Here is a 57671-nt window from a genome sequence, read left to right as displayed (position 1 = left end):
ACCGTATGGTCAAACACAGCCGAATATAAAACCACGTTTGACAAAAAGCACAATTTAACTGTGCTGGCAGGTACCGAAGCAATCGAATTTGAGCGTGAAGGCTTTTTTGTATCTTCTACCGGATTATTGGTTGAAGACAGAGACTACGCATTTTTAGATGCGGCGACCGGTGGTGGTGTAGTTGCAGGTGGCGGGGATGAGTGGTCACTTAACTCATACTTTGCAAAAGTAGATTACAACTATGACGATAAATACCTTTTGTCAGGTACGATTCGCCGCGATGGCTCTTCACGATTTGGTGACAACAATCAATATGGTAACTTTCCGGCATTTTCCGGTGGTTGGGTTGTCAGCAACGAAGATTTCTTCGATGTTCCGTTAGTATCTACGTTAAAACTTCGTGCTAGCTGGGGTCGTACCGGTAATCAAGAAATTGATACCAGAGCAACAACCTTTACTTATCAAACTCTTTATTCAACGCCGTCTGTTTTTACCACAGAACAAGACAATGGTACGGCATACGATATCGGCGGTAATGATCAAGGCGTATTGCCATCTGGTTTCGTCCGTACACAAACAGCCAACCCAGATCTAAAATGGGAAACCTCTGAAATGGTCAACTTCGGTGTCGATTTCAGTCTATATTACGGCACGATTTACGGTACGTTGGATATTTTTGACAAAGAAACCAGCGACATTTTGACCGTTACTTCACCATTGGCGACATTAGGGGAAGGCGCTCAGCAAATTGTTAATGGTGGTACGGTCACCAACAAAGGTTGGGAATTCACTCTTGGATACGACGACTACGTAGAAATTGATGGCATTGGCGAAATCAAATTTGATGTCTTTGCTAACTTATTTAGTAGCGACAACGAAGTAACCTATCTACCTGAAAACGTTAAAAATACCTTCGGCGGTAACGGTGACGACATCACTATTTTAGGGCACTCAGTTAATGCTAACTATGGTTATGTTGCGGATGGCTTATTTCAAAGTGACGCAGAAGTTAACGAACATGCTGATCAAACGGGTGCTGCACCGGGTCGTATTCGTTACGCTGATTTAAATCAAGATGGTGTGATTGATGATAAAGATCAGATGTTCTTTGCCGAGATGGATCCAGATTATGAATATGGTTTTGGTATTAATCTTGAGTATGAAAACTGGGACTTCAGCATGTTCTGGCAAGGTATTGAAGGCGGTCAAATTCGCAATGGCTGGCGTAACTTTACTGACTTAGTTTCAGTCGGTACAACCAGTAACTTTGGCGATCGAGTACTATCAGCCTGGACACCTGAAAATTCAAACTCTGATATACCGGCACTTTCTTTACAAGATACCAATGGTGAAGGTAGAAACTCTACATTCTATTACGAAGATGCATCTTATTTAAAACTTCGCAATATCACCTTGGGTTACAAACCTGATGATAAAACGGTTCGCGACTGGGGCATAAGCAATATCCGAGTTTACTTGTCAGCGTCAAACTTATTGACGTTTACACCGGATGGCACCATCAGCCAAGACCCAGAAACGCCTGATGCCACTTTCCCGGTACCACGCACCATTACATTTGGTATCGACGTTGGTTTCTAAGCTAACTATGTGTAATAACTCAGGAAACGTATTTAGAGAGAAGATTATGAAAAACTTAAAAAAACTTATTAGCGCATCCGTATTGGCGGGCATGCTTTCAGCATGTGGGGCCGATTTAGACGAACCAGAACCGAAAGCCGTGCTTGGGCCAGATGCAGTAACAGAAGAAGATAATATCGATCGTTTAGTTATTGCGGCCTATGCATTCTTAGGTAACGATCACTACTCAATTCCACATTCATTTTGGCTCACTGGTAATCTACGTGCCGGTGATGCACATAAAGGGGGAGATGGGATTGATGATGTACAGTGGGGACATGAACTTTCAGTTTTTACTGGCCTAAAGCCCGACTTATCTCAGTTACCTCGTGACTTTATTGATATTAACAACAACCAATGGGTACGCTGGTATGCGGCCGTTTCACGTGCCAATGCGGCCTTGTCAGCAATGCAAGCTGCTAATGCAGATGAGCCCGCTAAAGAAGCAGAGCTTAGATTTGTGCGCGCAATCTTTTATTTTTGGTTGAAGATTCATTATAAACATATACCGGTTATACCAGCAGACGCTTTACCGGCTGAAGTTGCGCAAATTGGTAACCGTGATATGACCGACCAAGAAAGTTGGCAGTTTATTGTGGATGAGTTTGCCTTTGCTGCAAATAATTTGCCTGAAGTACAAGATGATGTAGGTCGAGCAAATAAATATTCAGCGCAAGCTTTCCAAGCAAAAGCATTATTGTTTAAAGCTTATGTACAAGATGAAAATCATCAAGTGACTAGCATTAACCAAAATGAATTGGCAGAGGTCGTGAGCTTAACCGAAAGTATCATTTCATCGGGTGAATATGCATTAAATGACGATTACGCAAATAACTTCTTGTACGAACACGAAAATAGTAATGAATCAGTCTTTTCTATTCAGCGTTCTCAGCAAGATGGTTCGCAAGATGGTAAAGGCGCGTTTGCGTTTGCCCTAAACGGCCCGCAAGCTGAAATTGACGGTTTTTACGGTTGTTGTGGTTTCCATGTGCCAACAGACAATTTTGTCAATGCGTTTAAAACAGATGCGACAACAGGTCTACCTTTGTTCGACAGCTACAATGACACTATTTACGTTTATGCCGATCCGGTTGACCCTCGCTTAGACCATACGGTTGCGATGGAAGATAAACCCGTTAAGTATGACGCCAATGTAGTGCATGGCGGCGCTGACTGGGCTCGTAAAGCGGATCAATATGGTTCACATACTTCGATAAAAGAACTCGAATTACCTTCATGTAACTGTTTAATGAAAAACGGTAATAACGATGTTAAACCATTTACCTTAACTTCAATGAACACACCTATCTTGCGTTATTCAGATGTATTGTTAATGCAAGCCGAAGCTTTGATTGAAATTGGTGGTAATGACAATTTAGAAAAAGCACGTGGATTGATTAATCAATTGCGTACCCGAGCCAAAAATAGCACAGACAAATTAACTACTGCTGGTGTACAAAGTAACTACAAAGTTGAAGAGTATAGCCAAGCATTTGTTGACCAAGATGAAGCGCGTAAAGCGTTACGTTGGGAGCGTCGTCTAGAATTAGGCTTAGAAGGGCATAGATTCTTTGATTTAGTTCGCTGGGGCGTTGCTGCATCTTGGTTAAATGACAGCTATTTCCCTAAAGAAATGGAGCGTAAAGCTTACTTAGCGGGTGCTCAATTCACGGCAGGTAAACATGAATATTTACCTATTCCGTTAGAGCAAATCATCTTAAGCCGCAACGGCAAAGAGTACGTGCAAAACCCAGGTTATTAATCTGCTTTAAAGGGGTTGCAGCTATGCTGCAACCCTGCTTTTGTAAGAGGTAAATATGCGTTATCTATACTTTGTTTTGTTCTTATCAACACTGATTAGCTGTGGTGGCGGTTCAAATTCTGATGCTTCGAATGGTAACTCAGACACACCCACACCAGAACAACCACAAACAGAACAAACTATAGATGATGAAATCGAGCGCCTAGCAGCGCTTCAATCTTTTAATACAACGTCTGTTAAACCACAGCATGATTTAAAAGCACAAGGTGCTGTTTTTCAGTTGGGTAAAGCCCTTTTCTTTAGCACAGACTTGAGCATGCAAGATGACGTGGCGTGTGTATCTTGCCATCATCCTGAATTAGGTGGGGGCGATGCATTGTCTTTACCTATTGGTGTTGATTCGTTAAATAAAAATATGATTGGGCCGGGCAGAACGCATGATGGAGAGCGCAGTAAAGACCCTTTGGCAGACGGTGGGCCAAATGTGCCACGAAATGCACAAACCACATTTAATCTGCATGTATATACCGACCATATGTTTTGGGATGGTCGCATAGAACAATTAGCAGACGGGATAAAAACACCTGATAGCATCGCAAAACAAGCCGACCCAAATGTTGGCGTTGACTTAGTAGAAGCGCAAGCGCGCTTTCCAATTGTATCAACCAACGAGATGTTTGGTCATGGTAGTGATGCGGGTAAATCCAATACTGAAAAGCGCCAATTATTAATCAATAAACTACAACAAAAACAAACATGGTTAACGCTTTTTTCAGAGGCCTTTGCTTCAGACAATAGCGACAATGCAGAAAATTTAGTGACAGTAGATAATATTGCTAAAGCACTTGCACACTACCAAAAATCGCAAGTATTTATTGAATCCCCTTGGTTTGACTATTTGGCAGGTGACAAAACGGCAATTTCAGAATCAGCCAAAAAAGGTGCATTATTGTTTTACAAGCCGCTTGGACAAGGTGGTTACGGCTGTAATGCCTGCCACAGTGGTGCAGGTTTTACCGACAATCAATTTCATAATATTGCTGTACCGCAAATTGGTCGCGGCAAAAATACAGCTGCTTTTGACACCGGTCGTGCACTCGTAACCTCGTTGCAGCAAGACAAATACAGCTTCCGTACACCTAGTTTATTGAACATAGAGGTGACTGCGCCTTACGGGCACTCGGGTGCATATTTAACGTTAGAGCAAATTGTTAAACACCATGTTGGTGTTGAAAAAGCGTTAAACGAATTTGACTATACATTAAACGACAACCCATTATTTGCGCATTTACCGGTAGACAGCCAGCGCAACAAAGATCGCAGCAGTCGCGCATTTGAAATTTGGCAAACCTCGCCAGACAGAGACTTGTTGGCTACATCTGTATTTGGCCAGAGCAATATAAATGACTTAGTTGCATTTTTAAAAACGTTAACTGACCCTTGCACGAAAAGCCAAGCATGTCTACAAGCTTGGGTTGAAACAGAATCGCTTGCTAGCGAATCTCATGATACGGCAGAGCTGGCATTGTTATCCCCTGATTTTGCAACCTTCAGTGAGCAGGTTAATACTTGGCAACCACCCATTCACAGCGGTGACGGAGCCGAACAAGATATCGACGAAACCGCTGCATTTACCTACGCCAGTTCGTTAACAGGCTTAGACTATAGTTTATCAGCAGCTGAATTTACCGACGAAATGCACACCATAGCGGGTGGGGTCAGTGTCGCGGATATCGATCAGGATGGTTGGCTAGATATATTTGTGAGCCATGGTAATCAGCCCGGTAAATTGTTTAGAAACAACCAAGGTGTATATGAAGAAGTAACCTCAACTTACTTAGCCAGTTTACAAGGTATTCACTTTAGCTCGCTATTTATCGATTTAAATGCAGATACTTGGCCGGATTTAATTGTGCTTAACGACGATATCAACATGGGCTATTTGCAAGTATTTATCAATCAGGCAGGGAACGGGTTTGTTGAAGACACAAGCAAAAAAGGATTGCAGTTTAGCCGTTTCTCGCACTCTATTGCAGCAGGTGATTATGATGCCGATGGCGATTTAGATTTATACGTAACCCATTGGAACACAGGGCGGATAAAACCAGTGAGTCGTGAAAATTTATGGCGTAATGATAATGGCACGTTTACCGATGTTAGCCACTTATTGCCGCCAACTCGTAGGTCGCAATTATACGGTGATATTGATATGCAATTTACCCCAGCGTTTTACGACTACGATCAAGATGGTCGCTTAGACATCCTTATAGCTGCAGATTTTGGTACATCGCAAGTGCTAAAAAATACTGGCGAGGCAGGATTTATCGATGTAACACCAAGCAGTATAACGGATGAAAACGGCATGGGCAGTGCGCTAGGTGATTATGACAATGATGGCGACTTAGACTGGTTTGTATCATCCATTTGGAATCCATCAGTTCATAAAGCGTACGATGGCGGAGAATCGGGCAATAGAATGTATAGAAACGATAACGGCACATGGATTGATACCACAGAAAGTACAGGTGTACGTTTCGGTTATTGGGGGTGGGGAGCGTGTTTCGCCGACTTCAACCAAGACGGTTGGGATGATTTATTTCACACCAACGGTATGACAGATGGCCGTATTGCCAGTGAATCAGAAGTCAGCCAATTTTTTGATGACCCAAGCCGCTTATATATCAATCAACAGAATTCGACGTTTACAGAAGAATCTGTTGAGTGGGGGATCTCACACACGGGTCAAGGCCGCGGGATAAGTTGTTTTGATTTTGATAACGATGGTGACCAAGACATCCTAATCGCCCACAACGGTAAAGCACCTCAGTTGTATAGGAACAATAATCAAGGTAATTATTTAAATATTCAACTTCAGCAATCAGGAAATAATCGGCAGGCGATTGGCGCAAAAGTAACGGTAGTGACTGATGTCGGCAGTCAAACAAAATGGCTGACATTAAACTCAAACTATATGTCTAATAATCCAGCGGTTGTTTATTTTGGATTGGGGCAAGCTCAGAGCATAACGCACGTAGAAGTTGTATGGCCAGATGGTAGCACAACCACACAACAGCAAGTTGCGTTTAATCAGGCCTTTGTTATCACTAAAGAGTAAAATATTTGTTGTAAATGTTGCAAATCGGGTTGTTATTAAATATATTAAAACAACGTTGTTAATTTATTGGGTTGCAAGCAGCACCTTGTAACTCAAGATAGTTTGAACAAGATACAACGTGACTATTTAGGTGGATTTTTACACTCAAATAAAACAACGTTGTTATTGTTTTTATTCATGGGGATCAGAAATGAAAAATTTAAGTTCTATAGCGGGATTAACCGCACTCACGATTGCATTAGCGGGTTGCAAAACCGGCATTGAAGATGCGCCAACTCAAACGGTGAATTCCGGAAATACTGAAGTGGTGATATCCGATCCACCCGAGCCGCCAAAAGAGTCTTATCAAGAAACTGGCGTAGATCAAACACTCAACAATGTCAGTGTCGCGCCTGATGCGTTTACTCAAGTGATTGGCAGTTTCGACAATGCGACTGCAACTTTAGATGCCGGTTGGGTGGCTAGTGGCGCCTTTGATAACCCGGCAAGCGCTGCAAGCTGGGCGTTTTTGCCAGACAACCAAGCATCTAATGAAACTGAGCCAACCGCATTTGTTGGTTTGCACGGTGTTTCTACCTGTGAAATTAACGAAAATGCGCAAGGCTGTGATGGCCCAACTGGAACTTTATTATCACCATTTTTTAAAGTGGAATCTGCGCGCCCATATTTAAGATTGCTGATGTCCGGCGGTAACCCTGAAGGGAGCAATGATGTCGGCATAAGAGTATTAGATGAAAGCGGCAATGAAGTTACACGCATGAACCCAGGCAATTGTGGCGGTGCTTGGAATAAATCAAACGACGATTGGCAAAGCATAGATTTAACGACATACGCTGGAAAATTTGTTCAAGTTGAAATTTACGATAACGAAGACGCAGGTTGCGGTTTTATTGCATTTGATCATTTACATATGAGTGCATTTGCTTCATTGGTAACCGATTATTCAGAAACAGATGTTGATCAGTCTTTATTGAATGTGAGCGTATCGAACGACTCATTTAGCCAAGTTATCGGTAGTTTTGATGATGCACAGGCTATGTTAGAGAGTGGTTGGAGTGCGACAGGCGCTTTTGCATCTCCGGCCAGCGCTACTAGCTGGGCATTTTTACCGGATAAAAACATGACGGGTGATACACCAGCTGCTGGCGTAGTTGGCTTGCACGCGGCATCAACTTGTGAAATCAACGAAAATGAAGCTGGCTGTGATGCGCCAACAGGCACACTAACATCGCCGCTATTTTTGGTGAACGAAGCGCGCCCTGTGTTAAATATGTTGTTATCGGGTGGTAACCCAGAAGGCAGCAATGACGTTGGTATGAAAATATTAGCTGCAGATGGCAGTGAAATCGCCAGCTACAACCCGGGCACCTGTGGAGATGCATTTGTAAAAGGCGATCACAACTGGGTATCTCACGATTTAACCGATTTTATTGGCCAGAATGTTAGAGTTGAAATTTACGATAATGAAGACGCTGGTTGTGGTTTTATTGCCTTTGACCATTTACATATGAGCGCCTCAGCAGGGCCGGCAAATGATTATAAAGAAGTAAATCCTGATCAAAGCGTTGCTAATGTTACTGTGGCAGACGATAGTTTTGCCCAGGTTATTGCCAGTTTTGACAACCCCGCCGCTATGATTGCCAATGGCTGGCAGGCAACGGGTGACTTTGTCCCAGCTGAAGGTACATCAGGCTGGACTTTTTTACCGGATAATCACTCAGGTGATAATGGTGAAAAAAATGCTCAAGTTATAGGTTTATCAGCCGGTTCAACTTGTGAAATTAATGACAACGCGAGTGGTTGCGATGCACCTACTGGCACAATCACTTCACCACAATTTGTGGTCAATGCAGAACGTCCTTATTTAAATGTTAATCTAGGCGGTGGCGATGCAGGCAAAGCAGTTGGCTTAAAAGTGTTAAATGCCAACGGTGAAGAGGTAGCTATTACCCAGCCGCAAACCTGTAACCAAGCTTGGTTAGGCGCAGGTGGGGTAGTGGACACCAACTGGCATACTTTAGACTTGTCTGACTATATTGACCAAAGCGTACAAGTTGAGCTCTTCGATAATGAATCGGGCGGATGTGGTTTCCTTTCATTTGACCACATTCATATGAGTGCAACTCAGCTCGAGCAGTAGTTAAACTTAGCACGGAACCAAATTGGGTTCCGTGCTTTTATTAATAGTGGGCCTGAATTTAGACATATAAAATTCAGATCGCAGCCGCGTTAAGCATATCAAATCCAGTGTTAATATATATACAGGTCCTTATGTTTTTACCGGAATAGAAAATCATATTGAATATGCGCATAGAGATCATTTAGGTTCAGTTGAAGCTGTGTCCGATGAAATTCGAACAGTAAGGTTCAGCGAAATATCTTATCGGCATTATTGGAAGCAAACAGGTGTTTTTAAAGAAGGTAGGCTATTAGGCTATATAGATTAACCATCTGATTATTAAGTATAAAAAATTTAATAAAGGCTTGATAACTGAGTATAAAGAACTTCGATTTTGTGGAGTAACAGTCTGATAAAGGTTAGAAATTTTATATTTATGATGTTGGTTTTAACTCTAAGTGGTTGTTTTAACGAACCAGTAGAGTATAGGGATTTAATATTTAAGCAAAATGAATGGATAATAGTTGAAGCTCAAAATTTACACAATACAACCGAGTTAGTGTACGGTGCATTTAGAGTGACATCATTCAAAGTCGATGATAAACGTCATAGTTTAATGAATTATGAGTGGATACTTCCGGGTTGTGATGGAAAGGTCTATATGCCGGATAAATGCAGTGGAATAGGTCACGGTGAGGTTGTTGATTCGGGTAAAATATCATTTAGTCAATTTTTTATATCAATTGATTTAGGGTTTGGTTGTTGTCGAATTGCCAAGCCAATTAATCTCCCCTCTCAGTCTAAATACAGACAAGTTAGCTTTAAAAATAGTGAACTGACAGGCGAAGGGGCTTTATTTCGTAAACACTTGCATTCTTTTTTCTAACTTAAAAGCAAAGTGGGCAAAAGTAGATGACGCTAATCGAGCGTATGAAATTTATTGTGATGCTGCATGTCAAAACTCGGCAGAGTTGGATTGTAATGGGCGTTGGGTAATCAACTACTGATGCATTCAAATAGGCTTTCCTTTAACCATAGAATTCTTGGTGTCTGGAGTTTCTGCATTCGGGGGTGCCAATACCACTGAGTATGCTGTTACTTTAACTAGTGCTTTGAATACATTTTATAGTCCCGACGGGGTAGATTTTAGTAAACTTAAAGGGAGGGGCATTCGACCTTATATTGAGGAAGTTGACTCTGTTTGGAGAAAAAGAATTATTCGCCCCGATTTAATAAGGAGAGATAAATAGTGCATAAGTCCCTTTGCTTCGGAGTTTTGAGGTTTCTCATTTTATTATTCTGTACGTTTATTTTGTTAGGTATTTTCAGCAACGGAGCTTATACCGTAAGTAATGTGCTTATCGTGTTGTTTATTAATTTTGTGCTATTGGGTTGTTACAACACATATAGGCAGTACTTAATCGCTAAACAGTTAACGACTAAAGACTATATTAAATTTAAGCGTAAAAACCGACCTCGAGTTCCTGAGTTGAAGTGGCAGGGACATACCTGTGAAAACCAGATTGGGATTAACAAAAATAGCTTGTTTGGTTTAGTTTGGTTGAATGAAAAAGGTATTCATATCTACTTTTATACACTTATATTTTGTGGACCGGTGTTTATTGCTTGGAAAAATGTAGTATCGTTAAAACGATTACCCATAGAATCGGTTAGTGATAGCTATTATGTTAGGGTTTATTTAGATTGCTCTAATTGCGAATTGTTTATTCCAATTTGTTTTATGTATGAAAAATTCATTCCAAACAGTGTTGGTGTCAGTGACTAAAATTTAAAGCTTGTAGGTATGCTTAAATGGTAAATATTATACAAAAAATAATTGTTAGAAATATAGTGAATGATTTATCGATAAAACTGGCGAGCTCGTTTGGTAAAAGCGATTTTTATACAAAAAAGCAAGTTGTCTGCAGCCTCCAAAGGGGATTTTGGTTTTATCGTTACAAGCGTGAAATCGCGCAAGTGATGTTTTGTAAGCAAAGTGATATCGATATATCAGAGCACAGGTATGTTGAGCTACGCCAAGTTATCGCAAAATTGTTGTTCGAGAAAAATGTTGATTTTACCGCTAAGTCGTTAAGAAGCTTTGCGAGGTTGGACGGGGTACCTGACGCAAATTTAAAAACTAGTAGCACTTTTTCTGAAAACCATTCTGATACCAGCGACAGCGGAGACTAAATCTATTAAAATTAACACTTTGGTAAAGCTACGAAACCTTAAAGAATTAAGTAAATATATCGTCTTAAGCTTGATGACTGCCTTTTAGTCTTATCTTATAGATGGCAATATTTTAACCGCATTTTCAATTTCGATTATAAGTTTTCCTGATGTCCGAAAGTTACTCAATTAAAAAGTACTACATCGAAAAGACTTGAATACGACAGGTTATCAAAATTTTATCGTCAGCTAGTATCGACCTAGCTAAAACAAATATATGCGATAATGAAGTCGAATGGACCAATAAAAAACCGCAGCACTGGGCTGCGGTTTTGGTTACTTATAAAACCTTTACTAGGCTAATCTATTCAACTGGAATCAATATATGGTCAATATTTAGGTGACCCCATCCGCCAGTTGCATTGTCGACAACTTTTAAATAAAGGTTCTGGCCTATGTAGTCACTGCCATCTATTATTTTTCGTTGGTAAGCTTCACTGTTATTGCCAGTTACTTTTGCCAGTTCTTGCCCGCTAGAGGCGTCAACTAAAGCAACATAGGTTTGCTCAGCTAAATCGCCACCGCTAATCAGCAATGGAATTTGGCCGTTACCACTTAATTTGAATGTTTGAGATTGCATAGTACCAGTTTGGCTATCACCACCGTCTTTAAATCCCCATAAATGTTGACTTCCGTGATGATTAAACGCATAACATTCAGTCCAATAACAGGTTTCTGTGGCCAAATCGGCTATAGAAAAAGCATTGCCGGTAATTGTCCAATCAGACAAGTCTGCACCTTCAAAGTCGTACACTATAGGTTGTGGTATGACATACAGGGGGATGCGCACATCATCAATGTTGATATGTCCAAAACCACCCGTTTCGTTATCAACAACTTGTAGGTATAGCGTTTCGCCAATGTAGCTTGTGGCGTCAAATACAGTTTCTACATATCCTTCAATATTGCTACCCGTTGCTTTATACAAAATTGTACTGTCAGAACTGCGTACTAAAGCAACATATAAAGTGTTGATGTTGTTACCGCCACCCACTTTAAACTTAACTTGGCCATCACCACCTAATACAAAGTCATTGGTTCGCATGCTACCGGTTTGGCTGTCACCACCGTCTTGGAACGACCACATATGATAGGTTCCTTGATGATTAAATTGCTCAGTGCCCCAGTAGGTTGTTGCCGTAGATATATCTGCAGTTGAAAACGCTAAACCTGTGGTTGTCCAACCGCTTAAATCACCTGTTTCAAAATCTAGCACTAACTCTGTCGGTGCAGTAGAGACTGAAGACGTTACAACTATTGAATCTGAAAGCGCGCCATCGAATGTACTTGCGGTAATGGTTGCTGTGCCAGCGCTTAAAGCAGTCATAACACCATTTTTATTTACGCTTACAATGTGCGGCGCACTTGATATCCAATTAACGGTTGCATCACAAGTGTTTGTTGGCAGCACACTCGCGGTAAGGTTGAGTGATTCACCGACAGTTAATGCAGTTGAACTCGTGTTTAGTGCAATGCTGGTTGGTGGATTGCCTGGCCCCGCAGATGGGAATTGTCCAGACAAGTTATCGGCAACTGGCACGCGAACATAGTCAAGGTTGATGTGTCCCCAACCGCCGGTACTGCTGTCAACCAATTTTAAATAAACTGATTGGCCAATATATGCAGATGCATCCATCACTTTTTCTTCATAGGTTTCTCTGTTTGCCCCTGTTGCCCACAATAATTCAGTGTCTGTATTTGCATCGACCAATGCTAAATATAAATTGCTGAGGTCGCGGCCACCCGAAATTAAGAGTTGTATTTGGCCGTCACCTTCCAATACAAAATTGCCGGTACGGATTTCCCCTACATCGCTATCGCCACCGTCAAAAAAGCTCCATAGGTGATAAAACCCATGTAAATTAAATTGCCCTGCAAACCAGTGGGTCGCTGTTGAAACATCTTCGTCTTTAAAAGCACTACCTTGTACTACACACCAATTGGTTAAGTAGCCTGTTTCAAAGTCGTAATTTAATACACCATTTGTTGCGCTAAATTCAACGCCGCTGCTGGTGTATACGGATGAACCGAACAGTTCAGGGTCAGTGTATAAAAATGCTGCTGGGTCAATATCGACTGTTAGATCATTAATATCTACATCGTAATCTGATGCATTACCAGTTAGCGTAATTACCGCGGTTTGGCTGTTTTGAATGGTTATTTGGTAACCCACTCCTGCAGGCAAGTTGGAGATTGCCCAGTCAGTTGCATTAAATGTATCAAAGCTATTATTTAGCAAAGAAACGGTAATTACTTCACCATCTTCATTGCCTTCGGTTATTTGACCGTCATAGCTTAACGATATTTGTGTCACCGGCTCTATGCTGGCGGTAAATTCAATACCTTTAGCATTCACCACTTCTGGCAGTTGGCTGTTGACTAGCTGATTACCGTTTACGCTTAAAGTAGCGTTTATGATGTTGGCGTCGTAGTCGCCCGTTGTATTGCCCGACAATGTTATATCCACTTGGCTGTCAGAAACACGTGTTATGCTGCCAATGGTCACGCCAACGGGTAAACCACTAAAATTCCATTGGTTACTATCTAATACAGATTTGAATTGATTGTTTTGCAGGGTCGCAGTAATGACTTCTTCATTTTCTGCTTCTTCGAGTATTTCGCCGTCAAATGACAGTTCAATAATACTATGCTCAGCAGCATTAATATCGCCAAGTTGGTAAACATCGACCTGATTAAAATTAGTCGTACCACCATTTGAATATAGATATAAATCTACGCTATCTGCTTTTGACGGGTATATTCTGTTTTCAAATACAGCTTTGTCGTTGATAAAAACGGCAATCGCTGAGTGATCAACAAACACTTGAAATTTACTCGGTTTTCCAAAGGCGATTTCATCGTATCTGTCTTTATAAATGCCTGTTTCTTCCATGCCGGCGGTCAGTGTAGTTTTGGTTTTGTCTATGACTATGTCTTCACCATCATAGTAGATTTTGGTTAGCTCAGATTTATCAGCAGAAGTGCTGATATAAAAACCATATTCATCTGCTGTGTTGTTTGCATCAACTTCGATGAGCATTTCTATTTGGTTGCCACTGGCGGCAAGTTTGTATTCGTTAGCGACCGATATATTGTTTTCAGTTACCAGTGAGCTAGTAATACGTAAATCTTTGAGATTTTCGGAAGGTGTTTGACCAATGGTTAATCCATCTTCAAGTAAACGCCATTCTCTGGGTAAGCTAAATACATGTGCCCAACCTAAATCATTTTGCATTTGTGAGTTTGTACGCTCGTCAATTATGCCGATTGAGGTGAGTTTGCCTTGATTATCACGAACCACAGTGGGGGAGAGGTGCCCGTGGATCACATCTAAATTTTTGGGGGCTGAAAAGTCAGGTATAAATTGCCCTGCATTTCCGTTTACATTTTCTTGCCAAGTGCCAATCCAATAAACGCTTCTAACATAAGGCGCAACCGTTTTATTCATTGCACCGCCAATAGGGGCAACAACCAGTGCGTATTTATCTATGCCGTTGTGTTTGCCAATAAATTCGAACACTGGCATTTCCCATATGCCGGCGCCAATGCCCATTTGTCCATAAGGAATGGATGAAAAGCTATGTGGTGCACGTTGCCAGTTGCCAGTTGTGATATCGTTACTTGTATAATATTCTACAGCGCCGCTAGAACCCGTACCTGCACCAACTAGCATGTGCCAAGTATTGCCAGTTCTAAAAATGTAAGGGTCTCTAAAATCAGCAATTCCACCCGGGTTTGGGTCGTTTTTATCTATTATGCCGCCATGCAGTGTCCAGTTTTCTAATTTAGCATCAGTACTGGTCGCCCACGCAACGCCTGGATTGTAGTCGCCATTGTAATTAACAGTTGTATAAAAAGCATGAGCCGTACCGAAGTCGTCTACGACAACATCGCCAGACCAAATACCTTTAGAGCCTAGGCCATTTATAGCGCCAATATTTTGCCTTGGGTAGAATGCGTCTTTCAAATTTTCCCAAACGAGCAAATTGTCACTGGCCATATTGCCCCAATGCATCATGGTTTTATAAGGCCCATTAGGCGTACGTTGGTAAAACATATGAAATTTACTATTGTACTCAACCAAACCATGCGGTTCATTTGTCCAGTTGGCGGGCGGCATTGCATGATACCTGGGTTTTAAGTCGTCATCTGCAAAACGAGTGTCCGGCACGGCTAACGAGGGTTGCCATGGTGTGTTTTTTCCCGCGTCATATGCGCCAACAAATGCACTGTCAGCTATCGCTACATCATGGATTTTTGTTTCATCGTACGCGGCGTTAATCGCATTAATTTCAAAAACACCATCAATTTGCGGAGTGTAACTGCGGCCAATTACCATATCTGTAGTGGGTGCTAAAATCGCATCGCCAGTTTGGGTAAATTGTTCAGCAACCTTTTGCCCGTTAACAAACAATTTTATCAGACCGTTATCTATGGTTGCTGCTAAATGTGTCCAATCATATAACGGAAAGCTATCAGGTGCGGTGACACTGTATTCTTGGCCGTTAATATTGATGGTAAACCACCAAGTCCCGTAGGTGTTTATGCCAAAATTAAAACCATTTATGCCACTTTTCTGGTGCCAGAGTGAAGAAGGCATATGGTTATTTTCATGTGTAGAGGGGTAGCTTTCTAACGCAATCCAAGTTTCAAATGTTAAAGCATTTGCTTGGGTTAAATTAAATGGACCAGTCATCCAAGTTGAATAACCGTCAGTACGTAGTGCATTGCCATATATACCTGGTGTGCGTTCTGGCGGGTTATTGGTGTAGTGTGTTGAGAATGTCGTGGCATTTATAACATCTTGAGTATTTTGCGTTCCATTTGTTTCGTCATAAAGCAATGCAAAGAGTGGTGCTGCGCTTACTGTGTTAGATAGCAATAGACCTGCGGCTAAACAGGTTTTAATGCTGTTGAGTCGTTGCGCGTTAAGTGGTTTGGCGTTAATAGTTTTCATTGTAATAACCTTTGTGTGCTGAGGTTTAGTTTGTTGTTACATTTTAAACAACGTTGTTTATTCTAGGTGTGATTGTTGTTATTTTCAACAAAATGTTACATTTATTTTACTTTTCTGTGGTAGCGCAGGTGAAAGAGTGCTATTCAACTGCATATTTGGTTTAATTTGAGTGCTGTTTTGGGTCGTGAATATGCTGTATCTGAGCATTTAAGTTAATATCTTGTAATTTTACTGTAGTTAGTGTAACGTTAAACAACGTTGTTTTTTCTTTTGTCAGCACCAATGGAAAATTTATGAAAGCCAAAAATATAGTAAAGTTAAGTCTGGTTGCGGTAGCAACCAGCTCATTAAGCGGTTGTATACTTGATAACAAAGCAACCATAGATTCGTCTGATGTGGGGGGGATTAGCCAACCAGAGCCAACCCCTGAACCGACTCCTTCGCCAACACCCTCGCCAACGCCTGAACAGCCAGTCGCTTTAAGCGAAAAGGTATACTTAAATTTTGAAGGCCAAACCGGAAGCTCAGAAACAATAAACCAAGTTAATCAAGCGGTTTACAGTGTAACCAATACATTTTCACAACCCGAAAGAGTGTCAGGCGTAAAGGGGAAGGCACTGCGTACGGATGGTTTTTCTACTTGGGTGACTGGGAATCCTGATTTAGCTAATTTATCCGAAATGACCATAGAGAGTTGGGTTGCGTTAGAAAGCTACCCGAGTGATCACGAAACCGGCCACGCAAATTTGTCTCCAGCCTCGTTTATTTCAAAAATGAAAGATGGCAAAGGGTTTAGTATTGATATCAATACCTTTGGTCAATGGCAGTTTAATGTATCAATTGATGGCACTATGTATAATTTACAAGCGCCAGACGTTTTCCCTTTGTATAGCTGGAACCATATTGCTGCAGTAGTTGACGGTTTTAACGGTAATATTAAACTGTATTTAAATGGTGTAGAAGTCGCGACTACGGATACTAACCCTATTGGTGGCAAAATAGACAACGTTGATTCTGATTTGCTCATTGCAAAAAGTCATGCAACGACATCTTCAGGGCCATTTTCTGTCATTAATGGATTAAATGGCGCGTTTGATGAAGTTAAGATTTACCAAGGTAGCAAATCGGCAGATGCGTTTACCACAAACACTCAGATAAAAGATGACGCTCATCCGTTAGGTACGGTCTCACTTGAAACACCAGAGAGCCGTTTCATTGATGATCCGCTCCGGCCTATTTTTCATGCTATGCCACCTGCCAACTGGGCAAATGAACCACATGGTTTGGTTGAGTTTAACGGCCAGTATCATATGTTTTACCAGCGCACACCAAATGGCCCGTTTAAAACCCAAATGCATTGGGGTCATATGAAGTCAGATGATTTTGTTAACTGGACACATATGCAAGATGCGCTCTGGCCTGAAGTAGAGCAGGGCGGTGCTAACGGCTTTGATATGAAGGGCATTTGGTCGGGTGATGTCGTTGTTGAAGGTGATACAGCCTATGCGTTTTACACGAATGTGAATCATACAGGGCCGTTTAATCCGGGCGTGGCAGTTGCAACCAGTTCGGATGCTGATTTACAAAACTGGACAAAATTAGGCCCGATTATTGACCGCACTGGGGTTGATGATATGCGTGATCCGTATTTATGGAAAGACGGCGACACGTGGCACATGATAGTTGGTGCAATAAAGGGGGGGCATGGCGCACTGTTGCACTTATCGACTACAGATATTACGGACGGAAATAGCTGGCAATCTAGCGACTTTATGGCCGATTTCTCGGCGCTAACAGCACCTGATGGCTCAAAAGACGGACTTGCGAATGTGTTATGGGAAATGCCGGTATTCGACAAAATTTCAGACGATAAATATATATTGCTCGTTAACCCTGTCGGTGGTGGATACAAACCCAGAGGTTTGTACTGGATTGGCAGTTGGACAAATGGCCAATTTGTAGCGGACGATACCCAAGCTAAATATTTAGATTTAATTGTCGGCCATATATCACCAACGGTTGCGCGCAATGCGGACGGATTATTAACTGCGATTGGTATAGTCGATGAAAGACGTTCTTCTGAAGCTCAGTTAGCGGCAGGCTGGACACAAACCTTTTCAGCACCCCGCGTTTGGTCGTTAGCTGCAGACGGCGCGACTGTTCAGCAAGCACCCGCTGCTCAGTTAAGTGATTTACGTTTGAATAACAGTTTACGCCAGCAATCTAACTTGGTGGTTAATGGAGAAACGCTGTTAGATGCGAAAGGACGCCGAGTAGAAATTATCGCTGAACTAGATGCAACGGATACAGCGAACCAATACGGTGTGGTTATTGCTGCGTCTGCTGACGGCGAAGAAAAAACAATTATTTATTACGATGCAGTGAATAAAAACATTGTGTTGGATAAAACAAAATCAACCACTTCAGACAGTGCGTTTGAGCTCACCGAACAAGCCGGCAGTTATGACGAAACGGCATTTGGTAAACCAGAAAAATTTCATATTTTTGTTGATGGTTCAGTAGTAGATGTATTTATCAACGACAAAGCGGCCTTTTCTTTTAGGATTTATCCAACAAAAGATGACAGCAATCACATCGCGCTTTATTCGCAAGCAGCGGATACTGAGTTTACCGAGGTTCAGGTATATCAATTGGCGGATATGCAGAATCGACGCACTTTTATTTCAGCAAAAGCAGACACGGATGGCATTATTGAAGAAAAGGAAGACGGCGAAGTTATTACGGTTAGCGTGACTAATAATACATTTGCACAAACTCTAGATATTAATAACTGGCAAGCTATCAATTTACCAAATGGGGTCAGTTTAGGCAGTGTTAACCGTATTGACGACACGACAGCTGAAATAACGCTATCTGGCAATTCGAGTGATGACTTTGATGTCAATATTTCTAATATCGAGTTGAGTATTGCGGCAGATCAGTTTGTCTCTATGCCTGTTCCGGCAGACGTTAGGGGATTCGGCCCAACTATTACCGCGGAAGTTGAAGTGGTAACGTCTGCAGCGTTAACCATAGATGGTGATGCGCAAGCGACTATCAGCGAAGGTTCTGAAAGTGGTCAGACTATTTCAGTTGCTTTAACCAATAACACTTTTGTTGATCCGGTTGATAAAGCACATTGGACAGCGCAAAACTTACCGGCCGGGTTGGACTTTACCTTGACTCGAGTCGCTAACAATCAAGTCGATATTCAAATTGCCGGTACTGCTGAAAGCTATGGAAACCAAGATAAGTTGGTGACCTTCAGTATAGCAGCCGAAGCCTTTAGCCAGGCCGATCCTGAATTATTTGGCCAAGCGGCTATGTCGACTTCTATTTTGTTTAAAGCCAACAAAGTATTTAACGCAACTTTGCCAGTTGATGGGCAAAACAATGCCTTAGTTATTGGGCGATTTGATGGCGCTCAGGCCACGCTAGCACAAGGCTGGTCAGCTTCTGGTGATTTTGCAAACCCCGCTACTGAAGGCGCTTGGCGGGGGACAACAACAAATAGTGCATCAGCGCAAATAGGTGATGCAGCAGTCAGTACCTGTGAAATGAACGGCAATGCCAAAGGATGTGACCAAAGCACTGGTCGTTTAACCTCGCCAATATTCACCTTAACGAAAGACAACTTATATACCTTGCTCGCCGGTGGTGAAAACAATAGCAAGGCTGTTGGTATTCGAGTACTCGATACCGCGGGGAATTTATTACATAACTATTCACCAGCGAGTTGTGGCCCAGCCAATATTGATGGTGATGATGATTGGACAGTTATTCAGGCCAGTGCATTAAAAGGCGCAAATATTCGAGCACAATTTTATGACGAAGAATCAGGCGGCTGCGGGTTTGTTAGTTTTGATCACTTGTTCCAAAGTGATGCAGCTAAAAGTGACACTATGCTTGATGGTGGCACGGTAACCTTAACAGCAGAGCAAAGTGCCAATTTAACTTATGGTGTGAGCTTACCGTATCAAGATTCTGATTCAAATGTCATTGGTTCATTTGATGATGCGCAAGCAATGATTTCAGATGGTTGGGTCGCTACTGGTGATTTTGCTAACCCTGCTTCTGCCACTGCATGGCACAGTTTAACCACAAGTGCGGCTGATTCAGCCAGAGTGGGTGCGGGTGGTACAACAAGCTGTGAGTTAAATGGTAATCCTTGTGATGCCAGTACGGGTACATTGACCTCGCCTTTATTTGATGTAACTGCCGAGCAGTCAATGTTGGCATTGCTTGTTTCTGGTGGTAATGCAGAAATGACAAATGATGTCGGTATTCGAGTGTTGGATGCCTCAGATGCTGAGTTAACGCGTATGAACCCGGGCACGTGCGGCGATGCTTACGTAAAAAATGATAGTCATTGGAAAACCATTGATTTATCTGCTTATGTTGGTCAACAAGTTAAAGTAGAGGTGTTTGATAATGAAACCGGCGGCTGTGGGTTTATTAGTGTTGATCATATTCATTTAACGTCTGGTGAAGCAATTGATCCAAACTATGTTGATTTTAACTTTGTTGCAACGGATTACGCTGAAGCCAACCCAGATCAAACGCTTACCAATATCACTGTGAATGCTGATTCTTTTGCACAGGTTATCGGCAGTTTTGACAGCCCAACTGCAATGTTAGCAGATGGTTGGTCTGCAACAGGGGATTTTGCAAACCCAGCAGATGACACGGCTTGGGCTGGCACGACCAGTTTTAATGATGCGGCTAAAGTGGGCACAAATGCGGTGAGTACTTGTGAGTTAAACAACAATGCGAATGGTTGTGACCAGCCAGTGGGTACATTAACTTCTCCGACATTTAAAATAGATGCAGCTAGACCGCACTTGAACTTTTTAATGTCAGGGGGCAATGGCAGTGCGCCTGTTGGCTTAAAAGTCATCAATCCAGCAAACGATGCAGTCATCGCACAATATACACCAAATTCCTGCGCTGACTCTCGGGTACTGGGTGATCAGCATTGGCAAACAATCGACTTAAGTGATTATGTTGAGCAGTTTGTGCAAGTGGTTGTGTTTGATGAAGAGCCGGGCGGCTGCGGCTTTGTCAGCTTTGATCATCTGCATTTAAGCAGTAGCTCAAAATAGTCGAGTTAAATTTGTTCGTTTACATGGCTAATGCTTAGGGCGTGTTTATTTTTGTATTATTTTTATAAACAAAGATAAACACGCCCTAGCGTTAGCTTTTTTCATTTTAAATACAGTAAGAGGAGTAAACCACAACAAATATCAATAAAAACAGAGCGGGTTAAGGTAAGTCAAATAACAAAAGTGAAAATTTATACAAAGGAGCGTGATTAAATGCGCAATTGTTCAATATTTATATTAATGCTGTCGTTGACACTGAGTTTACTGCTTTCGTGTGCGACAACAGACAAATCTCTAGTATCACATCAGTCTAACTACTCCAAAAGCATTAGCCATGTTACACCAATAAAACACGAAAACGATCATCGGAAATATGCCGGTTTCACATTAGACAACGGCATGCAAGTTATTGTGGTATCTGATGAAGACTTAGAGGTCGCAGCAGCCTCTATAGTGGTCGCAGCAGGTGCGTTTCAAGCTAGTGAAGACTATCAAGGTTTACCACACTATCTAGAGCATATGATTTTTCAATCATCTAAAAAATATCCTTGGCCGAACGAATTTAAAAAGTTTGTTGAGCAAGGAGGCGGTTTTACCAATGCGTATACTGCTAGAGACCACACTAATTACTTTTTTTATGTTTCAAATAGTAAATTTGATGGTGCGTTAGATCGGTTGTCTGCTGCGCTCTCTGAGCCACTATTTGACCATCAGTATAGTAAAAAAGAAGTACAAGCAGTGCATTCAGAATGGTCAAAACAAAAGTCTAGTCCGCACTTTACGATACAGCGAGTGGCTGCGGTTACTGCAAATCCGCAGCATCCATTGCGGTTTTTGGCTGTGGGTAATGCCGATACGCTAAAAGATAAAGACGACAAAACACTTCATGATGAAATGGTTCAGTTTTACAATAGGTTCTATTCGGCAAATCAAATGAAGCTAACATTGGTCGGAAGCCAATCAATTGATGAGTTGATGGCGCTTGCAATGCGACACTTTGGTACGATTAAAAATAAAGCGATAGAAAAACCCGAAGTGACGACAGACGCGTTTGCTAAGCAACAAGTTGGACAGCATATTTTTGTTAAAACGCGAGAAAAGCAGAGTCAATTAGGGGTGGAATTTCCAATAAAAAACAATTTGTCAGAATGGAAAAGTAAACCCAACCGGTTTTTAATCAATTTGATATTTAGTCAGGAAAATGGAGCGCTTATTCCTACATTGCGTAATCAAGGGTTGATAAAAGATGCTTATTATCATGTCAGTTCAAATATCTACGGCAGCCAAGGCACGTTTTACACATACTTCAATTTAACCGGTAAAGGCGAGCAGCATAAAGATTTAATAGTACAAACTTATTTGGATTATTTGCATCAAATTAAAAATAAAGCTGTCACTCAAGCGTACTCAAATGAGTTGCAAATGTTGTTGGATGGAGAAAGTGCCAACCATCAAGGAGAGGAAGCTTACAATACGGCTTTGAAGCTATCAGTCAATCAATTGTATTTCCCAATTAAATATGTGCTGACTGAAAAGTCTTATTACGAAGGTTTTAATAAACCGGCAATCGAGTCATTGTTAAACCAAATGACAATCGATAATTTAAGGTTATGGCATATAGGTGATCGTGTTGAGGCTGAAAATCCAGTCCCCTATGCATTTGGGAAGTATTCAACTTTGCCATTTACTCACGAAGAGAAAAATGTCTGGCTATCCGCTTTGGGGCAAAACCTCGCTGTTTTGCCACCTGCGATGTCAGGCTCAAGTGAGAAAAAATCTGCTTTAGCAAAGATAGATAAGCAGTTAACTCAACCCAAAAGAGTTGTCGCACAGCAAGGCATTAGAGCATATTTAATGCATAGTAAACACTTCGAAAATTCGATACAAGGCGTATTGAAAGCAACCATTCAAACACCCAATCAAGTGAAAGATGTTGAATCTTTAATATTGAACCATGTATTGAGTTATTTATATCAACAGCAACTTAGTTCGCTTGCTGACCGCGCTAAAAAAATGCATCAGGTACAATTAAAAGGTTATGGCAACCCTTACGGTTTTACAGAGTTAGAGCTTACTGGTGATTTGCGCTCCCATGCTGTTTATATCGAAGAAGCTTTGCAAGTATTCAAGCAGTTAGAAATTACGGAATCTTTGGTTAATGCAAGAGTGGAGAGTTATTTACAAGGTCTACAAAATTTGCATAAAACACCAGCAATTCAACAGTTTAATGAGTATGCAGGCGGGCTATATCGCACCAAACATGTTGCTTTTCCGCTCGCAGATAAAATTTACGCGCTACAACAAGTAACCGTAGAAAAAGTACGAGCGCATCATCTAAAAGCAATTAACAATAACTTTTTAGACATTTTTGCTTTTGGTTATTACAGTGAAAAACAGATTAGCGAATTGGCCCAGAATGCCCGTATAACACTCGGCCCGTCAAAGCAGGAACCATGGAAGTATGAACAATACTTAACGCCCAAAGCAAACAAAAATCGATTAATCGAAAAGCAGATTGAGTCCAGCGACAATGGTGTTGAGCTAACTTATATTGCATTGAAATCGTCTTTCGAGATAGAGGCAGATATTTTTGTGTTGAATCAGATTATGGCGAACGAGTTTTTTACGCGAATACGGACTGATAAGCAAATGGGGTATGTTGTCGCTAGTATGCCAGCGGCTATCCATCACTATCCTGCAATTCGGTTTATTGTGCAAAGTGACAATACGGAATTAGCAGAAGTTGAAGCTGAAATCACACAATTTATCGAGCAATTCAGGTTAGCTTTACCTAAACTACCCGCAAAATTATACAACCAAGTCGCAGAGTTTATCGTCAAGCAAATTAACCAAAAACCGGCAAAAATTTACAACGAAGCACAGTTTTATCTGGCTGATTGGGAAATTGGTCAATATGAATTTTCCAGCTTTGAAAAAAGTATTGCCGCATTTGAAAAGGTAAGTAAATCGTCCATTATTGATACTTATCAGAATATTTTGCTGAATAGGAATAGTGAAAAACTAACCATTAAATTAAAAGGTAAAAAATTTATCTAATTGATCTATCAGGCGTGAACGTGACAGAGCGTCTTTAAAAAGAGGCTCTGTCAAACAACAAACACGGTACTTTATGGTGTGTAACCGGGTATACGGTATTTTTGTTAGCGATTAACTGCAACACCTGAGAGACCGCTAGCCGTCCCATTTCGTAGTAGGGAAGTGCCATGGTTGATAATTTGGGTTCTAATATTTCTGGAATATCGTGCCAGTTATCAAAGCTGGCTACTGCGATGTCTTGACCTACTGTTAAACCTAAGCGTTCTATCACTAAGTAAACTTTAATGGCAGCTAGGTCTTTGCCACACAATACCGCATCGGGCTTAAATTCTTCTATCACTTGTTTTGCAACTTCGCCTGCAATATTGACCGTGCGGCCTTCAATTACTTGTTCAATGGTATCTATACGCCATTGGTTTTCAGGAATGCCGTATTCTTGCATGGCTTTTAAAAAACCTTTTTGGCGATGCTGCGCCGCCATAATATCTGGGTTTAGATTTAAAAAAGCGATACGTTTGTAACCTTTGTACAAAAGCTGCTTAGTCACATAGTATCCAGCCAGCTCATCATCCGGTACGATTGAAGTGAAATCGTTCTGCATGCTGACACAATTAACCAAAACTGTGGGTAGCGTTTTAAACAGTTTAGAAAATTCAACCGACTGATGATACATAGCCCCATAAATAATACCTTCAGAGCGGTGCTGCAGACACTCTTCATATAGTCTGTCTTTGTTTGGGTGTTTAGGATCTAAGTTAAAAACCATTAGGGTTTTACCTTGCTCCCAAGCCATATCTTGTGCACCTTTTAAAATGGCAACGGAAGCAGGAGTTGTCGAAATTTCGTCAGAAATAAACCCAATAATGTCACTTTGTTTTTTGCGGACTAAACTTGCCGCTTTATTCGGTCTGTAACCTAGCTTTTCTATTGCAGCTTCAACTTTTTCTACATTGTGCGGTTTGACGCCAGGTTCTTTGTTGACGACTCGCGCGACGGTTTTAAAAGAAACGCCCGCCAATTGCGCAACTTGTTTAATGGTGACCATTGTTTTAATTTTCGTGATAATAATGGCTTATTTAACTATATAATGGGCAACGTTGTCAAAAAGTTAACGTAAATCGCTAAGGGGTCATTTATTTTAATGTGTCGATAAAATGGTATCGCACCGCCTATTGTTTAAATAAATTAATATATTTTGTAAATATTGTTTGATAAAAAAAGCATATTCGTTTATAAATAGACAACGTTGTAAATTTAAGTGTGCTTTTCACTGATCAAGTGAATGTCTGAAATTAGTAAAATTAGAGTAAACAACTTAGTCATTAAATTAAAAGAAATGACAACGTTGTAAAATGTAAAGGTTAAAGAGGCTAATATATGCTTAATAAGTTCAAACTTAACACCATAGTAAGACACAGCGCCTTGTTGTCAGGGGCGGTATTTTTAGCAGCTTGTAGCACAGATACAGCAGAAACAACAGGCAAGAGTGTAGACCAACAAAATGTGGAAGTGGTCATTCTTGAAGAAGGTCAAAATGCTGACGATATATTAAATCCGGGAGACGGCGGTGATGGTGGAGACGGTGGAGACGGTGGAGACGGTGGAGACGGTGGAGACGGTGGAGACGGTGGAGACATCGTTTTAACAGATACGCCTGAAACAGAAGGCGCGAGTCTATTTGTGCGAGCAAATGATGCAAACCAAAATATTGCAGGTTTTGAATTTTGTTGTGGTGGTTACGACACATATCAAGAACACGAATTTACCAATGCAACGGGTGACTTTGTTGAATTAGATGGCGGTTTTTGGGGGGCAGATGTTGCAGGCCATATTGGTGAACGAGTGTTTTCTAGTTATGGTGATGGTTTTGATAGTGATGAGGATACCTCTGCCGCGCAAGTGGGCCTAAGTGCAACAGGTAGCATTCGCTCGCCCCAATTTAACATAGATAAAAAGTACATTAACTTTTTAGTCGGTGGTGGCAGCAACCAATATGGCAGCGCCAATACAACCAGCGTACTACTGATGGTTGATGATCAAGTGGTGCGTACCGCGAGTGGTGATAATCAACACAACTCTATGGATTGGCAAACATGGGACGTGACAGACTATCAAGGCAAAACAGCTTGGATCGAATTTATTGATATGCATACCGACGATAGAAGTGATGCCGGTTTAGCGTATCTACTGGCTGACGAATTTAGAGCGGCAGACAAAGCTGCCGTCGCACCATCGGCAAGTAATATCGTGAAAGCGACTGCGACACTAACAAGTGCTCCTACCACAACAGGCGAGGCTGCATTTGTTCGTCAAACAGACGTTAATCAGAACATTGCAGGTTTTGAATTTTGTTGTGGTCAATTCAATAGTTACCAAAACCATAGCTTTCGCGCGACCGGCGATATGATTAAACTGGATGGTGGCTGGTGGGCTGCTGATGTAACCAACCATGTAGGTGATCGCGCATTTTCAAGCCGCACAGACGCATTTGAAGCCGATGGCACTAATTTAGGCTGGTTAGGCGATGCTGCAACAGGTTCTGTAATTACGCCTGAGTTTGTCATCAATAAAAACTATATTAATTTTTTAATTGGTGGTGGCAATAACGAATATACTTCAGACAAAGCGACAGCAGTTGTTTTACGAGTAAACGGTAAAATAGTACGTCACGCGACCGGTAATGGCGAAGAGAATAAGGTTGATTGGCATAGCTGGGACGTATCCGCATTAAATGGGCAACAAGCTGTTATTGAAATTATTGACCAGCATGACGCATCAGAAGACGATGGTTCACTAGCATTTATATTGGTTGACGAAATTAGACAAGCCGATAGAGCAGCAGCGCAACCTGTCGCTTCCGCGGTTGTAACAAGTGACACAGGGCATGGTCAAAATCTGGTATTAGACTTAGGTGATCCAAATCCGTTTTATGATAACGGAGAGTATTATATTTATTACCTCGAAAACTTAGGTTTTCATTCTTGGGCAGTGGCTAAAACGTCTGATTTATTGACTTCTAGTTTCCCACAAACTGTATTGCCAGCTTCGGGTGATTCAAGTAAAGCTGATCAATGGATAGGTTCAGGCAGTGTCATTAAAGCGCAAGATGGTAGTTATCATATGTTTTATACAGGTCACAATCGTGATTTGAGCCCTGTTGAAACAGTGATGCATGCTAAAGCCACCGATAACACATTAACCAACTGGCAGCCGATACCAGCGGATACCTTTAGTGGTTCTAACGGTTACAGCGACTTTGATTTCAGGGACCCACTGGTATTTTGGAATGAAAGTGAAAGCAAATATTGGATGTTAATCACGACACGCTACCAAAACAAAGCGGCGATCGGTTTATATACTTCAGAAGACTTGTCTAGTTGGACCGCACAAGCGCCGCTATATACAGAAGTGTCTAACCTGAATTTAGAAGTTGCAGACTACTTTGAGTTGGATGGTACGCCATTTATTGTTTTCTCTGATCAAAGAGACGATTCTCGTCAAGTTAAAGTATTAACAAAACAAAACGATGATTGGGTATTGGCGAATAACACCGCATTAGACGGCAGAGCATATTACGCAGCACGTACTGCTGGTCATGCTGATGAACGCCTATTATTTGGTTGGGTCGCACACAACTTTGGTCGTAAAGATGGCGCAAACCCTGACTGGGGTGGCGACTTGATGGTTCACGAGGTTAAATTAAAAGATGGTGAACTGGCCGTGGAACTACCAGAAAAATTACGCACTGGATTAGCCCAAACCATGGCAACAGATTCTGTATTCAGTGAAGGCGCTGCTACGGCCACTGCAACAGGCTTTGATTTACAGGCGCAAAGCTTAACAACGCTCGCCAGCTCAAACATGAAAAACCGTTGGAGTTTTAATGTAACTAGCACCAATGCAGACGCTAATTTTGGTTTAGTGTTACGTAAACCAGAAGCTGAAGGTGCAGATAAACGCGCCCATATATCGATTGACGCTGCCAACAACCTAGCTAAATTCTATTTTGTAGGTGATGAAACAAATCAATTTAACCCAGAAGTAGCAGTGCCACTAGATGCGACTGCAGGGATTAACTTTGAACTGTTAGCAGACCCAGAAGCGGGTGTGGGTGCTCTGTATATAAATGGTTATCGAGCTCTTAGCTTTAGATTATATGAACTAGCGGAATACGAAATTGGTTTTTATACTAATGCTGATGCAGTCAGTGTTAAAGATGTAAAACGATTTTCTCGCTAAGTTAACGTAAAGGTTTCTGATCCCCATGATCAGAATTGGCGTCACCAGTCAGTGCTGAGTCTGGTGGCGCCGCTTTCTTTTAAAGTAATCAATAGAGTTGTATTGTTATGAAGCTTAGAAAATTAAGTTGGTTAGTAGCGCTTTCAATGACAGCTGGGCTCGCAAGCTCACCTGCAATAGTTAACGCAAATCAAGCGGTAGACGCAACCTCATCAACACCTGAATATTTCCAACACCATAGACCGCAATTTCACTTTTCACCAAAACAAGCTTGGATGAATGACCCTAATGGCATGGTTTATCACAATGGTGAATATCACCTGTTCTTTCAGCATTACCCAGAAGGCACAAAGTGGGGGCCAATGCATTGGGGACATGCGATTTCTAAAGATTTAGTGAATTGGCAAGAACGACCAATAGCATTATTTCCAGACGATAAAGGTTGGATATTCTCTGGTAGTGCCGTATTAGATAAAAACAACACATCCGGTTTTGGCACGGCAGACAACCCACCGTTAGTTGCCATATTCACCTACCACGACAAAGTTGCCGAAGCAGCTAGAGCCGAAAACGTTCAGACACAAGCCTTAGCTTACAGCTTAGACAATGGTCGCAGTTGGCAAAAATATGCGGGCAACCCAGTATTAGAAGGCGGCAAAATTGCCGATTTTCGCGATCCAAAAGTATTTTGGCATGACGAGTCAAACCAATGGGTAATGGCCTTAGCCGTGCAAAACCGCATTGGTTTTTACGCCTCACCCAATTTAAAAGACTGGCATCACCTAAGTGATTTTGGCGCTGCATATGGCGCACATGGTGGATATTGGGAATGCCCAGACTTAATTAAAATGCAGGTGGAAGGCACGCAAGAAGAAAAATATGTACTCTTGGTCAGCTTAAACCCGGGTGGGCCAAATGGTGGCTCAGGTACACAATATTTTGTGGGTGATTTTGATGGCAAAACTTTTACGATGGACCCTGCTTTTAAAAGTGAAGTCACCAAAATACCAGCTGTTTTTCCGCAACAGCAAATATTTGAAGACTTTGAAAGCGGCATAGATAAATGGACGACAGAAGGCGATTCGTTTAACCAGTCACCGATAAAAGCTGGTGCGAACGAATTTATCGGCCGGTATGGCGCGCAGCTTGCTAATTCTTTTAATACGGGTGATGCATCAACCGGTAAGTTAATTAGTCAGGCATTCAAAATTGAAAAACCTTACATCAACTTTGTAATTGCGGGTGGAAAATATCCAAAAGACGCAGCAATGAATCTTATTGTCGATGATCAAATTGTTGCGTACGCAACGGGAAATAATTCCGGCAGTATGTCGATTGCCAGCTGGGATGTATCAAAATGGCAGGGTAAAAAAGCACGTTTAGAAATAGTAGACAGAGCGACGGGCCCATGGGGACATATTTCGGTTGACCAAATTGTATTTGCCGACACACCCGCCAAATCAGCAATAGAACCGGCAGTTTGGTTAGATTATGGTGCAGACAATTATGCCGGTGTTACTTGGTCAGGTATTGAAGATGGCCGTCATTTATTTATCGGTTGGATGAACAACTGGGCGTATGCTAACGAAGTACCCACTGATCAATGGCGCGGCGCAATGACAATACCACGAGAACTGAAACTGCATAAAATGGCTAAAGGTTATCGTGTCGCTTCTGTACCAACCACTGAACTTAACAAGTTGCGACAAAATACAGAAACGGGTAGCAATTTAGTGGTTAAACAGACAGTGCGCCTAGATAAACAAGTGCAATTTGCCACTGAATTGGCGGATATTTCGCTGAATGTTAATATGCTGCAAGCAAATGAATTTAAAATCGTGCTAGCCAACGATTTAAATGAGCAGGCGGTAATTAGTTTAAATAGTAAAACGGGTGTTTTGTCGGTTGATAGAACCCAAGCGGGCCAGCAAAGGTTTGACGAAGACTTTCCGATGGTACAAGTTGCACCTATTTCAACTAAACAGAATTATTCAGTTCGAATTGTTCAAGACGTTGCGTCAATAGAAGTATTTGTAGAAGACGGTAAATCGACCATTACCTCGTTGGTTTTTCCTAACAAACCTTTTAACCAAATTCACTTACAATCTGAGCAAAGCAGCCTAGTGACAAATTGGCAAATCAGTCAGTTAAAATCTATTTGGTAGTTCCATCCTAATAAAATACCTATTCGGCGCGGTTGTCATAATCGCGCTGAATGGAGTGTTTTGTCTTTCCTTATGTGCTTCAGGGTATAAACGCAGCGTAAATTAAATAACTTAATCAAATGAACTTCTGGTGTGAGCAAACGACGGACGGAGGATCTAACACATTTTTGGACAGAAGCGATTTAGAATTGCTGCCGAAATTTTTCAGCTATCAAACCCAAGTTATGCATGATAGTTCGATTACGAGCTTGCTCATGAGCGTCAGGGGCAAGGATGGCGATTAACAGAAAACAACTAAGGTCATTCCAACCTTGACAATACACTAGGTGCTTATCGCTCGTTTGGTAAAATTGGATAGAACTTAAGAACGGAGCATCACTAGCAGCTAAGTGAATGTGCTTAACTTCCTCTGACTTCAAGATCGGTAATGTATCGGGATGATTATAAGCTTCATCTCGACCAAAAAAATCTGGTTTTTGACCTGTTTCTTTATAGTGTCTAAAGTCTTTAGTCAAAGATTGAAGCTCACTTTCAGTAAGTGAATCAATTAAGATCTTATGCTTAAAAACTCTAATATTTAATGACTTACTCACTCTTGAAACTCATCCAAAATACTTTCATCAAGCTCTGTTAATGCTTGAGCATTCAGATGAGAAATGACTTCTAAGCGAGCACTCATTGGCCTAAATGATGAAACAGAGTCAGCATTTTTGCCCTCCAAAGCTTTCATTAGCCCTTCAAAAAAAGTGGCGCTCATCATATAACCAGCAGGCTCATTGTTCGATAAAACTACGACTGGCTCCCCTGATAAACAATCTTTAAAATGCTTTCTAGCTTCGCTTGATGACACTGCTTTTTCTGCATAGATTGTACTTGTTTTCATAACACACCTTTGTACTTTGTTGTGTACTCAATATTGTATATTAACATTGCGTATTTGTACAGAATCAAGTTGATTAAAGTGTGTGCTGTCACGAAATGGGGCATAAACGAGTTATAACTGAATGTCCGCTTTTGGCATACAAACGCCAAACCGAACACCACTAGGTAGCCCAAACGGCTACCTAGTTGATTTACCACCCCATCTACAAACCAATACGGGTCATTTCTTTTACTTCAAACATACCTTTTATTGCTTTAAGACCTACTTGGTAATCTTTGAGTTGATATGATTCGTTTATTTCATTTGTTTCGATTATTTCGTTTGTGTACTATAATTTACTAAACAAAAGGAGACATATAATGAGTAGTGCCACGTTATTACATTTACCAACATCTGATGAGATTGACGTTGCAAAGCGATCTAGCAGGACGTTAGCAAAATATGCATCTGTCGATCGTGTTCAAATGTCGATCCGCGGCAGCAACGGAGAAGGTGAACAGTTTGTTCTGCCTGGGCATGTTATGCAGATCCTGTTAGATGTGTTGTCAGAAATATCAAACGGTAACGCAATTAGCTTGATCCCTCATAATCAGGAAGTGAGTACCCAAGAAGCCGCTAATATCTTGAACGTAAGTCGCCCATTTCTGATTAAATTACTTGAAGGTGGAAACATTCCTTTTCACAAAATTGGTACTCACAGACGCGTTAAATTGCAGGATATTTTGACTTATAAGCAACAAATTGATGAGAAACGAAACCAAGCACTTGATGAGTTGTCAGAGCTTTCGCAGTCTGAAGGTATGGGATATTAAACTTAATGGCTAAGTTTACGGTTGGATTTGATGCGTGTGTGTTATATCCGGCCCCTTAAGGGACACCTTCATGCGTTTAGCTTTGACGGATTTATTCAAAGCTCACTGGACAGATAAGATCCATGATGAATGGATAAACGCATTACTCAGGCAGGGAAAGCATAGCAAAGAAGTACTTGAACGTACTAGGGTTCTAATGGATAGTCATGTACGTGATGCAAAAGTATCTAACTACGAAAGTTTAATTGACGGACTTAACTTACCTGATCCTGATGACCGTCACGTATTGGCGGCCGCAATTAAAGTAAATGCGGATGCTATCGTAACTTTTAACTTGAAAGATTTTCCAACCGAATATTTGCAGCAATTTGGGATAGATGTTGTCCATCCTGACGATTTTATTCATTATCAAATAGATATGGCAACGGCAGTTTGTTGCGACGCTATCAGACGCCAGCGGGCAGCGTTGAAAAATCCCGAAATTGATGTCGCGAATTTTTTAGCTATTCTACAAAAACAGCAGCTACCTCAAACTGTATCGGCCTTGCGTAAATACATTCAATTTTTGTAAGTTAATAACTCCAAATATATGAGAGTACGCGTGCGTCTGGCACATTTACACCAAACCGAACACCACTAGGTAGCCAAAAACGGCTACCTAGTTGATTTACCACCCATCTACAAACCAATTCGGTTCATATCTTTTACTTCAAACATACCTTTTATTGCTTCAAGGCCAATTTGGTAATCTTTGAGTTGATATAACCTAAAGCTTAGGGCTTTGTCTTGGTTGATATAGAGCGAGCCAACGCCCGATTGCGGGTCAGAATACAGTTGTAGTTGTATATCTTTTTTCGGGTCAAGTTGTACTTCAACTTCAGCAATTACGTTTTTATTTCCGTTAATCTGTTGCAATAACATAGCTTTATTTTGCGCACTATTAAGCAGTATTTTGTACTGAACAGAGTGTTTGTCGCTGTTAAGCGCCACGGCCAATTTTGCATTGGTGTTTTTGCTGACTACCGCCAATTCAAGCAAGTTTTTGTTGCTGGCTGCAGGTAACAAAAATTGTCCTTTCGGCAACACAAGTAGCGCTGAGTTTGCGAAACGACCCTTATTAAAACTGCGTACACCTTTGTTTGCTTGTAGGTTTTCTACTGGCATTTGTTGGCTCATTTGCTGTCTTAATTTTTTCGGAAATTTAACCGCTAATTCACCATTTGGTTTTTTATGCAGTTGGTGCATGATTAAATCGCCACCCCATTGCGCTGCGGCGCCATCATTGCGGCCATCTGTATGTGGTACCCAACCAAACAATAGGCGCTCGTTTTCAGGCCCAGCTGAACGGGCTGCATAAAAATAGCGGCCATCGAGTGCATCCCAATCTGGTTTAACCCATTGGTTATTTTGCTTAATTAAATATTTAACAACAGGTGATTCACTGCGTTGATCTGAATAGACCACAAATGGCGTATCAGCAAGCTCAAAGTACTCTGGTACTTCTAAATTTAATGGCGAGTTTTCGGTATATAGAGGTGCTTGCGCAGTCCAGCTGGCTAAGTCGGTTGAAGTATATAAACCAATAGCTGCTTGATTATTGTAACGAGAGGTAATCAGCATCCAATAACGTTGCTCGTCTTCATTCCAAAATACAAATGGGTCGCGGAAATCATAATCGCTATAGCCATTTGAACCTGTGAATGTATGTTCATCAATGGTTTGCCAATTTTTCAAGGTATTGTCAGTTGCAACGGCATGCATCACAGCTTCAACCGGATAGTGGTTTTTATTGTGGCCGGTATAAAATAAATGATATTGACCGTTTTGGTCTTTCATTACACTGCCTGAACCAGTCCATTGATCTTGCGCGGTATGGTCGCCCGATGCGGCTAAAACTTCCTCAGTAAACGTACCCGTGAGTAAATCATCTGTTTTAGATAAATACCAAGAATGATAAGCTGAGTTTTGCAAGTAGTAGATATAAAACTCTCCGTTTTCATAATACGGATTCGCATCCCCCATGTTCAGTTGCAATGGTACTTTATGGCCGTCAATTTGGCTGACAATAGATGAGGTGAGTGGGGTTACCGCAGCTTTATCGGCTTGACGAATTTCATCGACTAAAATAAAGGGTAAACTACCATCGCTTACTGTATTGTCATGTTGGTCGATAATTTCAATCACAGCTTGTTGACCGATTAAAGAAGTTGTATCCCAAGAAACCCATTCAAGTTCAGTTTCTAAGCCATTACCCGTAGATTGGCGCACAACTTTGCCGTTTACGCGCAAAACAACTGCGGTTGCATTGTCAGACTCAAAGGTATTGGTACCGCCTGCGGTTAATAGATTAATGTAAGGTTTTTCGATGGTAAATTTAGGGGATAATAGACGACCAGTCGCCTCCCAACCATACCAAGTGCCTGTCGTATCGGCGTTGTTTGCATAACCTTGGCCATAACTGGCAAAAATGCGATCACCCACATGGTTAGCGATACCGTCTGCCCATAAACCACCGTCAAAACGGATGAAATCACCTGTCGCCAGAAAGTTATGTTGATGATAGGCATCATACCCACCACAACAAAACTCAAAACCGGCGATATGTTGTTGCGGGTGGTTTAAGCGCGAGAAGGCTGCTTCACCTGCAAGCTCTGGCGCTTCGATAATCAATTCAGCGGCTAGGTTAACGGCACTGTCTGCATCGGGGGTTACCACTGGGCTATCTGCTGCACGGAAGTGATCAGCTAAAAGATACGGTATAGTATTATCTGATTTGTCATCAGGGTGGATATCGATAAATCTAAGTTGTGCGGTGTTACCGAAAAATTCGCTGACGTCCCAACTGGCCCAACTGAGTTTGTTTGCTTGGTTATTCCCACTGGCGTGCCGAACTATTGCGCCATCCACTAAAAGTACAACAGAGGTTGCGTTAGCCGCGTCAAACCGGTTGCTGCCACCGCCTACTAAAAAATTAATAAAATTATGATCAATGGTAAATTCAGGGCTATCTAATGTGCCGGTTGCTTCGCCACCAAGTTGCGCAATATTACCCTGCTCATCAATTGCACCGTCACCGTAACTTGAAAATATCCGCTGGCCAATTGATCCACTTATGTCAGCAGCCCAAAAACCACCATCTAATTTGTTAAAGTCAGCTGTTGCATTGGTGAATCCATGAGCTGCATATGTACCGGCACCTGCACAACAAAATTCGAAATCAGCTAGATTATCGGGCGTGAACAGTGCTACGCCGGCATTCGCTGGGTTAACCCAGTTAGCGATAGAAGGTTCTACGGCTGCCGCGTTATCAGCCCTAAATTCGTCTGCCAGTAAATACGGAAGTGAGGTATCAGAACCATCGGCAGGATGCATATCTAAAAATAAGATGTATGCATTTTGGCCAATGAATTCGCTAACGTCCCACGTTTGCCAATCTAACTGGTTTTCAATGTTTTGGCCGCTGGCGTGGCGCTCCCATTCTCCATTAACGACTAATACAACTGAGGTTGCATTGATGTGGTCAAAGCGGTTGCTGCCGCCGCCTACTTTAAAGTTAATGTAGTTTTGTTCTATTGTGAATTCTGGGCTTCTTATTGACCCCGTTGCATGCCAACCGATATGCTCTGGTGTGTTGTCCCATTCACCTTCGTAGCCATCACCATAACTGACGAATGCTCTGTCTCCGATTGAGCCTGCAATGCCAGCTGCCCATTGACCGCCATCGAGTTTGACAAAATCACCGCTTGCTTGGCTGAAGCCATGTTTTTGGTAAGAATCGAACCCACCACAGCAAAATTCAAAGCCAGAAATGTTTTGCCAAGGTTCGGCAGGTCTAAAAAACAGGTTAGTGCCTGATTGCTCCGGACTTTCCGTTATAGGTATCTCGGCTAATGCAGCTGTTGAGTATAAGCTGCTGCTAAAAAGAATACCCATTAATAAGTGTGTGTTGTTTTTTTTCATGCTTGTTTCCGTTTTGTGAATTAGGAGATTAGGTGAAGGGACACCTAATCTCCCTTTAGGAGGGGTTAATCGTTAAAGCGAGTAAAACCGCTAGCCGTGACATCACGGTTTTCGCTAAATAGACCAATTTGATATTGGGCTAAATCATATAGGCGAAAACTGAGCGCCCGATAGTGGTTTAAGTAGATAGCACCCACACCCGATTGTGGATTGAGCCATAAATCAACATGTACACCAGACTGCATGTTGAAAGGGATAGTGACGCTCGGGTTGGCCGTGTTTTGTTCATCGCCCGCAAAATAAAACTTGGCTGTACTGCTAGTTGGGTCAAGTTTTAGGTATGCAAGTTTGTCCGCTTGTCCACTGACAGGTAATCTAAATTGAATGCCTGAAACTGCATCAGCTGAGGTGCTGGCAAGGTTAAACTGGATACGGTTAGGTTGCTCACTTGCCGCTAGGGTTAGTGCGCTATTTGCAGTTAAGGTTGCGGTATTGTTTTGCAATTGCGCGTTACCTTGAGTCCAGCTTAAACTGAGTGGCATGCTGCTATCTAACTGGTTAATTAGTTTTTCTGGCATTTTTACAGCAAGTTCACCACTTGGGTGTTTATGCAACTGATGCACTAATAAATCGCCACCCCAGCTTGGCGCTGCACCATCGTTTCGGCCGTCTGTGTGTGGTACCCAACCAAACAATAAACGCTCACTTTCAGGCCCAGCTGAACGCGCGGCATAAAAATAGCGGCCGTCTAGTGCATCAAAGTTTGGTTTAACCCATTGGTTATTTTGCTTAATTAAATATTTAACTACTGGCGACTCATTGCGTTGGTCGGAATAAACCACAAATGGCGTATCAGCAAACTCAAAGTACTCTGGTACTTCTAAGTTTAATGGCGAAGTTTCAGCATACAGTGGTGGTTGAGCGGTCCAACTGGCTAAGTCGGTTGAAGTATATAAACCAATAGCTGCTTGATTATTGTAACGAGAGGTAATCAGCATCCAATAACGTTGCTCGTCTTCATTCCAAAATACAAATGGGTCGCGGAAATCATAGTCGCTATAGCCATTTGAACCTGTGAATGTGTGTTCATCAATGGTTTGCCAATTTTTCAAGGTATTGTCAGTTGCAACGGCATGCATCACAGCCTCAACCGGATAGTGGTCTTTATTGTGGCCGGTATAAAATAAGTGATATTGACCGTTTTGGTCTTTCATTACACTACCAGAGCCAATCCATCTATCTTGTGCAGTACTGTCGCCAGACGCTGGGATAATTTCTTCGGAGAAAGTGCCTGTTAATAAATCGTCTGTTTTAGACAAATACCAAGAATGGTAAGCTGAGTTTTGCAAGTAGTAGATATAAAATTCGCCATTTTCATAATACGGATTCGCATCCCCCATATTCAGTTGCAATGCTACTTTATGACCGTCTACCTGGCTGACAATAGATGAGGTGAGTGGGGCAACCGCGGCTTTATCGGCTTGACGAATTTCATCGACTAAAATAAAGGGTAAACTACCATCGCTTACTGTATTGTCATGTTGGTCGATAATTTCAATCACAGCTTGTTGACCGATTAAAGAAGTTGTATCCCAAGAAACCCATTCAAGTTCAGTTTCTAAGCCATTACCCGTAGATTGGCGCACAACTTTGCCGTTTACGCGCAAAACAACTGCGGTTGCATTGTCAGACTCAAAGGTATTGGTACCGCCTGCGGTTAATAGATTAATGTAAGGTTTTTCGATGGTAAATTTAGGGGATAATAGACGACCAGTCGCCTCCCAACCATACCAAGTGCCTGTCGTATCGGCGTTGTTTGCATAACCTTGGCCATAACTGGCAAAAATGCGATCATCCACATTGTTAGCGATGCCGGTTGCCCACTGGCCGCCGTTAAACCTAACAAAATCACCATAGGCTAAAAAGTTAAAAGCATGGTAAGTGTCATAGTTGAAACAGCAGTTCTCAAAACCTGCAATATGAGTCGTTGGAAATTTACTTGAGCTAAAGGCCGCTTGTCCTTCACTTGCTGGAGAGCTTGCGATTGGTGCGGCCGAATAATCTATTTCGCCTGATATATTTTGTGTGGCAGGAATATCTGCTGCGCGAAATTGATCGGCAAGTAAGTATGGAATGCTTGCATCTGAGTTATCAGCAGGGTGGTAGTCTAATAAACGAACGCGTGCTGTTTGACCGATAAATTCGTCAACATCCCAGCTATGCCACACTAAGTCTGTTGAGTTGTCGCCACTGGCCTGGCGGACGACTTGATTATTTATAATCAACAGAGCAGAGGTTGGATTGGCCGCATCAAATAGGTTGCTGCCGCCCCCTAATAAAAAGTTAATGTAGGGTTTGTTAATTACAAATTCTGGTGAATCTAGGCTACCAGTGGCTTGCTCGCCTATAGGCTCAATACTGGTATCGTAGATATCTTGATACCCATCACCTGCACTGGAAAATACCCTGTCACCAATTGCGCCGTTGTAGTTAGCCGCCCATTGACCACCATCTAAGCTAGTTAGATCGCTTACAACGTTGTCAAAATTGTGTTGGGAAAAACTATCATAACCTGCACAGCAAAACTCAAATCCGGCAATATCTTGTGTTGTATTATTGGCATTAACAAACAAAGCTTCGCCCACGAGTTCAGGTTGCACGTAATCTTGTGTTGTAGGTAATACTGCCGCTAGATTGGCTGCCCGAAATTCATCCGCGAGTAAATAGGGAAGCGCGTTGTCGACGCCATTATCAGAATGATTGTCAATTAAACGTATTGACGCTGTTTGGCCTTGTAGGTCGCTAACATCCCAAGTGTGCCATGCAATTGCATTGTCACGGTTTTGCCCGGTTGCATGGCGCACAACTTGTCCGTTTACCAGCAATACAGCGGCTGTCGCGTTAGCGGTTGTGTAATTGTTATTGCCACCGCCAATTTTAAAATTGATGTAATCATTAATGATAGTGAATGTTGGGCTATCGATACTACCGATTGCATCATAACCAAAGTAGCTGCTATTTCCGCCTTCTGAAAAATATCCCGAACCAAAGCTTGCGAATAGACGATCGCCTATAACACCTGCAAAACTGTCTTTCCAATGGCCGCCATCTAAATATATAAATGCGTCAGATGCGTTTGTAAATGTATGTTCTTGGTAGGTATTGTATTGGCCGCAACAAAACTCAAATCCGGCAATATTTTGTGTTGGCATATTGATATTATGAAACAGAGAAAAGCCCTCTGTCTCTGGTTGTTGTGTAAGTGGTGGTGCTGCTAGTGCTGAGTTTATCCCAGCTAAAGCGAGCGATAGAAGTCCTGTTCTAGTCATAATTTTTGTGTGTATTACTAAATTCATATCAGACTCTCTTATTTTAAGATTTGCCAACGACTGCAGGCAGATAAATGTTGTATTTCGTCTAACTTCATTTCCTCCTTTGATAACTAATGATAGTTTAATTTACAACGTTGTCAAAAATAATACACAAATAACAAAACTTTAACAACTGATCATTTAACCAGTTTGATGATTAGCAACATCACCAATATTTTTTATACAAATAGAAATGAAATAAGTGGTATACCAAACTAATTGCTCTGAAGTTGCGTATAAGATTTTATTATTCGTTACGCAAAGAGCTATTATGTTTTCGTTTTTAAAAAAGAATCCGGTCAAAAAACTAACCAAAGAATATGAAGCTAAACTTGAAGAAGCTATGTATGCACAGCGCAAAGGAGACATTCGCTCTTACGCTATGATTACCGCAGAAGCCGAAGAAATTGCCAGCAAAATCAAAGAAATTGAGCGAGGCCGTCAAGAATAAGGCGGCGAGCATCGCTTAAACCATTCTTGTTTAAATCACTCTTGTTTAATTCATAGTGAGCCGAACTATTTGCACCTAAATCAATTCAACCTATTCAATTTTTGCTTTGACCTCGGCGTATCTAAGCTGTTCACACAAACCAAAGCCATCAACATTAGCTTTGCTTCTAGTTCGCGCGAAAAGTGGGGTGCTAATACCAGTTAAAAAACGGCAATAGCTGATGGTTGAAGCGGTTTCGCCTTTACTGGCAAGGTAATCTTTAAGCTGGACTAAAACCTGTTTTATCTGGTTGTCGTCTGGCCAATTCGGTTGCGTTGAATAATCCAGTTTGGCGATTTTTCCCAGACAAACCGAGCAATGACCACATTGTAAAGGTGCTTGTTTATCGCCAAAATAAGCTGACAAGTTATGGCTTAAACATTTATCTAGTTCAAAAAATCTGATTAGAGTGGCAATTCTTTGTATTTCTTTATTTTCTTTCTCAGCAAAATATTGGTGGAGTTGTTGCGCAAGTGAGGCGTGCGCTAAAGCGTTTAAATCAGCTTGGTAAACGTCGGTCATTAATCGACTTTGTAATTCGATCAGGCCTTTTTCACTTAGATACTCTAGTGCGGCAATTACGCGGTTTCGCTCGTTGGGTATCACGCTTGATAAAGTGTCAAAGTTCACTGTCCCCCAGATTTTTTTGAAGTCAGTATGTTCAAAAATCAAGGATAAAAACGCTTGTCTTTGCGCGTCAAATTGCGTTAACACTTGATTTTTATCAACTAAAAATTTGATTTTGAATTCAGCGAAATAACTATATAAAGGTTTTAAAATGCCTTGCAGTTCAAGTTGAACCAATAAAGTTTTGAGCGGTAATTGCCTAATATTCGTTTGATTTGAAAGCTCATGAATTTGAAACTCCCATCGACTTTCGCCTTGCGCAGTAGTATATGCACTGCTTTTTATTCCGTTAAATAAGGCTTGAATACCGGATAACTCTGGGGTGTCACCATAAACAAAATTTTCTAATGTGGTTAGGCTATCTAAATTCGCTAAGGTAATGCAATCAGAGAGATCGCCATCGCGCCCAGCACGGCCTATTTCTTGGCTGTAATTTTCAATCGACTTTGGCAGATCATAATGAATAACAAACCGAATATTAGATTTATCAACGCCCATGCCAAAAGCAATAGTTGCAACCACGACATCAATCTTGTTATTCATAAAGTCCATCTGGATCTGCTGACGACGATTGTTGTCCATGCCGGCATGATAAGCTTGTGCATTTAGGTTGTGCTGCTGTAAATATTGAGCGATTTGTTCTGCACTGTGCTGCAAAGTCACATAAATAATGCCAGGCTGATTTTGCTGCGTTTTATCGCTAACAATATCAACTAGTTGTTGTTTTTTAGCTTGTTCAGGTACGGCTTTAATCTGCAGGTTTAAATTGGGCCGATAAAATCCGGTTTGCACGATATCTTGCGTTGCAATTGCAAATTTATTGGCCATATCTAGCTTAACTTTGTTAGTGGCGGTTGCGGTTAACAATAATGTCAGTGGAATATTTAGCTCATTTTTATAACGCGGCAGTTTTAAATAATCAGGCCTGAAATTATGTCCCCATTCTGAAATACAGTGTGCTTCATCGACGACGAGCATCGAGATAGGTACTGACTCAATAAAACGCCGAAAACGCTCATTTTTAAAGCGCTCAACAGAAACCATTAAAATTTTAAGTTTGTTTGCTTTAGCGTCGGCGATCACTTGCTGATATTGAGCAGGGGTGAGCGTTGAATCTAAACAAGCTGCTGCAATTCCTTTTTCAGTTAAAAAATCCAGCTGGTCTTTCATTAAAGCCAATAACGGCGAGACGACCAGAGTGATATGTTGCAGATGCAAAGCTGTTAACTGATAGCACAGCGATTTACCCGATCCGGTTGGGAATACGGCCAGTGATGAACGACCCGCCAGCAACTGGTTAATCGTTTGTGCTTGGCCCTGTCTTAGTTGTGAAAAGCCAAATACTTGCACTAGGCTGTCTTGAATAACTTGTGATATTTGCATCTTGCCTTTTGCATCCCTGATTGGCGGATGAGCGCTGTAGGTTTAAGTTGATGTTAGTTTATAACTATTTTCTCTGTCTTATTCAATGATTATGCCTTTATTGTCACCCATATAAACAAAGTAGGCTTAACTGTATTTGTTATTAAACAGTGCAAACTGTCCCTAGGTACAGTAGCTATTTGATCTCAAATAGCTAACAATCGCAAAGCCACATTGGGTGGTGAATTATAATCTTACGAATTGTTAATTTTTTACCGTTAATTTGTGTACGTAGCTGCCTAGGTAATTATAACAATTCACAACTAATGAGGGTATTTGTATGGCTAAACTTGGTCAGATATTGAACTTAGACGATATTGAGATTGGGAAAACGGGAATTCGTGAAATAGGTATTAATGACCCTATTCGTCAACTAACGGATGACGAGATTGAGGTAATTAGCGGTGGAGTCAATAATGAATGTACTACAGGGCCAACTAATTACTACTGTCCCATTAGACCAGATACAAACTATTCATAATCTTGCTAGGCAAGAGGCGACCTGCGGTTAGCCTCTTGTTCAAAAAGATATATTTTGACCATAAATTAAAACTTATTGCAAAGCAACAGGTCGCTGTTGAGTCAGGTGGTCATTGAATTAATACTATAATTGAGGTGATTGTGGAACATAAAACTAGAAAATTATTAGCTAGTCTTTCTGAGCAGTATTTTGAGCTTATTATATATCCAACCGAAAAGTGTAACTTTAGATGTATATATTGCTATGAAAGTTTTGATTTGGGGAAAATGCCTTTTGAACTCCAAAGCAGTATAAAAACACTTTTAAGCAATAACATCCCCCGTTTAACGACGTTATCTTTGTCTTTTTTTGGCGGTGAACCTACGCTTGCGATTGATGTGATAAGCAATATTAGTGGCCATGCAAGCAAGATGTGTAAATTGCATAATGTGAAATTAGTGGGAAGTATGACAACTAATGGCTATAAATTGACTCCCGAGTTGATGAACGAGTTGGTTGATCTAGGAATAACTGAATATCAAATATCTTTGGATGGTACCCGAGAAGCTCATGATTCTACAAGAGTAACAGCTTCTGGAAATGGTACTTTCTCAAAAATCTGGAGTAATCTTATTGATTTGCAGGCATCTTATTTGCAGTTTAACATCGTCTTACGGGTACATGTAACTTCTAACAATTTCAACTCAGTCAAGCAGCTTCTTTTAGAAATCAAAGAGCAATTTGGCAATGATACTAGATTTAATGTTTTCATAAAACCAATTGAAAATTTAGGAGGGAGTAATAAACATATTCCAGTGCTTAATAAAAACTCTCGAAAGTCAAAAATGGGGGAGTTAAACGATATATTGGCATCTACTCAGAAAGCCTCAAAAGACAGACTGAAACTTTGTTATGCCTCTAGGGTAAATTCTTTTGCGGTCAGAGCTGATGGGCGAATTCAAAAATGTACAGTAAAACTTGAAGACCCAAATAACACAGTTGGCCAATTAAATACGGACGGAACAATGGAACTAGATACAAATAAACTCAAAAAATGGATGCGAGGATACAGTGATGGTGACCTAACCGTTTTATCTTGTCCTGCAAATAATTTTCCAAAAAACCAAGGTGTTAATAGTATAGAAATTGTTGAGTTATGAATTATTCCAACCGAAATTACGCGTTTATTTTATGTCAACTTCACGCATGTTTAGAAAAACACTTTCAGTTTTTAGGTGACGCCCATCATCAAGTCTATTTAGACAAAATGAGTCGCCTGAGTTTTATGGTAACGCATAAGAATCTCAGTAGAGTGCAGTTCACGTTGGCTGTTAGAAAAGTGCTATCAGCTTTACAGCGCAGCCACATAGAGTTTATCGATGTCTATGAACAACGGATGCAAAGTTTAGGGGTGATATGCGATTTTCTGGGCGCGTGGCGTGTTACTGAATCGTTTCGCCAAGATGTGCAGTTAGGGGATGTGTTAAGTTCTATTGATGGGATACCTGCAGAGCGTTGGTTGGCAATGCAAGCAAGGTATGTTTCTTCGAGCAATCCTTTAAATTTATTAAATATCCTGTTTTTTTCTGGAGGCATGTTCAAAGCGATCCAATCTATTGAGTTTATCGGACCTAAAGGCAAAAAATATCATGTTAAGCCGATTAATTTAAATTGTACGGCAAAAGCAATCTCTTCACAGAATACAAACCCGCTTTATGATTATTATAAGATTAGTCGTTTTTTGGGAGGTAAATGTGAAGACGAGTTAGTACAGGCTATAAAATCAAGTGATAAAAACTTAATTATTGATATTCGTAACAATGTAGGCGGTGTGACCCCTTTTAAATTAATCCAATGCCTGCTCGAATCCGATAGGTTTCCAACTTTGTCTTACTCAACGAATACCGGAATCAGTGCATTGGAAGCTTATACGACTTGTCAATCTTCTTTTATAAAAAGGAATATACCGGTACCTGCAGAACTTATCGGAGCGGCTTCTGCTTCTTTGGGAGAACAGCCATTGATGTTGGTAAAGGGACAAGATGTAGTTAAGTTTAACTATCAGCAGTTTAGTCGAAAAATTTTATGTGTGGTTAATCAAAATACTTACTCTGCCGCTGAAGATTTTGCCTATGCTCTTCAGTATTCAGGGCGTGCACGCCTGATAGGAACCACGACGCATGGTAGTACTGGGCAACCTTTAATTAAAGAGCTTGGAGATGGCTTTGTTGTTAGAGTTCCAGTACAAATGCCAATGTTTCCGGATATGAGCGTATTTGAAGGGCAGGGATTGAAACCGGATATTGCTGTTCAAACTAAACCTGATGATCTTGCCTTAGGTATCGATACTGTTTTGGACGAGGCTGTTAGGGCGCTTTAAAAATGCAAAGACATAATGTCAATTATTCGCGTTTTAGATGTGCCTATTTAACCTTTTTCATTCTGATTTTTTATAGTTACTAGTGACAACGTTGTTTTGTTAATCTATACTAATTTATACATTTTGTTTACAAATTCTCATGCATGGGTAGATTATGCGGTATAAAAAGTTAGGTATACATTTAGTACTGATTGTGGGCATGTTTATTTTTGCATTCAGTCAAAAAGCGCTGGCAGAGTTGACAGTTGGTGTTGCAATTAACGATTTAAATAACCCGTTTTTCCTGCAAATTGTCAAAGGTGCAAAACGAAAAGCCGATCAACTGACCAATGGCAAAGCCGATATCATGGTCGTATCCAGTGATTATTCGTTAAGTAGACAACGTTGGCAATTAAACCAACTGGTTGAGCGAAAGGCAGATATTGTTGTCATTACGGCGGCCGATCAACAAGCGTTAGCGAAAGATATACGCAAGGCTATTGCCAAAGGCACGCAAGTTATTGCGGTAGATGTTTCAGCCGAAGGTGCCGTTGCAACCGTAGCGACAGATAATGTTAAAGCCGGTTTTTTGGCATGCGAATATTTAGTCAAACAATTATCGGGAGACGGTCAGGTTGCGATTATCAACGGCCCCAATGTGTCAGCTGTTGTCGATAGAGTGACGGGGTGTCAACAAGCCTTGGCTGCGGCACCGGGCATTCAATTAGCAGAAATTGAAGCGCAAGGGCAGGGCAGTCAAGTCGGTGGAGAGCAAGCGATGAAGTCTATTTTATCCCGTTACCCCGAAATCAGTGGTGTATTTGCAATTAATGACCCTAGTGCAATTGGTGCTGAACTTGAAGCACAAAATCAGGGTAAGCGAAACATTGTTATCACTTCAGTGGATGGTGCGCCAATAATGCAAGATGCGTTAAAAAACAACAATGCGCTGGTAAGTGCCACGGCCGCACAGTATCCAGATTTGATGGCTGAAAAAGCGGTAGAGCTTGGCTATCAGCTTAAAAATGGAACGAAACTTTCTCAAAAAGTGTTTTTGATTGATCCGAGTTTGGTCAATAAAACAAATGTTAAGCAATACAAAGGTTGGACGGAGTAAATACCATGACACTACAGTTTAAGATTTCAGCCGTTTTTAGCTTTTTAGCCCTCGTGATTATTGTTGTGATAGCGGCCGGTGTGCAAAACAGCCAAAGTATCAGTTATCGCTTTAATCAGTTTTCAGAGCATGCAACCGAGTTGCTACTTAATTTGTCGGATATGCGAGAGACGTTCCAAAAAGTGGATAACAAAGTGCTCCAGCACTATCTGGCAGGTTCAAAGCATGAACAGACAGGACTAGAAGAACAACTAAAAAAAGAGGATGATCAGCTTGAACAACTGACTGGTAAACTCATAAAAAATGCTGGCCTGTTATTTGCGAATAATGACATGCAGTTGAGTGATGTAAAGCCGGATTTAAGCGCGCAAAAAACACTTATTTTGGCAAATCAAAAAGCGCTGAGCTTAGATTTGCAACTGCAGGACAAACAAACCGATTTTTTAACTCAATGGCAGCAGGTTAATGAGCTGATAGAGCTTAAATTAAAAGATTTGAATAACGAAAGTTTTATTTGGTTGTCTTCATTAATGGCGATTAAAGATGGATTAGACCGCATTCGAACGTTGACAGAAATGGTCGCGGTTACTCAAGATCCTGACGTTTATCCAACGTTGATACCCACTGCCTCTGATACCATGGCAACATTAAAAACCAATTTAGAAATATTAGCCTATCAAACCATGTTTCCGATTGACGACCTCTCTGCCTTGATTGAGAAAATGGAAACGTCACTGTTAAACCAAAGTGGCATGTTACCAACTGCTGTGAGTTACTTAGTCGCACGTGACAGTCAGGTTTTACGCTTAGACGAATATCGCGATAGCTGGACGCAAGATTTAGCAAAAATCGATAAGTTTGCGGGTTGGATAAACCAACAAACCATGCAAAACGCAAGACAAAGTAAACAAGATAATGAAGCGGCAACTCAGTGGCTAATAGTGGCGGGTGTCATTTCAGTGATTATCACCGCAGTGATTAGTTTAGTGATGATTACAGGGATACGCAGGCCAATTAAACGCTTGACACAATTTAGCCAAAAAGTCAGTAACGGAGATTTAACTGAAAACATTTCAAACGCTGGCACCGATGAATTTGGTACGATAGGCAAGATGTTAAATAGCATTACTGAGCATTTAAACGCGTTAGTTGTTGAAGTGATTCAAACCAGCCAAAGTGTCAATCATGCCAGCGATAATTTGCTGAGTAATAATCAACGTAGTTTAGATAGAGTCTTTAAAATCAGCAGTGATATTGAAACGTTATCGGCAGCCTTACAAGAGCTTGGGACATCTGCCGTACATATTGAAGAGCGCACAATTAACACCCAAAAAGAAGTGGATAATATCGATCGTTTAATTGTACAGAGTCGAGATTTGTCTAAGCAGAATGCGGAAAAATTAGCCGATCTGGGCACGCAAATGAAAGACGCGTCAAACATAGTGCGATCTTTGCGGCAAAGCAGTGAAGATATTAGTAGTGTGGTGGCAATTATTCGTGCGGTTGCTGAGCAAACTAATTTATTGGCCTTAAATGCAGCAATTGAGGCGGCGAGAGCGGGTGAGGATGGACGCGGTTTTGCGGTGGTTGCAGATGAAGTGAGAGAGTTGGCTGCGCGTACGCAAAAATCAACTGAAGAAATTGAAACTATCGTCAGCCGATTGCAGGAAGAGAGTCAAAAAGCCGAAAGTATGGTAGACGTTGGTGCGGAAGTGACTTTGGCCCGAATTGATGATGCGAACGATTTATCCAAAGATATGCGTTTAATTGGTGATGCTGCTTCAATTATTAAAGAAATGAGTGCTTCTATCTCAACATCGGCGACCGAACAAGGCACCGTCATTCAGGAAATTGCACAAAATATTGTTGAATTAGCAGCGCAAATTAACGAAAACAAAACCGAGTTTAATGACAATGTAAAACAAACAGAAGACTTGGTTGACAGAGCTCATACTTTGCAAGGATTAACTGCTAAGTTTGCGACTCGATAGGTGTGTTTAGTTTTGTTGTGCCAGATAGCGATAGATGTTCTGGCAATTTACAACCGGTAGTTTTTGTAAAAATGCATAGTCTATAAAGTTTGCGTTTAAATATAGGCTGTTGAGCGGTTTGCCAGACTCTATGTGAGCAATTAATTTGCTCGCACTGGCATAGCCGATTTGAAAGGCATTTTGGCTAACAAAACCTAACATTTTGCTGTTTAGTGTGGCTTCGATTAATAAAGGATGACAGTCAAAGCCTATTTTTATTGTTGTGGGTAAATCTAAGTCTTGGTTAATGGCTAAACTACTCAGTTCATTGGTGGAATATATGATATCGGCTTGATTTAAAATCGGTTTTTTAAGATAAATTTGTTGTCTGGCCGAACCCACTGAACCACCCAGATTGATTGTTTCTAATTTTTCAAATGTTTGTTTTTTCATTAAATAATCAGAAAAACCCTTTGCACGTTCATTTAAATGGGCGATTTGGGTATTGGTTAGAATATAGCCGAGCTTAAATTTTTTGGTATTTGACGCGAGCAGTTGTTTAGCGGCTAATTGGCCAGCCTGATAATCATCGGTTTTAACGACGTGCATTGTGCTGAATTTAGGTTTTCTATCGATAAGAATAATAGGCTTAAAGTAGTTTTGCTGGAGCTGATCAACCACTAATTGGTTGTAGGGTGCTAAAATTAAACCATCACAATTATAGTTTTTAGAGTATTCGATAATTGAAAGTTGTGCTTCAGCGTTAATAGATTCAAAAGTCCCTCTTGAGATAATACGGTAGTTGTACTGTTTTGCTGCAACCTGTGCACCATGAGTAATGGCTTGCCAAAAGGTGTGACCACCACCGGCTGTTACCATGTATAAGCATTTGCTGTATGCATGAAACGAAGTAATACAGCAAAACAACATCATCCAAAGCGTGATATTTTTATACAAAGCATCTATCCTTGTGCGTAAAAAAATTGAGTGTTTCATGTAAACGTCTAAATAATTTGATATACAAATTCTAGTTGATATTGCATTATTCGCAATAAAACAACGTTGAATTAGTCTGTATTGTTGATTTAGGCTGTATTAAGGAACAAATTTGACAAAAGTAACTTTAAATAAAGTCTCCAAAACTTACGCATCCGGTGAGAGCAGCACGATAAAAAATGTCGACTTGCAAATATACGATGGAGAGCTCATGGTTTTCATCGGGCCGTCAGGCTGCGGTAAAACAACATTGTTGCGTTTAATTGCGGGTCTTGAGCCTGTGAGCGAGGGCGAATTATGGTTTGATGATAAGCTGATGAACAACGTGGTGCCGGGTGAGCGCAAAATAGGAATGGTTTTTCAACACTATGCCTTATACCCAAACATGTCCGTTTATGAAAACTTATCATTTGGCTTACAACAAAAGAAGGTTGATAAAAAATCAATTGAACAACGCATTAGAATCGTCGCGGAAAAACTGGAAATTAGCCATATTTTAGCTGAAAAACCGCAAAACTTATCGGGTGGTCAGCAGCAGCGCGTTGCTATTGGGCGCTGTATTGTGCAGCGCCCACAATTGTTTTTGTTGGATGAACCGTTAAGTAATTTAGATGCTTCTTTGCGCGCTAAAACACGACTTGAGATTAAAAAACTGCACAAAACGCTAAAAGCAACCATGATATATGTTACTCACGATCAGCATGAGGCGATGACACTGGCTGATAGAATTGCTGTTTTTGCACCCATAGGTGATATCAACGGCAATGATTGCAGACAAAGCAATTTGCAACAAGTCGGCACGCCGTTAGAACTTTACAATAAACCTTGTAACCGTTTTGTTGCGCAATTTCTCGGACAACCAAAAATTAATTTTTTACGCGCTAAAGTTGTCGAGCAATCGCAAAGCGTCAGTTTATTTGAGCTGCAGCAAAACAAACACCTAATCAGCTTACCCGGATGTCAGGTAAATCTTCATCAGGAGGTTGAGCTCGCATTTCGCCCTGAGCATATATTGATTGGTGCAGAGATTGGTGCAGAAATCAATAAAACGGAGGAAGCGCGTTATTTTAAGCTGGAAGCTCAACTGCAATCATGCGAACAACTGGGTGGTGAAAGTATCTTGCACTTTTTATATGGCGATTCTGAGCTGGTTGTTAAAGTACAAAAGCAATTTGAGGTTTCTGAGTTGCAAACAACAAACTGGCCGATTCATATAGCGAAGTCGCATTGTCATGTTTTTGATTTAGCAACAGGGTTATCGCTAAAAGTTGACATATAAAGGGTAAAGTTAGCAGGAGTTTAATTTATAATTTCCAACTTGTTAATTGAGACAACGTTGTTATAATGACGGCAGTTGTTAATTAATTGAGAGTATGAGTATGCCAAAATTACTACTGTGGTCGATAACTGTCGCTGTCGCCGGTTTTTTGTTTGGGTTTGATACCGCTGTAATATCCGGCGCAGAGCAAAAAGTTCAAGCCTTGTGGAACCTGTCGCCTTTTGATCACGGGTTATTAATCGTTTCATCTGCGCTTTGGGGAACCGTCTTAGGGGCCTTAGGTGGCAGTTATCCTTGTGATAAGTTTGGCCGTAAGCCAACCCTAATTTTTATTGGTATTTTGTATGCATTGTCCGCATTTGGTTCAGCCATGGCGCAAGACCCATATACCTTTGCTGTTTTACGTTTTATTGGTGGTATCGGTGTCGGTATTTCATCAGTTGCGGTACCTGCTTATATCTCAGAAGTTGCACCCGCTAAGCGTCGTGGCCAGTTAGTTGCACTTTATCAATTCCAAATTGTTTTTGGGATTTTGGTTGCACTGATTTCTAACTATTTTATTTCAGGTCTTGCAGATTGGGATTGGCGCTTGATGTTAGGGATAGAAACGGTACCTGCATTGATTTATTTATTGTTTGTGCTGCGAGTACCAGAAAGCCCTCGTTGGTTGGCTTTGCATCGTAATGATATCGCTCAATGTCGCCGTATTTTGACAGAAATTGGTGAAGAAAATGTAGAGCATATCATTGACGAAATAAAACTGAGTAAAAGTTCTAGCCAAGATGTTAACAAAGCTAAATCAGCTTTAAATGAACTGGAAAGCCATAACGTCGATCAGGAAGTCACAGACATTATTAAAGAAAAACAATCAGAACCTTCCAGCTTGTTTAGCGGTACATACCGATTGCCTATTTTACTGGCCTTTTTAATTGCGTTTTTTAATCAGTTATCGGGCATTAACTTTATTCTCTATTACGCGCCTCGCGTGTTTTCGATGGCAGGTTTAGATGCCAGTGCGTCATTATTATCCTCTGCCGGCGTAGGTGTCGTGAACTTGGTCTTTACTATGTTGGGTTTATGGTTAATTGATAGAGCCGGAAGAAAAAATTTAATGTATATCGGCTCTGTCGGCTACATTATTTCGCTGGCAGTGGTCGCTTGGGCATTTTCCAGCGGAACCGGTGGCGCTTTAGTGGTATTTTTTGTTTTTATGTTTATTGCTTCACATGCGATTGGTCAGGGCGCAGTTATCTGGGTATTTATATCAGAGGTGTTTCCAAATGCTGTTCGTGCAAAAGGGCAGGCACTTGGCTCAGGTACACATTGGGTTTTTGCCGCTTTAATCAGCTTACTGATGCCAACCGCATTGGCTGCATTTGATGCCAGTACCGTCTTCTACTTCTTTACCGCTATGATGGTACTACAGTTAATCTGGGTGAAATTTATGATGCCAGAAACTAAAGGCAAAACGTTAGAAGATTTAGCGACAGAACTTAGGCGTTAAGTCTTCTTGATTAACTTGCCAGCTCGGTAAAACACTGAGCTGGTAATATTGTACTCACTCGCTGAACAATAAAAAGTTTTAGGATTTGGGTTCGGCGTGTTTTTTTTGTATCTGGCGAATTTCCGGTAAGCATTCAATAAACTTAGGAACTAAGTTTGGATCAAAGTGCTTACCTGCTTCATTTTGCAAAAGCTCGATGGCTGATTCTTCACTCCAGGCGCGCTTATATGGCCTTTCACTGGTCAGCGCATCAAAAACATCGGCAATTGCAATAATTCTCGCGGATACCGGAATTTCTTCACCCGCTTTGCCACTTGGGTAACCGGAGCCATCCCATTTTTCATGATGATTTAACGCAATTTCACGCGCGAGTTTAAGCAGAGGCGTTTTACTGTCACCAATGATATCCGCGCCAAAAACTGCGTGTTTTTTCATTATTTCCCACTCGTCCGCATCTAATTTACCCGGTTTTTGCAGAATCTTATCTGGAATGCCTATTTTGCCTATATCGTGCATCGGTGCCGCTTGAAATAATAGCTCGCAAAAATGTGGGTCCATATTATTTTTTTCAGCCAGTAAACGTGCAAACCAACTCATTCTAATCACATGCTCGCCGGTTTCGTTGTCTTTAAATTCAGCAGCGCGGCCAAGCTTTTGAATAATTTTAAACTGGGTGTTTTTAACTTCCGTGGTTTTGGCATCGACCAAGCTTTGTAAGTGGCGGGTCTGATAGTGCAGGTGTAAGTGGGTATTTACCCTTGCCGATACAACGGCAGGACGGAAGGGTTTTGTCATATAATCTACAGCACCTAACGCGAAACCGACCTGTTCATCTTCTTCTTCATTTCTAGACGTTGCAAAGATAATAGGAATATTCATGGTGTGTGGGTTTGCTTTTAATCTTCGGCAAACTTCATGTCCATCCATATCCGGCATTAAGACATCCAGTAAGATTAAATCTGGTTTATTGACACCTTTGGCGATACGAAGCGCAATTTCCCCTTTGGCGGCGGCAATAACTCGATGACCATCACTGCGTAAGATATTAGATAAAACTTCGATATTCGAAGGGGCATCATCGACGATTAATATCGTTGCTTGTTGTGGTTCAAGCATTTAAATTTAAGATCCTCTGCAAGCTGTAGTGAGCTGTGTATATATTTATAACTGAAAGTACCATAGGTACATGTTTGCGGCAATTATTTTTGATATAGCGACTGAACTTAAACGTTTTTCCGTAAAAAGGTGATAGGTTTCCACCAGTCTCTTATTCGCAATGCTTATAATTTTTATCGGCTAAATAAATTAGTTGATTCGTCGATGCTGTGTTGCAATGAGCGCCCAAACGTCTAAACTTTTAAGGACACTGCTCTTCTTTTTAGTTTACCGTCCGTTATATTCCTGTAGTCGTTCAGTGTTGGACAAGGAGGTAATTTTAGTGGCTGTCTTTTTTAGAAAAAACTGCGTGTTTTTCTCCATGGTTTACATAATATGTATCTGTACTTTAGCATGTTGGCTAGTGCTGAAAGAGTTCTCTTTTGTTTACCAGGAACAGCAAAAACACCAACTTGATATCAGTGCCGCTGCTTTTACTAAAGATTTGGGTCGAACAATTGATGGTGCTTTAGGCTACTTTCAATTGGAAGCAAGTCGATATAACAATGGGTATCCAAATCGTACCCTGCGTAAAAAATTGCCTGAGTCTATTTTAGCCATATCTTCGTACGAGTTGCATAATCAAAATTGGCAATTGCATTTACGGCTGACGTCTGACGTATTTACCGATTACTCGTTAGAACAAAACTTACTTAATCAAGATATAAAACAAACACCGGTATATTTTACCAATTGGGCATCTGATTCAGGCTCACACGAAATACTTCTGGTTTTATTGCAGCTTCCGCATCAAGATACAGTACAACTAGTCACGATTGATTTAGAAGCCGGGAAAAAACGTTTTTTAAACGATGACAGCGAAATTTGGGATGCCTCACAGCAGGCACAAATATCGAGTTTGCGCGAACGCTCGTGGTTAGAAACGAGCGCACCGCTCCGCCTGGGCAGTGGTGCTGAAAAGCTGTATATATTTTCTCAACCGCTTGAGCAGCAATTGATAAATTATCCTATACCAGTGGCATTTATGGCAATAGGTTTATTTATCTTTGTTGCATTCGCGTGGGGATTACAAAGTTTACTGCACCATTTTGTTGTTGCGAGATATGAAAAAAAGTACTTGCGAGCCAAGCAAGCGAATGCGTTATTTGAGGGCTATCTAGAGCATCTTGAAGCACCTGTCTCGATTCAAGATTCAACAGGCAAAATTTTGTATGTAAATAATGCTTGGAGCCAATTAACAAAACTTTCTAGAGAGCAAGTCTTAAATAAATATTATTTTGATGTTGAGAAAGTTGCACAGAGTACGAATCGAAAAACGTTGGAACAATTAGGCGGGGACTATACGCATTTTTCGCAGCGCGAATTTACCGTCGATATCGCAAGCTCTAAACAAAAAACTTTTTTAGGCTCTAAATTTCCGCTTTATAACCACAGTGCAGAGCTGCTTGCGCATGGTGAGATTTATCTAGACATTAGTGCGCAAAAAAGTCAGGAGGTTTTGTTTTCTACTATATTCAATTATACCGTCAGTGGCGCTGCTATTGTTGATAAAAATCGATTTATTAAAGTCAACCCGCGTATGTTGGAGCTGTACCAGCAAACGGATGAAAACTTTTTTTACGACAAGCATTTTTTTAGTGATGAGCTGACCTTTGAGAATGAAGGACAACACAGTCTAGGGTGGCAGTACTTATCGCAGGCCGAAAGCAATAACCGACTGGTTTCGTTTGAATGGGCCTGTACTCGAGATGGGCAAAAATGGTATTCAGAAATTTCTTTAATCCCGATTGTACTGAGCGGTGAAAAGCGCTTTTTATACATTCAAAAAGACATTACTGAATACAAACAGCAAATACAAAGCCTACATGCTATACAACAGCAACTAAGTTCGGTTTTTTCTACTTTACCCGTCGGGGTAGGTGTGTTTTCAGCCACCGGCAGCTATTTACGTTCTAACGAACTGTTTAATCAAATATTGGCTGTAGATACAGATAAACTGGCTGACTTTAATTTATCTTCGGTCAATTGGCAGATGCAAGACCTTGATGGTAGGCCTTTGCAATATCAAGATTGTCCGGTTTATAAGATCTATCACGGGCAATACCGAGTGCGCAGTTATGAGCTGGGTGTTGTTAACTTAGCAGGCGAGTTGCAATGGCTTGAAATGAATTGTGCTGCGTTACCAGATGAAATTGGTGGCGGAATTGTCATCGTGATTAAAGATATCGCACCGCAAAAGAGAGCTAGAGAGCAATTAGAAAAAAGTGAACGCATTTTATCGCGCAGTCAGGCGCTGGCTAAAACAGGGGGCTGGGAGTTTGACAAAACATCAGAAAAATTATACTGGTCAGACGAAGTATTCAGGATCTTTGAAACCCCTGTGTTGCCGGAAAATCTGGCGCCGGAATATTGCTTAAAGTGTTTTTTAGCAGACAGTAAAACCAAAGTTTTTAAAGCCTTTGCTAACTGTTTAGAAAATGGCATACCGTTTGATATCACTGCACAATTAGAAACTTACGCGGGTCATATTTTATGGGTTAGAACAACCGGAGAGGCGGTTTATGCTAAAAATAAAGTAATTGGCGCGGTTGGCAATATTGCAGATGTTTCTATAACCAAGGAAGCTGAGATTGAGTTATTCCGTTCTAAACAAAGGTTAGAGCTGGCAATACAAGGCGGTAATATCGGTATTTGGGATTTTGAATTAGAAACTGAAAAACTTTATGTTAGTGAAATTTGGTGTCAAATGCTGGGTTATAGTCGTGCGGAGTTATTTGAACGCTATGGCAAAAACTGTAATTTATGGCGGATGCTGATTCACCCCGATGATGAGCCAATCGCTGAACAGGCATTTTATGGGCACGTAGAAGGAGCGCTAGATTTATATCAAGCCAAATTTAGGTTAAAAACCGCTTCAGGCGATTGGAAATGGATACGCACGGTTGGTAAGTTTGTTAAGGCGCAGCGTTTTGATGAAAAAGACAGGGCAATGGGCATTCATATCGACATAGACGCGGCTAAACAAGAAGAACGCAATTTATTAGAAGCCAAGTCTCAGGCAGAGCAAGCTGCGATCTCAAAAAGTGAGTTTTTGGCTAATATGTCGCACGAAATCCGCACGCCACTGAATGCGATTATCGGCATGACACAATTGGCTTTAACAGGCGAGCTGGAAGCTAAACAGCGTAATTATATTGAAAAAGTAAACCATAGTGGCTTGCATTTACTGTCTATTGTGAATGATATTTTAGACTTTTCTAAAATAGAATCCGGGCAGCTGACAATTGAAACGGTTCAGTTTAATTTAGCCGAAGTAATAGAGAATGTTAAAACCTTAGTGTTAGTCAAAGCGCAAGAAAAAAATACTAACTTGGTGTTTCGTATTGCCCCTGATGTACCCCTGTTTTTATTAGGTGATCCATTAAGGTTATGCCAGATCCTTGTTAATATCATTGATAATGCAATTAAATTTAGTGAGCAGAATACCCCAGTCTGGCTTGAGGTGACCCATCAGGGCGCAGAGCCGGAGCGTCAACTTATTTCATTATCATTTAGCATAAAGGATAATGGGATAGGGATGAATGACGCGCAAAAAACAAAATTGTTTAAATCATTCAGCCAGGCTGATACTTCAATTACCCGTCGCTTTGGTGGTACGGGGTTGGGATTGGTCATCAGCAAAAACCTTGTTGAGATGATGCAGGGGGATATTTCATTTATCAGTGAACAAGGCAAAGGAACAGAGTTTACGATAGAGCTTCCCTTTGAGCTTGACCGCTCAACTTTTCATCGGCGAGCCAATCAGATTGAGTACGCTTTTGCCAATACTAAAGTGCTGATTGTGTCACATGACGACGCGTTAAAATCACATTTTTGCCAAGTATTTGCAGATGAAAAGATGGGTACTATCGAATTGGCAGACTTATCAATGGAGCTGCCGGATGTACTGCATAGTTTAAATGGAACAAAGCAGCTTATCCTATTGGTTGATATACAAGCGGATACGAAAGGTGCAGAGAACGCTATTCAGACTGCACGTAAACGGATAGAAGCGCATTATTTGAAAGGCTTTGTTTTTGTTTTGACTGACACAGAGCAAAGCAGTGATAATATGCACGAACAGTCTGCATGGCTAGATGGCGTAATTGAAAAGTCGATTTCGCCAAGTAAATTATTGAGTCACTTACTTGAAAAATGCGCTGCTTTAAATTCAGCTGCAGAAAATCACACAATTAATTTAACCGGTAAAAACATACTGGTTGCTGAAGATAATTTACTCAATCAAGAATTGATCTTTGAGCTGTTAACTCGCAAAGGCGCAGCGGTGACGCTGGTGGAAGATGGCGCGATGGCGGTTGATAATGTGCAAGCTAATCAGGATAAATACGATCTGATTTTAATGGATTGCCAAATGCCGAAGGTCGATGGTTTAACCGCTACGCGGCAAATACGCTTGTTACCACAGTTTAAAAATGTGCCTATATTGGCATTAACAGCCAATATCTTACCATCTCAGATAGAAGAGGCTAAATCGGCTGGGATGAATGACTGCATCGGCAAACCCATAGTACCGGAAAAATTATATGAGCAGTTGGCAAAATGGTTATCGTTGGCAACGGTTGTGGATACCACTGTTGAAAAAGAGAACGGCCAAAATAATCTAAACTGGTATCAATTTTTAAGATCTGATGAAGAATTGAATGCAGAAAAGGGCTTGTCGGGTGCTTTGGGTGATTATGAGTTATATAAAAGGCTATTGGTCAGGTTCTTTTACACATATGAAAATTTTGAATCTGATTTTACAAGTTTGATATCTAATCAAGATAGAGAGCAAGCTATTAGACTGGCACACACGTTAAAAGGTACGGCAGCCCAGATTGGTCATAATGTTGTGGCAGAGCTGGCAGCAAACCTTGAGC

31 protein-coding genes (2 of these 31 cut by a window edge) are annotated in these 57671 nt (G+C 41.1%); 22 read left to right on the top strand and 9 right to left on the bottom strand.

Annotation, left to right across the window (positions count from 1 at the left end):
- The 7 genes from FNT16_RS02210 to FNT16_RS02180 form a co-directional block, all read left to right on the top strand.
- Positions 1-1599, top strand: partial view of a SusC/RagA family TonB-linked outer membrane protein gene (locus tag FNT16_RS02210; protein WP_143870021.1) — the 3' portion only. Its footprint begins 1401 nt before the window's first position; 1599 of the gene's 3000 nt are visible here — the last part of the coding sequence; its start codon lies off the left edge, out of view; it ends in the stop codon at positions 1597-1599.
- A 46-nt stretch (positions 1600-1645) separates the two neighbouring features.
- The gene (locus tag FNT16_RS02205) at positions 1646-3400 is read left to right on the top strand and encodes a RagB/SusD family nutrient uptake outer membrane protein (protein WP_143870020.1); all 1755 of its coding nucleotides are present in this window, start codon (positions 1646-1648) and stop codon (positions 3398-3400) included.
- A 55-nt stretch (positions 3401-3455) separates the two neighbouring features.
- On the top strand, positions 3456-6515 hold the full coding sequence (locus tag FNT16_RS02200; RefSeq protein ID WP_143870019.1) for an FG-GAP-like repeat-containing protein: 3060 nt from the start codon (positions 3456-3458) through the stop codon (positions 6513-6515).
- Between the two features lie 190 nt (positions 6516-6705).
- The gene (locus FNT16_RS02195; protein ID WP_143870018.1) at positions 6706-8655 is read left to right on the top strand and encodes a hypothetical protein; all 1950 of its coding nucleotides are present in this window, start codon (positions 6706-6708) and stop codon (positions 8653-8655) included.
- 415 nt (positions 8656-9070) lie between these two features.
- Positions 9071-9520, top strand: coding sequence for a hypothetical protein (locus tag FNT16_RS02190; protein ID WP_143870017.1), 450 nt, complete (start codon positions 9071-9073; stop codon positions 9518-9520).
- A gap of 477 nt (positions 9521-9997) precedes the next feature.
- Positions 9998-10420, top strand: coding sequence for a hypothetical protein (locus tag FNT16_RS02185; RefSeq protein ID WP_143870016.1), 423 nt, complete (start codon positions 9998-10000; stop codon positions 10418-10420).
- 26 nt (positions 10421-10446) lie between these two features.
- Complete coding sequence (locus tag FNT16_RS02180; RefSeq protein ID WP_143870015.1) at positions 10447-10827, top strand: DUF6559 family protein; 381 nt, start codon at positions 10447-10449, stop codon at positions 10825-10827.
- A 343-nt stretch (positions 10828-11170) separates the two neighbouring features.
- On the opposite strand, the gene FNT16_RS02175 is transcribed toward FNT16_RS02180, so the two are convergent.
- Positions 11171-15823: a GH32 C-terminal domain-containing protein gene (locus FNT16_RS02175; protein ID WP_143870014.1), complete on the bottom strand. Its 4653-nt coding sequence runs from the start codon at positions 15821-15823 to the stop codon at positions 11171-11173.
- A gap of 293 nt (positions 15824-16116) precedes the next feature.
- On the opposite strand from FNT16_RS02175, the gene FNT16_RS02170 reads away from it, so the two are divergent.
- The gene (locus FNT16_RS02170; protein WP_143870013.1) at positions 16117-20925 is read left to right on the top strand and encodes a GH32 C-terminal domain-containing protein; all 4809 of its coding nucleotides are present in this window, start codon (positions 16117-16119) and stop codon (positions 20923-20925) included.
- 213 nt (positions 20926-21138) lie between these two features.
- Positions 21139-23982, top strand: coding sequence for an insulinase family protein (locus tag FNT16_RS02165; protein ID WP_143870012.1), 2844 nt, complete (start codon positions 21139-21141; stop codon positions 23980-23982).
- Positions 23983-24016: 34 nt separating this feature from the next.
- Here FNT16_RS02165 and FNT16_RS02160 read toward each other — a convergent pair whose 3' ends face one another.
- Positions 24017-25027: a LacI family DNA-binding transcriptional regulator gene (locus tag FNT16_RS02160; protein ID WP_143870011.1), complete on the bottom strand. Its 1011-nt coding sequence runs from the start codon at positions 25025-25027 to the stop codon at positions 24017-24019.
- Between the two features lie 332 nt (positions 25028-25359).
- Here FNT16_RS02160 and FNT16_RS02155 point away from each other — a divergent pair, with 332 nt between their 5' ends.
- Both FNT16_RS02155 and FNT16_RS20955 read left to right on the top strand, forming a co-directional pair.
- Positions 25360-28221: a glycoside hydrolase family protein gene (locus tag FNT16_RS02155; protein ID WP_143870010.1), complete on the top strand. Its 2862-nt coding sequence runs from the start codon at positions 25360-25362 to the stop codon at positions 28219-28221.
- Between the two features lie 107 nt (positions 28222-28328).
- Complete coding sequence (locus FNT16_RS20955; RefSeq protein ID WP_281281888.1) at positions 28329-30386, top strand: glycoside hydrolase family 32 protein; 2058 nt, start codon at positions 28329-28331, stop codon at positions 30384-30386.
- Between the two features lie 182 nt (positions 30387-30568).
- Here FNT16_RS20955 and FNT16_RS02145 read toward each other — a convergent pair whose 3' ends face one another.
- Positions 30569-30979 carry a type II toxin-antitoxin system YafO family toxin gene (locus FNT16_RS02145; protein ID WP_246072305.1) on the bottom strand — a complete coding sequence of 137 codons (411 nt, stop codon included), beginning with the start codon at positions 30977-30979 and terminating at the stop codon, positions 30569-30571.
- Positions 30976-31269: a type II toxin-antitoxin system Phd/YefM family antitoxin gene (locus FNT16_RS02140; RefSeq protein ID WP_143870009.1), complete on the bottom strand. Its 294-nt coding sequence runs from the start codon at positions 31267-31269 to the stop codon at positions 30976-30978. The genes FNT16_RS02145 and FNT16_RS02140 overlap by 4 nt, the downstream gene beginning before the upstream one ends.
- A 359-nt stretch (positions 31270-31628) precedes the next feature.
- On the opposite strand from FNT16_RS02140, the gene FNT16_RS02135 reads away from it, so the two are divergent.
- Both FNT16_RS02135 and FNT16_RS02130 read left to right on the top strand, forming a co-directional pair.
- Positions 31629-32081: a helix-turn-helix domain-containing protein gene (locus tag FNT16_RS02135; protein WP_143870008.1), complete on the top strand. Its 453-nt coding sequence runs from the start codon at positions 31629-31631 to the stop codon at positions 32079-32081.
- Between the two features lie 70 nt (positions 32082-32151).
- Positions 32152-32652: a VapC50 family PIN domain-containing toxin gene (locus FNT16_RS02130; protein ID WP_221935049.1), complete on the top strand. Its 501-nt coding sequence runs from the start codon at positions 32152-32154 to the stop codon at positions 32650-32652.
- A gap of 107 nt (positions 32653-32759) precedes the next feature.
- On the opposite strand, the gene FNT16_RS02125 is transcribed toward FNT16_RS02130, so the two are convergent.
- Positions 32760-36041 carry a glycoside hydrolase family protein gene (locus FNT16_RS02125; protein ID WP_143870007.1) on the bottom strand — a complete coding sequence of 1094 codons (3282 nt, stop codon included), beginning with the start codon at positions 36039-36041 and terminating at the stop codon, positions 32760-32762.
- A 65-nt stretch (positions 36042-36106) separates the two neighbouring features.
- Positions 36107-39397, bottom strand: a complete 3291-nt coding sequence (locus FNT16_RS02120) for a glycoside hydrolase family protein (RefSeq protein WP_143870006.1) — start codon at positions 39395-39397, stop codon at positions 36107-36109.
- A gap of 286 nt (positions 39398-39683) precedes the next feature.
- Here FNT16_RS02120 and FNT16_RS02115 point away from each other — a divergent pair, with 286 nt between their 5' ends.
- Positions 39684-39863 carry a DUF6435 family protein gene (locus tag FNT16_RS02115; RefSeq protein ID WP_143870005.1) on the top strand — a complete coding sequence of 60 codons (180 nt, stop codon included), beginning with the start codon at positions 39684-39686 and terminating at the stop codon, positions 39861-39863.
- A 90-nt stretch (positions 39864-39953) separates the two neighbouring features.
- On the opposite strand, the gene FNT16_RS02110 is transcribed toward FNT16_RS02115, so the two are convergent.
- Positions 39954-41912, bottom strand: coding sequence for a RecQ family ATP-dependent DNA helicase (locus tag FNT16_RS02110; protein WP_143870004.1), 1959 nt, complete (start codon positions 41910-41912; stop codon positions 39954-39956).
- A gap of 319 nt (positions 41913-42231) precedes the next feature.
- Here FNT16_RS02110 and FNT16_RS02105 point away from each other — a divergent pair, with 319 nt between their 5' ends.
- The 5 genes from FNT16_RS02105 to FNT16_RS02085 all read left to right on the top strand — a co-directional run bounded on the left by FNT16_RS02105 (position 42232) and on the right by FNT16_RS02085 (position 47878).
- Entirely contained in the window at positions 42232-42432 is a 201-nt protein-coding gene (locus FNT16_RS02105) for a hypothetical protein (RefSeq protein WP_143870003.1), read from the top strand.
- Positions 42433-42572: 140 nt separating this feature from the next.
- Positions 42573-43571, top strand: coding sequence for a radical SAM protein (locus FNT16_RS02100; RefSeq protein ID WP_185976662.1), 999 nt, complete (start codon positions 42573-42575; stop codon positions 43569-43571).
- Positions 43568-44791 (top strand): S41 family peptidase, encoded by a 1224-nt coding sequence (locus FNT16_RS02095; RefSeq protein ID WP_143870001.1) that lies wholly within the window; start codon positions 43568-43570, stop codon positions 44789-44791. The genes FNT16_RS02100 and FNT16_RS02095 overlap by 4 nt, the downstream gene beginning before the upstream one ends.
- Before the next feature lie 154 nt (positions 44792-44945).
- Complete coding sequence (locus tag FNT16_RS02090; RefSeq protein WP_143870000.1) at positions 44946-45887, top strand: ABC transporter substrate-binding protein; 942 nt, start codon at positions 44946-44948, stop codon at positions 45885-45887.
- A gap of 5 nt (positions 45888-45892) precedes the next feature.
- A complete protein-coding gene (locus FNT16_RS02085; protein WP_143869999.1) occupies positions 45893-47878 on the top strand; it encodes a methyl-accepting chemotaxis protein in 1986 nt (661 codons plus the stop codon).
- 6 nt (positions 47879-47884) lie between these two features.
- Here the strand turns inward: FNT16_RS02085 and FNT16_RS02080 are convergent, their stop codons facing one another.
- Positions 47885-48853 (bottom strand): substrate-binding domain-containing protein, encoded by a 969-nt coding sequence (locus FNT16_RS02080; protein WP_143869998.1) that lies wholly within the window; start codon positions 48851-48853, stop codon positions 47885-47887.
- A gap of 112 nt (positions 48854-48965) precedes the next feature.
- Between FNT16_RS02080 and FNT16_RS02075 the strand changes: the two genes are divergently transcribed.
- Both FNT16_RS02075 and FNT16_RS02070 read left to right on the top strand, forming a co-directional pair.
- Positions 48966-50132, top strand: a complete 1167-nt coding sequence (locus FNT16_RS02075; RefSeq protein WP_143869997.1) for an ABC transporter ATP-binding protein — start codon at positions 48966-48968, stop codon at positions 50130-50132.
- 100 nt (positions 50133-50232) lie between these two features.
- Entirely contained in the window at positions 50233-51636 is a 1404-nt protein-coding gene (locus FNT16_RS02070; RefSeq protein WP_143869996.1) for an MFS transporter, read from the top strand.
- A gap of 78 nt (positions 51637-51714) precedes the next feature.
- On the opposite strand, the gene FNT16_RS02065 is transcribed toward FNT16_RS02070, so the two are convergent.
- Entirely contained in the window at positions 51715-52752 is a 1038-nt protein-coding gene (locus FNT16_RS02065) for a response regulator (RefSeq protein WP_143869995.1), read from the bottom strand.
- Positions 52753-53155: 403 nt separating this feature from the next.
- Between FNT16_RS02065 and FNT16_RS02060 the strand changes: the two genes are divergently transcribed.
- A protein-coding gene (locus FNT16_RS02060) for a PAS domain S-box protein (protein ID WP_185976661.1) crosses the window boundary here: on the top strand, positions 53156-57671 show its 5' portion. The gene runs 356 nt beyond the window's last position; only the first 4516 of its 4872 coding nucleotides appear in the window; it begins with the start codon at positions 53156-53158; the stop codon falls past the right edge of the window.

Origin of the sequence: Catenovulum sediminis, from assembly GCF_007289895.1 — a bacterium.
Classification (GTDB): Bacteria; Pseudomonadota; Gammaproteobacteria; order Enterobacterales; family Alteromonadaceae; genus Catenovulum; species Catenovulum sediminis.
The sequence above is the reverse complement of the archived record's forward strand: the minus strand, read 5'-3'. Positions and strand labels throughout refer to the sequence as shown.

Bases quoted from the DNA above. Each gene is read 5' to 3' on its own strand.
- FNT16_RS02205 (WP_143870020.1), top strand. From the start codon at position 1,646: ATGAAAAACTTAAAAAAACTTATTAGCGCATCCGTATTGGCGGGCATG.
- FNT16_RS02200 (WP_143870019.1), top strand. From the start codon at position 3,456: ATGCGTTATCTATACTTTGTTTTGTTCTTATCAACACTGATTAGCTGT.
- FNT16_RS02195 (WP_143870018.1), top strand. From the start codon at position 6,706: ATGAAAAATTTAAGTTCTATAGCGGGATTAACCGCACTCACGATTGCA.
- FNT16_RS02190 (WP_143870017.1), top strand. From the start codon at position 9,071: ATGATGTTGGTTTTAACTCTAAGTGGTTGTTTTAACGAACCAGTAGAG.
- FNT16_RS02180 (WP_143870015.1), top strand. From the start codon at position 10,447: ATGGTAAATATTATACAAAAAATAATTGTTAGAAATATAGTGAATGAT.
- FNT16_RS02175 (WP_143870014.1), bottom strand. From the start codon at position 15,823: ATGAAAACTATTAACGCCAAACCACTTAACGCGCAACGACTCAACAGC.
- FNT16_RS02170 (WP_143870013.1), top strand. From the start codon at position 16,117: ATGAAAGCCAAAAATATAGTAAAGTTAAGTCTGGTTGCGGTAGCAACC.
- FNT16_RS02165 (WP_143870012.1), top strand. From the start codon at position 21,139: ATGCGCAATTGTTCAATATTTATATTAATGCTGTCGTTGACACTGAGT.
- FNT16_RS02160 (WP_143870011.1), bottom strand. From the start codon at position 25,027: ATGGTCACCATTAAACAAGTTGCGCAATTGGCGGGCGTTTCTTTTAAA.
- FNT16_RS02155 (WP_143870010.1), top strand. From the start codon at position 25,360: ATGCTTAATAAGTTCAAACTTAACACCATAGTAAGACACAGCGCCTTG.
- FNT16_RS20955 (WP_281281888.1), top strand. From the start codon at position 28,329: ATGAAGCTTAGAAAATTAAGTTGGTTAGTAGCGCTTTCAATGACAGCT.
- FNT16_RS02140 (WP_143870009.1), bottom strand. From the start codon at position 31,269: ATGAAAACAAGTACAATCTATGCAGAAAAAGCAGTGTCATCAAGCGAA.
- FNT16_RS02135 (WP_143870008.1), top strand. From the start codon at position 31,629: ATGAGTAGTGCCACGTTATTACATTTACCAACATCTGATGAGATTGAC.
- FNT16_RS02130 (WP_221935049.1), top strand. From the start codon at position 32,152: ATGCGTTTAGCTTTGACGGATTTATTCAAAGCTCACTGGACAGATAAG.
- FNT16_RS02125 (WP_143870007.1), bottom strand. From the start codon at position 36,041: ATGAAAAAAAACAACACACACTTATTAATGGGTATTCTTTTTAGCAGC.
- FNT16_RS02120 (WP_143870006.1), bottom strand. From the start codon at position 39,397: ATGAATTTAGTAATACACACAAAAATTATGACTAGAACAGGACTTCTA.
- FNT16_RS02115 (WP_143870005.1), top strand. From the start codon at position 39,684: ATGTTTTCGTTTTTAAAAAAGAATCCGGTCAAAAAACTAACCAAAGAA.
- FNT16_RS02110 (WP_143870004.1), bottom strand. From the start codon at position 41,912: ATGCAAATATCACAAGTTATTCAAGACAGCCTAGTGCAAGTATTTGGC.
- FNT16_RS02105 (WP_143870003.1), top strand. From the start codon at position 42,232: ATGGCTAAACTTGGTCAGATATTGAACTTAGACGATATTGAGATTGGG.
- FNT16_RS02095 (WP_143870001.1), top strand. From the start codon at position 43,568: ATGAATTATTCCAACCGAAATTACGCGTTTATTTTATGTCAACTTCAC.
- FNT16_RS02090 (WP_143870000.1), top strand. From the start codon at position 44,946: ATGCGGTATAAAAAGTTAGGTATACATTTAGTACTGATTGTGGGCATG.
- FNT16_RS02085 (WP_143869999.1), top strand. From the start codon at position 45,893: ATGACACTACAGTTTAAGATTTCAGCCGTTTTTAGCTTTTTAGCCCTC.
- FNT16_RS02080 (WP_143869998.1), bottom strand. From the start codon at position 48,853: ATGAAACACTCAATTTTTTTACGCACAAGGATAGATGCTTTGTATAAA.
- FNT16_RS02070 (WP_143869996.1), top strand. From the start codon at position 50,233: ATGCCAAAATTACTACTGTGGTCGATAACTGTCGCTGTCGCCGGTTTT.
- FNT16_RS02065 (WP_143869995.1), bottom strand. From the start codon at position 52,752: ATGCTTGAACCACAACAAGCAACGATATTAATCGTCGATGATGCCCCT.